Raw genomic sequence first — 57,671 nt, 5'->3', positions numbered from 1 at the left:
AGATTGTTAGTCTGAAGCTTGAGCGACAATAGATATATTAAACAATCTAACTTATCGTCTCTTTTTGTATGTGTTCTCTGTTAAACACCATATTGCCTCATTACTAAATGAGAATACATCATATTAGTCATTAATATAATTAGAATAATTACGCCAATTTATAAAGTATTCTAAAAGAAATTCAGTGTTTTAGTTTATTCTCCAAACTAACCTCTCCGGCGCGTTTCAAGGCAAATTCGGTTAAAATTGGACCAATGGTTTCAAGTATGGCGACGGAGCCCAAGATGATGGCCGAGAGTTCCTTGGAAAACTCTGGATATAGCTGAGTAGTGGCTTCGGTGAGACCAATTGCAAGCCCAGCCATGGGCACGAGCGTCAGGCCAAGAAGCGACGATTGTTTGATGGATAAAGGCGAGAATGGAGTCAGCACAAGGAGTCCGACTGCCTTTCCAATAAACCTGATACCAACAAAAGCAACTGCAGCCCAACCTACAGAAGCCAGCTCTCTCAAATGAAGGTTGGCACCTGCAATGACAAAGAGCAGCACGAAGAATATTTCACCGCCGTGACCAAACTCGATGTCCATGAGCTCATTGCGGGTATTGAGATTGCGCGCCATGATACCGAGAACAAGTAAGGTGAGGAGATTGGAGCAACTGGAAAGCTTAGCTAGACCAATAGCAGAAATTATCAGCCCGACAAGAAGAGCAAATTGTAAGTTTTCATTCCTGCCCAGAAGGCGGGCAATGCGGATGCATGCGTGGGCCAGAAGCCAGGCGAGGATGAGCGACGTTAGCGTTTGATATAGTGGTTGCAGAAAGATCGTTGTCCAGTCTGCTTTCTGTTTGTAATGCAAGAAGGGAAGCAGTATCGTATAAGCGAAAAAGGAAAGCACGTTGTTAATTGCAACATGATCCAAGGCGCGCCTAGTCACGGGGCCATCGGCCCTGAATTCACGCACCACGAGGAGAACCACTGCAGGTGATGAAGAAATACCGATCGCTGCAGCAAGACCGGCATGTAGATTGTCAACGTGGAAAAGGCTAAGTACGAAGAAGATCAGTGAAAAAGAGAGTGCTGCTTCTACTAGACCCGAAAGAATGAGAATCTTGTCGCTCCGCAAGGCTTTGAAGTCGAGCTGCATGCCGAGCTGGAATAAAATGAGACCTAATGCGATGTCCGTAAAGGGTTTTACGTTAGCAAGCATGCTTGCATCGAGTAAGCCGAGCATGCTGGGCCCAAGAATGAGTCCCGTTATAACGAACCCAGTGATTCTCGGAAGGAAATTGGTGCGCTGAGCAAGCTCACCTCCAACGATTCCGACAAGTAAAATAGCTCCAAAAAGCAGAAAACTGTTCTCAGTCCTGGGCCATTGAGGAAGAAAATTCCAATCCACTTGTGTAAGATCCCTAAAATAAACATTCTTAATACTACATGGGTTAATTTTTTATGCAAAAAAGGACTATAACAATTTAAAGGATTTAAGTTTTTTAGATATATTTGGCTTCGCGCCCAAAGACGCACAAATTAAATTTATATCAGTGGCTAATCAGCCGGTTATCTAGTTACTTGAGGCCCCAATGGGCTATAGTAAAATAAAAACCTCGTTGTATGTAGCTTAAAAACAGTTAGAAAAACAGTTAACTAAGGGTATTTATTTTGTATTTCCTATTTATTTATGTAACGATTAGGTGAATTAAACAGATTTATTGATGACGCGATAAAAGACGACGAATTTCTGGAATACAAGAGCCACAATTGGTGCCAGTCTTAAGGGCTTGGCCTACTTCCTCAACACTTTTCAAGTTTTGTTTATGTATCCCATCTAGTATGGTTTTCTCGCCTACACTATAACAGGCGCATACGATACGCCCGGTATTGGCACCTGAGGGCGCTCTCGCGGCCAAGAGCCCAGCTAAATCTTCAGGTTCAAGCTGCGCTTTTTTAAATAAGTGGGTTAGCCATTCGCGTTCTGGTAAGCGGTGATCTGGCGCAATAAAAAAGACGGCCTCTAGTCTTCCATCTATCAAGCAGGCTGCACGATAACGTCCCATTGCAGCGTCGGAATACTCAGTCCATTCTCCCTCGTTAGTCAAATTTATTCTTACCCAGGCACGCCAATCATCCTCCATTTTTTCGCCGGCAATTTCATGGCGCCAGAAACATTCACCTTCTGAGCTCGCGCAATAACTGGTATCAGATAACGTCATACGTTTGCGACTAAGTACAAACCCTTGCCATGCAGGGCGATATGCTTCGATACTCACTGGCGTGTGTTTGGATTCAGGTTGACCCGAGATGGGATCAGTGATAGGTGCTACCAGCGCATTTACTTTGGCGGACTTGGCGTACTCATCGCTCCAGTGCATGGGTACGAATACGGAACCTATTCGCTGATCATCACTGATTTGTACACGCGCCAGTATGCTGCCATGACGGCTTGTAAGACGTGCAAGAGTTTTATCGGCTAGCTGACGTGCGTCGGATGGGTTAATTTGCACGTAAGGCTCGCAGGAATGTAAATTCAAACGTGGTGCAAGAGCAGTACGTGTCATGGTATGCCACTGATCACGAATGCGTCCGGTGTTTAGTACTAGAGGAAAATCTGCATCTGCTTGCACGGCAGGTAGCCGTGGTACAACAGCGATCATGCGAGCACGACCGCTAGATGTATAGAATTGCCCATCTGTAAACAGACGCTCTGTTCCTTCCGGTGCCAGTTTATTAACTGGCCATTGAACGGGTTGCATTAGATTGTATTGATCATCGCTTAATTCACTCAGCGCGCTGATGTCAAACGCCCGCTTGCCCTCATTTTCAAAACCTGACAGGCGCGCATGTTCCCGAAATATTTGTGCTGGTGTGGTGTAGGGAAATGCGTCTGCAAACCCCATCCTCTGTGCTATCTGGGTAATGATCCACCAGTCTGGGCGTGCTTCGCCAGATGGCTTAATGAAGGAGCGTTGACGCGAAATCTGGCGTTGTGAATTTGTCACTGTACCGTCCTTCTCACCCCAACCTGTGGCGGGCAATAGAATATCTGCGCATAACGTGGTATCAGTGTGCGCAATGCAATCTGATACAACCACCATCTCGCAACTCATCAGTGCATCGCGAACCTTATCTGCATCTGGCATGCTAACCACTGGATTAGTGCCCATAATCCATACCGCCTTGATTTTTTTTGATGCAATTGCATCAAACATGTCCACCGCTTTAAGTCCCGGCTCTTGTACCATATGTTTTGCGTTCCAAAAGCGTGCAACGCGATCTATGCTCAAGGTATCGGAGAAATCCATATGTGCGGCGAGCTGGTTTGCAAGTCCACCCACTTCTCGTCCACCCATTGCATTGGGTTGTCCAGTTATCGAAAAAGGTCCCATGCCAGGTTGGCCTATCCTGCCGGTAGCCAGATGGACATTGATAATCGCATTGCCTTTATCCACTCCACTTGAGGATTGGTTGATACCCTGTGAAAACAGGGTCACAGTGCGCCTTGTGCGCGCAAATAGGCTGAAGAAATTGGCTATTTCAGTTTCACTGACGCCGCAAACTTTGGCTATTTTAGGGATGGAACCTCCCTCTCGCGCATTAATAAACGCCGCCGCATATCCTTCTACGTGTTCCTCAATGTAAGTGAGATCAATTGCATCCTCACGGCGTAGATAATGCAATAGACCGTTAAACAAATACGCATCAGAACCTGGGGTAATAGCGAGATGCATATCGGCAACATCACAAGTTGGGGTTCGGCGAGGATCAATGACTACCACACTCATATTTTGACGTATTTTTTTTCCTTCCACCAAGCGCTGAAAGAGAACTGGATGAGCCCAGGCACAGTTAGAGCCTACGATCACAACCAAATCGGCAATTTCCACATCCTCATAACAGACAGGTACTGTATCGGCGCCAAAGGCGCGTTTGTGAGCTGCTACTGCCGAGGACATGCAAAGTCTGGAGTTTGTATCTATATTAGCGCTACCGATAAACCCCTTTATCAATTTATTAGCCACGTAATAATCCTCAGTAAGGATTTGTCCTGAGACATAAAAGGCTACTGCATCCGGCCCATATTCAGCAATGATAGTGTTGAATTGTTCAGCAACTCGATCCAGTGCCGCATTCCATGAGGCGCGACGCCCATTAATCTCAGGATAAAGTAGCTTACCCTCATGCTCCAATGTCTCAGCTAATGCTGCGCCCTTGGAGCAAAGTCGCCCAAAATTTGCTGGATGAAGGGAGTCTCCCTTGAGTTTAGTCCTTTCTCTACCACTGATTTCAACACCGCATCCCACCCCACAATAGGGGCAGGTAGTGTGTATGGTTTCAAGACTATGCGCGTCTGCATTCATAATTAGCTTTTCAAATCACTGGCAACCATCAATTTCTCTACTTCTCGAGTATCTATAGCCGTTTTTGGTCCTGTAACAAACCAGTAGGCGGTAGCCATGAACAGTGCACCGCTAATTGTATTGCCAAGAGTTACCCAAAAAAGGTTATGGATCATGCCAGCTAAACTCACGGTGTCAGGATGTGGACTGAGAAAGGCAATAAAAAAAATCGTCATATTGGCAATGGAATGTTCATAGCCGCTGGCAATAAATGCAAATAGACACCAGAAAATCATAATTAATTTGGCAGCGTCGCTGGAGGTGCGGTTAGCCATCCAGAGGGCTAGACAAACCAGCCAGTTACATAATATGCCGCGCATTACCAGTTCAAGGGCCGGCGCGTTCATTTTGGCACTGGCTACCTTAAAAAGTAGCGGCGCTCCTTCTGCCAGCACAGCACCGCCACCGCCCGCAACAAAGATCAGTGCTAGCAAGAGTGCACCAGCTAAATTACCAAACCAGCCGGTGATCAAGACGCGGCCCACATCGCCTAATCTGACACGGCGACATAGCCAACCAATTGGCATAATCATGGTATGACCCGTGTAGAGTTCAGAGCCTGCGAAGACAACCAGGGTGAGGGCTACACCGAAAGATGCCCCCATCACGAGGCGTTGGTAGGCAGGTTCCACTTTGGCTCCGACACTAAAAATCAGAATAATGGCGAGTCCTACATAAGCGCCGGCCATCATGGTGGCCACAAAGAACTTAGTTAAAGAGGTACGAACTGCAGTGGCTTTCTCTTCAGCCGTGACAGAAAATTTCTGGATTGTATCAACATACATGGCTTTTATTCCTTATAAAAACTTATAGAGCTTTCCCGTCGGCTGCGCTGTTTCCTGTTGTCATTCTTTGCTTGACGGAGCATCCACTGCGAGAAACAACACACCATGGTTCTGCCGCACTTCATGGCGATGAGTGCATCCCGTATCAGGCGCTAGCGCCTCACCAGATGCTAGTGAAATTACCCAATTATGTAGAGGGCAGGTCACGCGCTTACCATGTACAATGCCCTGAGATAGTGGCCCGCCCTTGTGCGGGCAACGGTTATCGATAGCAAATATCTCATCCTCAAGAGTGCGAAATAATGCAATTTCACCTTTTGAAGTGCTGATCACGCGTGAGCCTTGTTGAGGGATGTCTTCAAGATTGCCTACTGGTATCCAGTTCATTTCTTTTAATCTCATGCTAGAGTAGCTAGGGTAGTGTATTCATGGGCGTCTTTCCCCTGAGCTCGTTCCTTCCAAGGGTCGTTCTGCGAATAGCGCTGCGATTCCAGGAAGCGCGCATATAAATTAGCACGGCCCTTAGCATCCTCTACAATATGTTGTTTAATATAGGCTAAGCCCACGCGCTCAATCCAGGGTGCTGTACGTTCCATGTAATGGGCTTCTTCACGATAGAGTTGCATATATGCACCACAATACTCTAATACCTCAGCCTCGCTTTCAACCTTACACAAGAAATCTGTGACACGTACTTTCATACCGCCGTTACCACCAACATGAATTTCATAACCCGAATCTACACAAACAATACCAAAATCCTTAATTGTTGCTTCGGCACAATTGCGCGGACAACCAGAAACCGCAATCTTAAACTTATGCGGCGTCCACGACCCCCAGGTCATTTTTTCAACGGTGATCCCAAGCCCCGTTGAATCTTGTGTACCAAAACGGCACCAATCGGATCCCACACAAGTTTTAACTGTGCGCAATGATTTTCCATAGGCATGACCCGAGACGAACCCCCCTTCCACAAGATCTCCCCACATCTTTGGTAGATTCTCTTTAGTGACACCATATAAACCGATACGCTGGCCACCAGTAATATGCACAGTTAGTACCTCGTATTTTTCAGCGATTTCAGCAATCGTACGCAGCTCCTTAGGCGAGGTCACTCCTCCCCAAATGCGCGGTATCACCGAATAAGTGCCATCCTTTTGGATATTGGCATGTACTCTTTCATTGATGAAACGCGAGCGACTGTCGTCCTCATAGACACCCGGATAGGCGGCAGTCATATAGTAGTTTAGGGCTGGGCGGCAAACATGACAGCCGTCCTCCGTCTTCCAGTTCAGCGCACGCATCAAATCCGGTATATTTTTTACATTCAGTTTTAAGATCGCATCCCGTACATCTTGATGCGGATGGTCAGTGCATGAGCAGATCGGCTTTTTACTAGTTTGCGCGGAATAATCGCCACCTAGCGTATTCGCTAACAGAGCTTCCACAAGACCTGTGCATGAACCGCAAGAGGCCGATGCCTTGGTATGGGAACGTACTTCTTCCAGTGTAAAGAGCTTCTTACCGATGATCGCTTTGACAATGGTGCTTTTGCAGACACCATTACAGCCGCAGATTTCCGCTGAGTCCGCCATACTCGCTACATTCGATGCGCCACCGCGACCCGCATCGCCTAGGTGTACCTGACCGAACAGCAGATGCTCCCGAAGTTCAGATACATCTGTTGCTTCACGCATCAATTGAAAATACCATGGACCATCAACGGTCTCACCATACATTACTGCACCGCGTAATTTGTTGTTACGTAGTACCAGCTTTTTGTAGACACCTCGTGCTGCATCTTGCAACAGCAACTCTTCGTCACCCGCTCTTACATTGAAATCCCCGGCCGAAAAAAGATCGATACCGGTCACTTTGAGCTTAGTGGAAACAGCGGAACCCTCATAAAGCATTCTTCCGTAGCGCGCGAGATGATTTGCTGCAACTTTGGCCTGTTCGAACAAAGGCGCAACTAATCCGTAAGTCTGACCGCGATGCTGTACGCATTCACCTACTGCATATATTTTAGGGTCATAAGTTTGCATGGTATCACTGACTACGATACCACGCTCACAATGGATGCCCGCATTCTTAGCTAATGCAATATTAGGGCGTATACCTGCCGCCATAATTATGAGATCAGCTGCAATTTGTTCACCGTCCTTAAAACTTAAGCCCGTGACCTTGTCCTCTCCTAAGATAGCCTGCGTCTCGCGTGACAAGTAAAACTTCAGCCCGCGTTTTTCTAGTGCTGCTTTTAGTAAATCGCCACCTACTTTATCTAGCTGGCGTTCCATGGGCCAGTCACACAGGTGCACAACAGACACGTCCATTCCCTGTAAAGCTAAGCCGTTGGCGGCCTCCAGTCCCAGAAGGCCACCACCAATCACTACCGCGCGCTGACAGGTTTTTGTTGCTGCAAGCATTTTTTCTACATCATCTATGCTGCGGTATGCCAGCACCCCAGGTAAATTTATACCGGGAATGGGTAACATGATGGGATTTGATCCAGTAGCAATGAGCAGGCGATCATAGGGTGTTGTTATGCCGTCTTGGGTTTCAACCTGACAATGGAACCGATCAATTTTTGTAACCGTTTTGCCAACCTGTAAGGTGATATGGTTTTCTTCATACCAGTTCCAGTCATTTAACACGGTATCCTGAAACATCATTTCACCTGACAGAACCGGTGAAAGTAAAATACGATTGTAATTGGGTTTGGGTTCGCTACCGAAAACGGTGATATCAAATTCGTCTGGGGACATCTTGATTAATTCTTCTATAGTGCGGATACCCGCCATACCATTACCAATTACAACGAGTCTTGTTTTCTTTACAGTCATTTTGTCAACCTTACTATAAAAGGGATTCATTAATTATTCGGCACATAAAATTAGCATAATGCTTTTCAACTCACTCCTTGGGGGGAGCTGATGCTCTGATCGGAGGTTTAATCAGTCATTAGCCGTTGAATCTCTTAGTGATTACGCAAGTCGCGTGCCAAGCTATATTGAAAGCATTTTTTTAAACACTGAAGATGACTGATGACATTAATCCATTCCGTTAAATTTGTTAGGGGAGGCTAAGCTGCCATCTATAAACCTTATGGTAGGGAATGAGAACTTTACAATGTAGATCATAGATGCTTAGTAACGCACTTTATCTATGCACTTATAGGATTCAAATAAGGAAGCTCGCACCATTTTGTCATGTTTATCAATGGTCATGCACCATTATCGCAATAATTGGGCCACCATTATTTTCAATTTATATTAAAAACTCAACCAAACTCCGGTTGTTTTGTTACGCACGGGTTCTCCCGAAAATGTGGCATAGGAATTGCTGAACAATAAAATATAAACAACAATGGAGTGTTTCTCATGAGTAAAGGTTTTATGAAGGCTGGGCATATGCCAACACTGCTATCGGCCTTCCTTTATTTCGATCTTGCCTTCATGGTTTGGGTATTGCTGGGCCCGCTCGGTGTTCAAATTGCAGCAAGCCTACATTTATCCCCTGCACAAAAGGGGTTGATGGTGGCCACTCCCATCTTATCTGGGGCGCTGCTACGAGTTGTTATGGGATTATTGGTTGATCAGGTTAAACCAAAGTTGGCTGGGACTATCGGTCAACTTATCATTATTATTGTGTTATTCATCGCCTGGCGTATGGGGGTTCACTCCTACTTGCAGACTCTTATACTAGGTATGTTTTTGGGGGTTGCAGGGGCATCATTTGCAGCCGCCTTACCACTGGCTTCGCGTTGGTACCCCGCTGAACATCAGGGTACCGCCATGGGTATTGCTGGCGCTGGAAATTCCGGGACTGCACTTGCTGCCTTGGTTGCGCCCAGTCTGGCTATCGCTTATGGTTGGACAAACGTTTTTGGTTTGGCGTTAATACCACTGATTACTGTGTTTATTATCTATATCACCTTAGCTAAATACTCTCCTGATTGCCCCCCATCGAAGTCATTGGCTGAATTCGCTGCAGTACTCAAGGATCAGGACGCTTGGTGGTTTATGTTTTTTTATTCGGTGACCTTTGGTGGATTCGTGGGGCTTGCCTCATCGTTAACTATTTATTTCAATACGCAATACCAATTAGATGCTAAAACAGCTGGTTTTTTTACTGCGGCCTGTGTTTTTGCAGGATCCATGGTACGCCCTATTGGGGGGAATATTGCAGATCGCATTGGTGGTGTTAAATCACTAAGCGGCATGTATGTGGTGGCAGCTCTGTCGCTCTTTACGGTAAGTTTTGCACCAGACAGTGCATGGACTGCGCTCGCCATGTTTGTGGTCGCTATGTTGAGTCTTGGCATGGGTAATGGGGCCGTCTTTCAGTTGGTTCCGCAGCGTTTTCGTAAAGAAATTGGTGTTATGACTGGCTTGGTCGGTATGGCAGGCGGGATCGGCGGCTTTTATCTTGCCTCCAGTTTGGGGTACTCCAAACAGATGACAGGTAGCTATCAGATTGGTTTTCTTATCTTTGCCGCCCTTGTAATCGTCGCCTTGATAGGGCTTAGCGGTGTTAAATCACGTTGGCGTACAACCTGGGGAGCCTCGCACCTAACTGCCGCAAAAATATGATAGATGCTTGTTTTACTATCGTATGAGTAAAAGCTTATTGCAGGTAGATTTAGGGTATACCTCCCTAGCAGGTTTACGTAAACATAATGAGGATTATTGTGGTGGCGTCACGCCCAATGCAGCAGCACTGGAAAATAAGGGTATTGTGATCGCCGTAGCCGATGGAGTAGGGGGGCACGCAAGCGGGCGCGATGCTTCTGAATATTGTATCCGCAGTTTACTTGCCGATTATTATTCGACCCCTGATACTTGGAGTATTCCACAGTCGTTAGAAAAAGTTATTAGTGCGTTGAATCGCTGGCTGTATTCCCACAGTCGACGGGCAAGTGTCACTGCTGGAATGGCTACTACGCTTTCTGCTGTGGTGTTGCGGGGTAGGCGTTATACAATCGCTCATGTTGGTGATACCCGTGTTTACCGTCTGCGCAATAATGAGCTATCACTACTGACCACTGATCATGTCTGGGTACATCCGGAGCTTAAAAATGTACTGTCTCGTGCGGTGGGTTTGGATGCTAATCTTTCTATAGATTTTATTGATGGTAATCTTGCCGAAGGGGATCTTTTTCTGTTAGCCAGTGACGGGGTCTGGAATGAATTGAGTACTGCTCATTTAACTAAACTTCTTTCCTCCTCTGACAATGCACAAGATATTGCAGCTCGAATTGCTTGCTCTGCCACTGAGACAGGTGGAGAGGATAACTGTACCGCGCTGGTGGCAAAAATTATCCAACTTCCCTTGCAGAGCTTGCGAGATAATGTGACAAGTATCGCCGCTTTACCATTGCCTCCGCGTTTGAAATCAGGACAGATGGTAGATGGTCTTATAGTACTTGACGTTATCCATGACTCCCGTATTACGATCCTTTATCGCGTGCGTCACTCAAAGAGTGGTCAGGACTATGTGCTTAAAACCTTGCACAGTGATGCCGATTCAGCAGATATTGCAGCCATTGCCCATGAGGAATGGCTCGCGCGTCGAGTGGTTAGCGCAGAATTTCCACAGGTTTTGAATTGGCCACAACGATCCTGTTTGTATTATCTAATGACCTGGCATGAAGGTGCTACTCTTGCCCGCCACCTGGAATTAGGACGAAAGTTTACTGCCATTGAGGTCGCCGACTTAGGCATCCGCATGTTGAAAGCACTGGCAGTATTGCATAGGCTAGGGGTTATTCATCGTGATATTAAACCGGATAATCTACATCTGGGATCTGATGGCCGTCTGCGACTGCTTGATCTGGGAGTTGCCGCGTCCGATGGACTCGATGCTGAAGAGGCTTTTAATGAGATCAATAATCCTGGTACGCCTTCTTTTATGGCGCCAGAACTGTTTAAAGGGATTCCTGCTAACGAATCTAGTGACTTATATGCAGTGGCTGTCACGCTATATGTATTGTTAACGCGCAAATATCCCTATGGTGAAATCGAGCCGTTTCAGACGCCTCGATTTGGTGATCCCATTACGCCCATACGCTACTGTCCTGATATACCTGAGTGGCTTGAACATGTGATACTCAAAGGTGTGGCGCGGGAACCACAAGATCGCTTTGAAACCTGTGAGGAGTTTTTGTTGGCGTTAGAATATGGCGCTCAGCGTCCACTGCGAGTGGCTCGCCGCACCCCATTGCTCAAACGAGATCCAACGATAGGTATCAAGCTGTTGGTTTTTATCTCGCTCATTCTTAATCTTTTATTGCTTTTTTTATTATTGGTGAAATGACAACGATCTTTGAGATTAATGGAACCTATTACTCATTAGATATAGCGACGAAACCAAGGCCTTTAATCCTAAGGTTAAGTCCTCAGGATGTGTATTCTCTATAGCGTTATGACTGATACCATTAATACTGGGTACAAAAAGCATTGCAGTAGGGCATAGATCTGACAGATACATCGCATCATGAAAGGCGCCAGAGACCATGGGGTAATAGCCTGAACAATTAGTTAATTCTTGGGTAATTGCACAGGCTTCCTTTAGGCAATCCGTAACACTTTCAGGAAATTGTGTCACTTTTCTTTTGAAAAGTGATTCAATAGTTATGCTAAATTGGTTTTCTGAACTGATTTTTTTAAGTATCACTGTCAATTCGTCTTCCATAGTATCTAATAACCGATCGTCACGACACCTTAAGTCTAGCGTAAAGATAACTTGATCTGCGATAGTATTAATTGAGTTAGGGCTAACCTGCCAACTGCCGCTAGTGAATAAAAGTCCATTTTCAATGAGGGGTTGCGCAGCCTGACGCAATGCGGCATAGCAAGTATGGGCAAACTCAACCGCATCACGCCTTAGGGACATGGGTGTGGTCCCTGCATGAGATGCGATACCCTTAATAGTAATTTTGAACCATCTTACGGCTTGTATGCCAGTGACAATACCTAGAGACTTTTTTTCATGCTCAAGGATAGGTCCTTGTTCAATATGTAATTCTAAATAAGCCTTATAGACGGGGGAAACTTCTCTTACTGGAATCTGAGATTCATGAACTCTTAAATTTTGAATAGCCTCCGACAATGTCATCCCATTTTTATCGCGAGAGTTTAAATATGCTTTAATTCTTCTGGGATCGGCTAAAGCACTAGATCCCATGGTTCCCGGTGAAAAACGACAGCCTTCTTCATTATTCCAAATGACGATCTCAATGGCTTGACTGTCAGTGATACCGGATTGCTCTAAAATCTCTCCCGCCATCATAGCGGCTACTACACCATAGGCTCCATCTAGTTTGCCACCAATGGGTTGCGTATCAATGTGGCTACCACACAGTAGCGCAGGCAGATTTGAAGAACCAATTCGAAAAAAGAGGTTACCAATGGCATCGCTACTAATTTGCCAATTTTTTTCTTTTGCTTGTCTAGTAAGAAATGCTCTGGCTTTTATATCCTCCTCGGAGAGTGCTTCCCGCGATACTCCACCCTGAGGGCGTCCTCCGAAACGCGCCAATTGATCAAGAAAAGAGATAAGTTTGTCTTGTTGCACAAGCTCTTGTAATTGCTGATGGGTATGTAATGAATGGGTCATAGGGAGTATTGTCTGAATTATTACGAGAAATAAGCTGATTTGACTTCATCGTTATTAAGTAACTCTGTGGCCGTGCCATGGGCTACAACTTTTCCTTGGCTTAAACAGTAACCACGGTGGGAAATCTTAAGTGTTTGTTTTGCATTTTGCTCCACTAATAAAACCGCAATACCTGCACGATTAATGGATTCAATAATACGAAAGTTCTCTTGTACGTAAAGAGGTGATAACCCTAAGGATGGTTCGTCAATAACTAATAATTTAGGCTCTGCCATGAGTCCGCGGCCAATAGATACCATTGCTTGCTCTCCTCCCGACATGGTACCTGCTAGTTGATTGGTTCTCTCCGCGAGACGAGGGAAAAGTGATAAGACATGGTCCATACGTTGACGAATGAGCCGGTGATTATTCTCTAGAAAACCACCCAGTAGCAGGTTTTCAGTTACGGTGAGCTTGGGGAAAATTTTACGTCCTTCTGGAATACAGCTAATCCCTTGTTTAACAATTTGATGGGCGGGTAGCCCAGTTATATCTTGACCATGCCAGTTAATATTTCCTTGACGAACTTTATTTAACCCAGTGATTGCTCGAATAAGTGTGGTTTTTCCAGCTCCATTGGCACCGAGAATACAGGTGATTTCTCCTGCTTTCACTTCAATTGATATGCCGTGCAATACATTAACCAAGTCATAACCCACATAAATTTGATTAATATTGAGTATAGTCATGCCACTTCCTCACCCAAATAGGCTTTTTGAACCTCATGATGCTGAATGATGTTTTGATAAGGGCCCTCTGCAATAAGCTTGCCGTAGCTCAAAACAATACAGCGTTCAGTGATTGACTTAATGACACTCATCTCATGTTCGATTAAGACAATAGAAATATTTCCAATTTTCTTTTTGGCTAACAGGACATCACTCATTAACTCATGGGTTTCATCATGTGTCATGCCAGCGGAGGGCTCATCAAGAAGAAGTAATTTAGGTTCTGTGATTAATGCGCGACATACTTCTATTCGTCTTCTATCAATCATAGATAATTGATGTACTGGTTTTTCGAGTTGTGCTATCAAATGTGGGCAAAAGAGCCCCATGAGATCCATAATTTTAATTTTAGTATCTCGATACTCTTGTTTAAATACACCAGGTTTAAATAGTGTTGAAAACAGATCGTTGGTTAAGTGTAAGTGTCGGCCAATGGCAATGTTATCAAAAACCGTTAAATCAAGTGATAGTCTAGATCTTTGGAAAGTACGAGAAATTCCCAGCGTGAAAATGGCCTGTGGACTCAGCTTACATAAATCCTGTTGTTGAAAATATATTGAGCCACTCTTAGCTCGATAAATGCCTGTCATAACGTTAAACAGCGTGGTTTTTCCTGAACCATTTGGCCCTAGTAACCCCAATACTTCATTGTGGTTTATTATCAGTGATAATTTATCTAGGGCAGTTAAACCACCAAACTGAACAACGATCTCTTTCACTTCGATAATGGGTTCTAACATAGTCGTCCTCTACAATTATTGATTAAAATTGCGAATTGGTCGAGGAAATAGACCATTTGGACGAAAAAGTAATACGCCAATGATTAATAAGGCATAAAGTAAAAAGCGATATTCTTGAATAAACTGAAGTTTTTCTGGAACGATAATCATAATCAATGCGGCGGGGATGATACTTCTCATATTTCCTATTCCGCCTAAAATAATAATTGAAATCATGATTAATGAATCACTAAAGGTAAAATTATTTGGCGCAATAAATCCCGTGACACTGGCATACACACTACCAGCAATACCGATAATGAAATTACCGAAAAGAAAAGCGGTCACTTTCCATTTGGTAATGGCGATACCAAAAGTGGATGCTGCAGTTTCGTCTGTTCTAACTATATCTAAAGTTAATCCAAACCATGACTTTTCTATACGTTGAGTAATTAAATAAGTGGATATGAAGACAGATAAACATAAAAGGATATAGGGTACATAAAAAGACACATCTATCTCTCCCAAACTCAAGGCGTTATTAAAATCAAACCCAAGGAGATGAATGCTAGGTGTTTGTAATCCCTGCGATCCACCGAGAGAATCATTTACTTCCAGGAAGTTTTTAAACAAAATTCCAGCAGCTATGGTAATTAAAGCTGCGTAGTGTCCTCGTGTTTTGAGGACAGGGAAAATGAGTAGGCCACTAAAGAGCATCGAAATTAATCCTGATAACAGAATAATGATTAAACTTGGTATAGGGTAGTGAGACAGAATAACTGAACTATACCCTCCGATACCAAAAAATGCGGCTGCCGCAAAATTAACAATACCGATAAAACCCAACTGTATGGTTAATCCCAGACAGACAGTGGCGTACAATAATACCGTGCACATCATCAGTAATACAAAGGGAGTATTATGAAAGTACACGGTAATGCATAGCGTAGTCAAGGTGATTAAAACAGGGATGGTTTTCGGTTCATGTAAAAAAATTAATTGATTAAATGGTAGGGTTGCTTTGATTCGTAAAAAAACAAAGAGTAAAGAAATGATAGTGATGATCATACTCAACAGAACATATCTTGATTCTGACTCTAGAAAGATGATTAACGCTATGCTGAGTAACAAGCTCAAAAAAATTAACTTTATTAAGGCTAATACAGAGGTGTTCTTCATAGCACTATACTCGTTCACTTAATTTCTCCGCAAGCAATCCTGTGGGTTTAATAGTCATTAGTATAATCACCATGGTAAAGGCAAAAACATCTTTATAGGCGCTAGGTATAGACGGCACAAGGCTTGGTAGGAGAGAGCCTCCGATAACTTCTAAAAAAGCAAAAAGAAAGCCTCCGAGAATGGCTCCATATATATTACCTAAGCCACCTATAATGGCAGAGGTGAAACCTATTACCCCAAGTAGCAGTCCCATATTGAAGCTAATTTCGTTGTAATAAAATGCGTCCATAACTCCGGCAAAGGCAGCTAAGACGGAGCCAATAATAAAAGTTAATAATACATACTTGTTAAAAGGTATCCCCATTAATCTGGCTGTTTCACTATCCTGTGCAATTGCACGAATAGCTAATCCTAATTTGGTTTTATTGATGATTAAAGAAAGTAGGAAAATGATAAAAAAACCAAATGCGAGAATAATCAGATTGTCAAAGGGCAAGGTGAATGAACCAATAGCAATCCGGGTGGAGGGTAAGAGTGAAGGGAAGCGTTTAGGGTTGGCGCCATCAGGATAAAATAATCGAATACTTTCACGAATCACCGTACCGAACATCAAAGTGGCGAGTAAGACATTAATGGAGGGGGCCTCTCTCATGGGAAGAATGAGAAACTGAGCAATAAACATCCCTATTATTGCCGATATCACTAAGGAAAAAACTAATACCGCCAATATTGATAGCCAGCTTGATTGGTTCGGTATGATTGATAATGCACTCAAGCCGGCAAAAGAGCCGAGAGTCAATACATCACCATGAGAGAACTGAATCACATTTAAAGTACCAAAAAACAATGTAAAGCCTACGGCTACCATGGCATATATAATGCCCAGCATGAGGCCATTCATAAGATATTGTAGTAATGAGTCCATGTTTTCTTTAAATTAAGGAGACAAAAAATATCCCTTTTTTGGTGTGTTAAATAAAGGGTTATTTTAGCTTTCGTTTTTTGGTAGCATACTGACTGTCTTCCCAAAGTACCCACTGACCATCTTGGACTACATAAGCACTTACCAGGGGTACTATATTCTGGCGATGATCATCAAAGGTGACTTTCCCAATGATAGTGTTCACATTATTGGTTTTGTTGAGTTCTTGATTAACCCTGTTTCTATTAGGGCCCATCTTTTCCACAGCATCAATAATTAAATTGGTAGCTGTGAAGGCAAAGGGACCATATGCTTCGGGAGGCTCATTAAATTTTTCTGCTTTATATTGCTCAAGAAAAAATTTACCACCTGAGAGTTTTTCTGCTGGAGCTCCTTCTAAAAAGGATAATGAGCCCTCTGCAACATCTTTTCCAACACCCTCAATAAAAGCATCGGATTTGATACCAGAAGTTCCTTCAAATTGTGCATGGATCCCCATTTTTTCCATTTGATTACGAATTCTCACACCCAATGGCGTCAACCCACCAAAGAATATCACCTGTGGCTTTAATTCCTTTATTTTCGTTAGTTCAGTAGTAAAGTCTTGTTGATCTACAGGTACACCGAAACTACCCAGGATAGTTCCGCCCAGGCTTTTAATGTCTTGAGTAAAATATTCCTCATGACCTTTACCATAATCTGTGGTGTCATGAACAATAACAAACCTTGTGTACTTTAAATCTGTCATAAACCTTGCTGCCACTTGGTTTTGAGTGATCATGGTTCCATTGACCCGATGCACTTGCGCATAGTTTTGCTTGTAAGTAATATCAGGAAGTACAGCACCCCAAACAATGATTGGGAAATCAAAGCGATGGTATGTGTTTAGAGTTGCCATAGCCACTGAAGAGCAGAAGTGTGTTACCCCAGCTACGATCGAGTTGTCGCTTGCCATTTTAGTCGCTACCTGGACACCCGTACTGGGTTTGCATTCATCATCTAAAACCACTAGTTCATAGTGATATTTTGTTTTAGATTCTTTATTTTTTAGATCTACCGCCAATTGTGCTGAGTTGCGCCCACCAATACCAATTGCAGAATTCCCACCCGTTAAGGGCCCAATAAATCCGATTTTAACGGTATCCTTCGCTTCGGCAGTCACACTGCCAACACATAAAGCCACGGCTAAAGTAATGATCAGGGGTCTGATGTTTATCATCAATCTATTCTCCTTAATGTGTTTATGTTGATACCATAGTGAATGTAACATGTTTTCACTATTTATAATTGCGTGAAGCAAGTAACATGCCACAACACTGGCAGCTTGGAGTATGTAATATAAGTCAGAGGGTAGCGGAATGTTTATAATCCAGTCCCGATCTACCTTATTTTTAATAGTAAGATATTTTTTGTTTGGCTTGGTAAACTAAAAAGATTAATAAAAGTCAATACAATGAGTTGAAATAAAATCATAAATCAAAGTTGGGACAAAGATTGTTTTTATGAATGCTTTTGTTGTGAAACATGAGTTAATTTTGAGATTATCAGTTTTCCTTGGAATGTTAGCGGTGATGGTTATTTGGGAATTACTCGCTCCAAGGCGGTCACTGACACAATCTAAACTTGTTCGTTGGTTTAATAATTTTCTGTTGGTCTTATTTAATAGTTTTTTACTACGTCTATTGTTCCCTGCAGCAGCAGTTGGTATAGCTGTATGGACTAATCAACAAGGGTTTGGATTGTTTCATCTTGTTTCTATCCCTTTGTGGTTGGCTACAGCGCTCTCCTTTGTGTTGTTAGATTTTGTGATTTACACTCAGCATCGACTATTTCACGCTTTTCCGGTGCTTTGGCGTTTACATCGTGTACATCATGCGGATTTGGATATAGATGTCACCACCGGTTTACGCTTTCATCCCATCGAAATATTGCTTTCAATGGTAATTAAAGGGGTGACTATAGTCGTAATTGGTGCACCTGTTGTAGGGGTGGTACTATTTGAAGTCATTCTCAATGCATCCTCAATGTTTAACCATAGTAATATTCGTATTTCTGGATTTATTGACCAGTTTATTCGCTATGTTGTAGTGACTCCCGACATGCACAGAGTTCATCACTCCATTGAGGAGGAAGAGACTAATAGCAATTTTGGTTTTAATCTGACCATCTGGGATCGCCTGTTTGGTTCTTATCATGAACAACCTCGCTTAGGGCATCTTGCTATGACAATTGGCATCAGTACTTTTCGTGCCCCTAAACACTGCTTATGGTTATCAGGTATGTTGTTCATTCCTTTTATAGGTAGAGTAACAAACTATGCTAGAAATAAAGATGAGGTTAAATGATTTACCTTAATAATTAACGATTAGTTACAACATGATCGGTTTTCTTGAATGGGTGGACAAGGATGAGAGCCATAGGAGCAGTAAATGCAGCAATCTCCTTTGAGTGGTTTGAGAAGTAAATGACAGTAAGGACATTCACCAAAAAATATACAGGAATCCTGTGGCATGTTTTCTTGCCATTTATTACCACAATCTGGACAAGTTAGTGTTGAGGTTAGTATGAGTGATTTCATTATTTCCCTTTTCTGATGTTAGGAAAGTAGCACTTCAATCATGGCTCTGTTTGAGTCACTCATATGAGCAAGAGGGGTAACCAGAGAGTGATTTAAGATGGTGTGTGCTGGCGAAGAGGGTTGACTATTATTTATATTTTTAATGGCTAAGCGGATAATTTCTTTTGCGTTAAAGATATTCTTTTGAAGGTTTTCAATTGCAATGGTGACATTAACATTCTTTTCTTTAGGATGCCAGCAATCATAATCAGTGACAAAAGTTACTGAACAATAAGCTATTTGCGCTTCTAGAGAAAGTTTGGCTTCAGGCATATTTGTCATACCAATAATATCAGCTCCGATGAATCGGTAATACTCCGACTCTGCTTTGCTCGAGAAGTGCGGGCCTTCAATACAGATATAGGTTCCTGTGTGATGTAATTGAGTGGGTTTATCCTGTAAGACATCATTTATCGCTCTTTTAACTAACTCCGACAACTGATGGCAGACAGGATTAGCCATGGAAATATGAGCCACGGCCCCCTCTGTAAAAAAAGTAGTCTTTCGTGATTTTGTGAAATCTAAATACTGATCTGGGAGCACAATATCAAGAGGTTTAATATTCTCGCGTAATGAGCCGACAGCGGAAATTGATAATAAATATTTTACGCCCAAGAGTTTTAAAGCATAAATATTTGCTTGGTAGGGAACTGATGAAGGGAGTAACCGATGCCCTTTACCATGCCTTGGGAGAAAAGCAACACTCACCCCGTCCATGTCTCCCAGCACAATAGGATCTGAGGGGGTCCCAAAAGGGGTGTGAACAATAATCTCTTCACTGTTCTTAAGTTGATCAAGGTCATAGAGGCCACTGCCACCAATAATACCAATTTGAGCTTTTTTCATATTTAGTAATTAGTAAAGTAAACTTTCAATTAGTCGTATAACTGGCTTAAATATTACAAAAATCACTTTACAGTTTGGTTTATGTTTTGAAAGAACGGTTCACTAAAGCCTGTCAAATATGGGGTAGAAGCAATCCTTCGAATAAATTTCCCAATGTGTGTAATTTTATATTTAATTACACGACAAAGGGAAAAGGAGTGAATTATGCATGCTACATTACTAAAGTTATTAGAGTCAGATTTCCCAGCTATTACACGTAATACTGTCAATACTATACAGGTTAATTTAGGTTATAAATGTAATCAAACCTGTCTCCATTGCCATGTGAATGCAGGACCTAATCGAACAGAAATGATGACAGATGATGTGTTAGAGAAGGTGGTAGATCTTTTACAACATCCTACTATTACTACCATTGATTTAACGGGTGGGGCGCCAGAAATGCACCCTGGGTTTAGGAATCTTGTGACCAGGGCAAGATCGTTAGAGAAAAAAGTTATAGACAGGTGTAACCTCACTATTCTTTTTGAGGAAGATCAGCAGGACTTGGCGGACTTTTTGGCCAACAATGGGGTGGAAATTGTGGCGTCAATGCCCTGTTATAGCCCAGAGAATGTTGACCAACAACGAGGTAGTGGTGTTTTTGATAAAAGTATTGCAGCACTTCAATTACTAAATCGTCTGGGCTATGGCAAGTCTGATACGAATTTATCTCTACATTTAGTCTATAATCCTCAAGGTCCTACTCTTCCCCCTGATCAACATAAACTAGAACAAGACTATAAACGCGTTTTATTTGAGAAGTTCGGGGTGGTATTTAATCAACTCTTCACCATTACCAATATGCCCATTAAGCGATTTGGTTCTACGTTAATTAGTAAGGGTACTTTTGATAATTATTTATCTTTATTAAAAAATCACTTCAAATCAGTCAATTTAGAACATGTCATGTGTAAAAGTTTAATTAGTATTGACTGGCAAGGTCATGTATTTGACTGTGATTTTAATCAACAACTCAATATGCCGATTAAGAATAGGAATAAAGCCTTACACCTTAATGACCTTGATGTTTCAATCTTGAGTCATCACAAAATTGAAACAGCAGATCATTGCTTCGGCTGTACAGCGGGAAACGGGAGCAGTTGTGGCGGTGCACTCGGTAAATCAACTCAATCCTAAAGGCCTAACTAATGAAAAAGGTAGGGTTACTGTCAGCGATAGTACTGATAATTATTTTTTTACTAAAATTATTTCATATTACCGACTATCTAACTTTAGCTGTTCTCAATACTAATAAACTATATTTACAGCATTATGTTTCTGAGCACCAAATAAGTGCGCTAGTTGTTTATTTCTTTTCATATGTGCTTGCCACCAGTCTCTCTTTACCAGGGGCTATGATTTTAACCCTGGCTGCAGGATTCTTATTTGGCAATATATTTGGTGTGATACTGGTATCTTTTGCATCAACAATAGGAGCCACCCTAGCCATGTTGGTTTCCCGCTTTTTTTTGCGTGATTGGGTTCAATCAAAATTTTCACCATTTATGGCTAAAATTAACGAAGGAATCATCCGTGATGGTAAGTTTTATTTGCTCTCACTCCGATTGTTACCTGTGATGCCTTTTTTTGTTATCAATCTGTTAATGGGTTTAACAAATATTTCTGTTAAAACTTTTTTTGTGGTGAGTCAACTAGGCATGTTAGCAGGCACTATTGTGTATGTTAATGCAGGAACGCAGTTATCAAAAATTAAATCTTTATCAGATATATCCTCTCCTAAATTAATTCTCTCATTTATAGTGATTGCCTTATTACCCTTACTAAGTAGATGTGTGATAAATGCCTATCAACAAAAAAAAGTATATAAACCTTGGCATAAACCTCAACGCTTTGATAGAAATATGATTGTGATTGGCGCTGGGGCTGCAGGTCTTGTTACATCCTATATAAGTGCTGCAGTAAAAGCCAAAGTCACTTTGATTGAAGCAAAAAAAATGGGAGGTGATTGTCTTAATTATGGCTGTGTTCCCAGTAAGGCCTTAATCAAAAACGCCAAGATTGTCAATCACACTAAAAAATACCATGAGTTTGGTATTACAACTCAAGACATTTCTTTAAATTGGAAGACCGTATTTACTAGAATTCTCAATATCATTCAAGAAGTGGCACCCCACGATAGTGTTGATAGGTATGAGGGGATGGGTGTTGAAGTTAGACATGGATATGCAAAACTAATTGATCCATGGACAGTGGAAATCACGGGCCGCAGTGGTGAGAAAAGCTTTTTAACAGCAAAGAGTATAGTTCTAGCAACCGGAGCAAAACCTTTTGTTCCGACTATTCCTGGTATTGAGAATATCAATTATTTAACTTCAGACAGCCTGTGGGAGTATTTTGCAAACCTGGATAAGGCACCTCAAGATATTGTAGTTTTAGGGGGAGGACCCATCGGTTGCGAGCTATCTCAAGCACTGGCACGATTAGGTGTTCAGGTCACACTGGTTGAGAAGTCAACACAAATCTTAATAAGAGAAGATGAGGAAGTATCCAACTTAGCATTGCAATCTTTAATGGATTCTGGGGTAAATGTACTCACGCAATATGAAGCTATTCGTTTTGAAAAAAATCAGCAGTTTAAAAAATTATTTATTAGTTCTAGGGACACTGAAAAGGAAATTTGCTTTGATGAAGTAATTATTGCTTTAGGTCGAGAGGCTAGACTCACCGGTTATGGCCTTGAAAATCTGGGGATTGATAGCAATAGAAAAATAGTGACTAATGAGTATTTAGAAACTATTTATCCGAATATTTATGCTGCAGGGGATGTGGTGGGCTCATATCAATTTACTCATACTGCTGCCCACCAAGCTTGGTATGCAGCAGTGAATGCACTTTTTGGTCGAATAAAAAAGTTTAAAGTAGATTATTCAATTATTCCATGGGTCACATTTTTAGATCCTGAAATAGCCAGAGTCGGGCTCAATGAAAAAGAGGCAAAACAAAAAAATATTGCCTATGATGTGACCAGGTATGACATGAAAGAGCTTGATAGAGCTATTACAGAATCTGAAACCAGTGGCTTTATCAAAGTATTAACCAAACCTGGAACAGATCATATCCTAGGCGTTACTATTGTGAGTGCCCACGCCGGTGAACAACTCTCTGAGTTTGTACTGGCCATGAAACATAAGTTAGGACTTAACAAAATACTGGGAACGATTCATCCCTATCCCACATGGAATGAGGCCAACAAATATTTGGCAGGGGAGTGGAAGAGGGCTCATATTTCTCCAAATATCTTGCGTATTTTAGATAAATATCATCAATGGGGAATCAAATAATATGACTTCTATCCGTATTCTTGTAGCTCTATTCGTTATATTTACGAATACGTGCTTTGCACAGCAGAGTCACTTTAACTACTCAACGTGGAATAGTTTGTTACAGGAGAGTGTGGTCATTGTCAACGCTGGGCACGCATCAAGAGTGAATTATTCATTGCTATTGAGTAAAAAAGACAGATTAGAGGACTATTTAAAGCAAGCCGCCTTGGTTAAAGAGTCTGAGTTTAATGCATGGGATAAGAATGAGCAGTTAGCCTTTTTAATTAATCTATACAATGCGTCAACCGTCAACTTAATTTTGACCAAATATCCTGATTTGAAATCTATAAAAGATCTTGGATCTCTTTTTTCTTCCCCTTGGAAGAAGGATATCGTTCATTTATTTGGTAAAACCATATCTCTTGATGACGTGGAACATGGATTGATCAGAGGGTCGCATCGTTATAATGATCCACGTGTCCATTTTGCTGTGAACTGTGCTTCAATTGGTTGCCCAATGCTCAGAAATGAGGCCTATGATGCCATTCACCTTGATCAACAATTAGAAGATCAAGCCAGACGTTTTTTATCAGACCCATCGAGAAATCGATATCAATTAGGTATGTTAGAGGTATCTCCTATCTTTAAATGGTATAGCGATGATTTTAAATCAGGTTGGCGTGGCACCTACTCCTTAAATCAGTTTTTTGCTATATATGCGAAGGAGTTAGGTATTCCTCGACAACAAATGAATGATCTGAATAATCAAAAAGTCGAAGTGAAATTTTTAGATTATGACTGGAATTTAAATTCCGAGAACTGATCCATGACACCCTCCGTGTTAATTATTGTTCCTGTTTATAATGAAATTCAGTTGGTTCGTGATTTAGTTGAGCATTTGATTTGGATTGAATCCTTGGGTATTGATTGCTTGGTGGTAGACGGGGGAAGTTCAGATGGGACTCCGCTACTCTTGGAAAAGATGAATTACCGAGTTGTCTACTCTCAAAAGGGTAGAGCTTGTCAGATGAATACGGGGGCGTTAAACGCTAAGCAGCAACTGTTACTTTTTTTACATGCAGACACAAGGCTGACAAAGGATGCCATACAGGATTTATTGGCTCTTAATACTAACCAAGATATTTGGGGACGATTTGATGTCTGTGTGAATGGGGAAGGAGTTATATTCAAAATCATATCTTATTTTATAAACTTACGGTCTCGTTTAACGGGGATTGCCACTGGAGATCAGGGGATTTTTGTATCCACTCGACTCTTTCATGCCATTCAAGGTTTTCCCGAGCAACCCTTGATGGAAGATATTGAGTTATCTAGTCTATTAATGAAAGTTTGTCGGCCCATTTGCTTACGCTCTCAAGTTTTCACATCGGCCAGACGATGGCTGGATAATGGAATATTTAAAACCATTCTGCTTATGTGGACGCTACGATTTTTATACTGGGTTAAAGTGGATGTGAAATCAATCGCTGGATGGTATAAGTGAAAAATAAATTAGTCATCTTTGCTAAAGCGCCTATTTCTGGAATAACCAAAACGCGGTTAATCCCCTCCTTGGGTGAAGAAAAAACCACTCAATTAGCTGCTAGATTATTACAACATAACATTGATATAGCTAGTCAATGTTGGTTTATTGATACCGTTGAGCTAGTGGTAGAGCCTGCTTTTAAAGAGGAGGATTGGATCTTAATAAACGTGCCTGACTTCTTTTTAATACGTAATCAAACGAAGGGGGATCTTGGTGAGAGAATTACCAACTATTTTAAAGATGAAACGTGTAAAAATACTAAATTCATCTTAATAGGTACGGATTGTGTTGAAATAGATGTATTGATACTAAAACAAGCATTTAATCAATTAGATAAATGTGATTTGGTGATGCATCCTGCCTTTGATGGGGGATATACTTTAATTGGGTTTAAGCAGTTTCATTCAAAAATTTTCTCTAAGATTGATTGGAGTACTAATGTGGTCGCTTTTCAGACCATTACTCATGCCCTAGAGTTGGGTTATGCTGTTGAAGTCCTGAAAATGCTTCATGATATAGATGAATATCATGATTTAAAGTATTTACCGCCTACACTACGTCAACTGATTTTAAATAATGAGTAAGTACTTTTATTTGTTATTTTTCTTAGTATTCTTCATCCCTAATGCTTTAGCTGCAAGCGTTGTAGAATTACCTATTACTCCGACTCCCTCCAATCAATGGCAAATTATTCGTTTTGATCGCACCATACCACCAACACTCTTTTCTATTCGACACTGGGATGGAAAAGAAGCTTTACAAGCAGAAGCCAAGTCAAGTATGGCAGTTTATTCCAGGAATATTGATATAAATATTCAACGGACACCATATTTATGTTGGTATTGGCGAGTCAATCATGTGGTAGACGCTGCCAATATGGGTACAAAAGAGGGCGATGATTATGCAGCGCGTATTTATCTAACCTTTAGCTATAAGGATCACAAAAAAAGTTGGTTAGAAAAGATTCACTCTGATTTAACTGATTTATTTAAGAAAAACAACCCAGATATGGCTTTAAATTATGTATGGGATAATAAAAAACCCATTAACTATAGGGAATTTAGTCCCTTTGTGAGTGTGGACAGTATGATTGTGGTGGAATCTGGTAACCAAAAAAATGGTCAATGGATACTAGAAAAAAGAAATTTGTTAACAGATTTACAACAGTCTTTTAAAACTACAAATGTGATGATTCAGTCCATTGGCCTTGCTTCAGACACGGACAATACTCATTCTGAAGCTCAAGCTGGTTTTGCCGGTATTGTATTTGTTGATGATCCCAATTTATGTCATTAAAAATGTAAGAACTTAAGTTATGTATCGACTAAAGTAAATATTCAGCATTTAACTTATTGAGGTTATTCTAATTATGCATGACATCGTTAAAGACTATTATGGCAAAGAGCTCCAATCGTCCTTGGATCTCAAAACTACCGCCTGTTGTGACCCTTCAGCTGTTCCTGACTATTTGAAACCATTATTAGCCAATATTCATCCTGAGGTCTTAAGCCGTTACTATGGATGCGGACTTGTAGCTCCTGAAAAACTAAAGGGTTGCCGAGTTTTAGATTTGGGCTGTGGTACTGGACGTGATGTGTATTTATTATCACAATTAGTGGGTCCGGAAGGTGAAGTGATAGGGATTGATATGACAGAGGAGCAACTGCATCTGGCAGAATCTTATATGGATTACCATGCTGAAAAGTTTGGTTATCGTAATGTAAGCTTTGTTAGAGGATTAATAGAGAGACTGGATGAAATTGGTTTAGCCTTGAATAGTTTTGATGTGATTATTTCAAATTGTGTAATCAATTTAACGCTAGATAAGCAAGCGGTTTTATCTGGAATAATGAAGTTATTAAAAAACGGGGGGGAGTTTTATTTTTCTGATGTGTATGCAGACAGAAGAGTCCCGCATATCCTTCAACATGATCCTGTGTTGTATGGTGAATGTTTAGGAGGAGCACTGTATTGGAATGATTTTCGTCGTGTGGCCCAAAAGGCGGGCTTCATGGATCCACGCTTAGTGTCAGATCATAGTATAACGGTCACCGATCCTGTGCTGAAAAGAAAAATTGGCCCTATCCGTTTTTTCTCTGCCACCTATCGCTTATTTAACATTAATGAACTGGAGGATGCTTGCGAAAATCATGGCCAAGCGGTCATATTTAAAGGGTCTATTGACACCTCTCCTGACATTTTTGTTTTGGATAAGCATCATAGTATCGAGCGAAATAAAATTTTTCCTGTATGTGGAAATACCTACCGTATGTTAAGGGACTCTCGTTTTAGCGAGGATTTTGAATTTTTAGGCACTTTTGATAATCATTTTGGCATATTTGAAGGATGTGGAAGCGATTTACCCTTTAATGATGCATCAGTTAAAGAAAATAGTTGCTGTTAACCTTAGCCCCCCTTCAAAGCCTGAATCTTGGCTATTGCTATGGTAAAAATGACAACTCTCAGAAACGTCATTTCGTCAGAATCTTGCTTAAGGAGTATGAAACAATCATGGATACCTTCGGTATTTGTCCTCTTCATTAAGCCCTGAATAAAGAGTTTTTTCATAATCCGGTATAACACAGTCACATAGTGAAAGTTGATCTGTTTAAATCTTTATTTGTTATGTGGTGCTGAAGGTTGAACTACTTGACGTGACTTATCCTGATGGCACCTCCAAAAAATGACTTATTGACTAGTTGAGTAATATTTTTTAATCCACAACGACTAATTCAATTATGTCTCGTTTAAGGATGGATTATGTGGATTGTCATGGGTTTAGTGGTTGCGTTGTTGGTGGCAACTTTTAATGGGGCTAATGATAACTTTAAAGGTTTTGCTACAATCTGGGGGGCGGATATTCTGTCCTTTAAGCAGTCACTTTTTTTGAGTACTCTAGCAACTGTTTTAGGTGGACTATTATCAATCTATTTGGCAGGTAATTTACTCTCTGTATTTAGTGGAAAAGAAATTATTACTGTTGATCGATTTGTTCAGGTTAACCTATTGCTCTCTGTGTCACTAGGTGCATTAATTACCTTAATTTTGGCAACACTCATGGGCTTTCCTATTTCCACTACTCATGCATTATTAGGAGGACTAATTGGCGCTGGGTTGGGGATTCCCCAAGCTGAATTACACTGGCATAAGATAAGCACCCTATTCATACTACCTCTATTATTTAGTCCATTTGTTTCGGCACTGACAGTCTTTTTATTTAATAAATCTACAAGTAAAAATAAGTCCACGGCAGCCTGTGTCTGTCTTGTCAATGAGTTAGAACATATTGCAATGGGTGACGCTGCCGCTCTTACTTCGTCTAATATTAAGTCAATCAAACCAAGGATTTTGTACTCCAATACAGGATGTGCAAATAAGCAGTTGGTTGATTACTTACATCTCACTTCTGCATTTTTGATTTCCTTTTCCCGTGGCGTTAATGACACCCCTAAACTGGCTAGCTTACTCCTTATTATTCCTTTTTTAACCAATAGATTATCGATAATGTTAGTGGTGTTAATGATGGCTATTGGCGGTTATCTCTATTCAAAAAAAGTGGCTACCACAATGAGTAAAAAAATAACCCCTATCAATCATGTTAATGGTATCAAAGCCAACCTGACCACAGCATTTCTGGTACTGATAGCAAGTCATTTTGGTTTGCCCGTATCAACCACACACGTGGCAGTAGGATCCATTACAGGAATTGCCTTAACAGAGAATAACAGTATAAATAAACAAATGATTTATCAAATTCTGATGTCATGGATTCTGACATTACCCGTATCCATGACAATCGCCTACTTAGCAGTACATATACTCAATAGTTGGACTGTTTAGACAATCAATTATGTATGATGTGGATTGGTAAATTGTTGTGCAACACGAACAAAGTCTGATAGGTAGTCAATGTCACGATCCGTATCGCGAAATCCAATATGAATTTGTTTTGCAATGCCTCTTGGTCCTAATTTCACAGGTAATACATCAAATTTCTCTCTTTGTTCTTCCACTAACCAGCGAGGCAATGAGGCGACGCCTCTGCCACTTGCCACCATTTGCAACATAATATCTGTGGTCTCGATCAGTTTATGATTTTTAGGCGTAATACCACAGGGGGTTAAGAATAGATTAAAAATATCTAATCTTTCTACGGATACGGGATAGGTGATCAGGTTTTCTTCTTGTAATTGTTTAGGTTTTATATAAGTTAGGTCTTTAAATGGATGGTTTGAATTAACTACTAATACTTGTTCATAGTCAAATACGGGTACAAAAGTTAAACCGTTTTTAAAAAGGGGATCTGGTGTAACAAGTATATCAATTTCATAACCAAACAAAGCTCCAATTCCTCCGAATTGAAACTTTTGTTTAACATCCACATCCACAGCAGGCCAGGCTTTTAGATAGGGCGAGACAATTTTTAATAACCATTGATAGCAGGGATGACATTCCATTCCAATTCTTAAGCTCCCCCTTTCACCCTGGGCAAACTCTTTCAGGCGGTTTTCGGCATGAATCAATTGGGGTAATAGGCGATTAGCTACCGCTAGAAGATACTCTCCTGCCTGGGTTAGTTTTAATTTTCTGCCCTCCCGATACCATATTGGAATGGTTAAATGATCTTCGAGTTTTCTGATAGTGTGACTTAATGCCGATTGGGTTAAGTGAAGCTGATCTGCTGCTGCCGTTAATGATCCGAATTGTTCAACAGCACGTAAAATTTCTAAGTGACTGCGCTCAAGATAACTCATTGCATACCTTATTGATGAATAAAAGTAATTGATATGTGAGATAATACCATTTTTATTCATTTATAAAACCACCTATTATTTGTCTTTTCAATTTATTGCTAAGGTAAATATTCATGGTTACTACTCATAATTTAGGTTTTCCACGTATTGGAAGGAACAGGGAACTCAAATTTGCTCTTGAGTCCTATTGGAAAGGCCAAACTTCACTTAAGGAATTACATCAATCAGGAGTTGCTCTACGTCAACAACATTGGCAACTTCAGTCACATCTAGATTACGTACCAGTGGGAGAGTTTAGCTTTTACGATCATGTTTTGGATATGAGTTTTACGTTGGGCAATCTGCCAGAACGAATACAGCATTTTCATGGTGAAAAATTAGATAACTACTTTAGAGCAGCAAGAGGGCGATCTGTAAATCTTGCTACAGAGCATGCTCAATGTTGTGGAGGAGTCGCTGCCGGAGAAATGACCAAATGGTTTGATACAAATTATCATTATATTGTTCCTGAGTTTACTCAAGCGACAGAGTTTAACCTGGATCCATCAAGACTGATCGATCAAATTAACGAAGCACGTCAAGAGGGAGTTAATGGGAAACCGGTAATCATTGGTCCAGTGACATATCTTGCCTTAGGAAAATCAAAAGACGGTATTGATACACTGCAATTGTTACCACAACTTTTAATAGCTTATCAAGAATTACTAAAGGTTCTCGCTTACAATAAGGTGGAATGGGTACAAATTGATGAGCCGATTCTGGTGACGGAATTATCTTCAGATTGGCAACAGGCATTGGTCACGGCATATCAGTCTTTTAGTAGTATTCCCGTTAAATTATTGCTTACAACTTATTTTGGTCAATTGGCTGAAAATATTTCCATTATCTCTAAGTTACCTGTGGCCGGTATTCATATCGATGCAATCAATGGATTTAACGATATTCAAATATTGCTTAAATATTTATCCTCACAACAAGTGTTATCTATCGGTATTATTGATGGAAGAAATATTTGGAAGACAGATTTTGATTCACTACTGAATTGGCTTGAGCCAATAGCTAAGGAATTAGGCGAAAGACTATGGATAGCTCCATCCTCCTCTTTACTTCATGTTCCTGTAGACTTGGATAATGAAAAGTCATTAGACAATGAAATCGTCACTTGGCTCTCCTTTGCTACACAAAAGCTCAAGGAGTTAAGCATCATCGCACAGGCACTTAATGCTGGACGTGAGAGTGTTAAAGAGGAGTTGCTAAATAATAAAGCGGCTATGGATTCTCGAGCTAACTCAACAAGAGTTAATAATATTCTGGTGAGAGAAAAGCTTAATACTTTAAATGCTAATGCTGGCCACCGTCAGTCTCCTTATGAAAAAAGACAAATTTTACAAAAAGCTCTGTTGCAATTACCAGAGTTTCCCACTACCACCATTGGTTCATTTCCACAAACCAATACCATTCGTCAAGTAAGGAAAATGTATAAGTTTGGCGATATGAGCAAAGCTGACTATACTCAAGCCATGTTTGATGAAATAACACATTGTGTTCGTGAACAAGAGAATTTAGGGCTTGATGTGCTAGTGCATGGTGAAGCAGAAAGAAATGATATGGTTGAATACTTTGGTGAGCAGTTAAATGGATATATATTTAGTCAATTTGGCTGGGTTCAATCCTATGGATCCCGCTGCGTCAAACCGCCTATTTTATACGGTGATATAGATAGACCCTATCCCATGACCGTTGATTGGATTAAATATGCTCAGTCCATTACAGCAAAACCGATGAAAGGTATGTTAACGGGTCCTGTTACTATGTTAAATTGGTCTTTTGTCAGAAATGATCAACCAAGATCTCTAACCTGTAAACAACTTGCGTTGGCTATAAGAGACGAGGTCTTAGATTTAGAAAAAGCGGGTATTAGTGTCATTCAAATTGATGAAGCGGCTCTTCGCGAGGGCCTACCTTTAAGAAAGTCACAATGGCAAGATTATCTTAATTGGGCAGTAGAGTGCTATCGTATAAGTGCCAATGACGTCAAGGATGAGACACAAATTCACACTCATATGTGTTATTCAGAATTTAATGACATTATTGAGGCAATCGCTGGTATGGATGCCGATGTCATTACTATCGAAACCTCAAGATCAGATATGGAATTATTAGATGTTTTTGAGCACTTTAATTATCCCAACGAAATTGGCCCTGGTGTGTACGATATTCATTCACCAAACATTCCCACCGTTGAACAAATTGTTAACTTAATGAATAAAGCGACAGAGCGTATTTCTCGTGAGCGTTTATGGGTCAATCCTGATTGTGGTCTAAAAACTCGTCAGTGGTCTGAAGTAACTCCAGCATTGATAAACATGGTGGCAGCAGCTAAACTCTTAAGGCAACAAAATTAATAGGTCTATTTATTAACATTATTTTCAAAGTATAACAGAATGGGACAGATGCCCCATTCTGTTGACCATACCATTTAATATTTTCTGATTATTTAACGCCAGTAGTGATAAGAATATTTTTTTTAATATTAGAAGAAGTCGACAATGTACTGAGTAAGACAAAATAGCTGTATGAAAGGCTTAATAATATGATGATCAAATTTATAGTGAATCAGAAAAGTGAATAAATAACCTTGTCTTTAATTATCATTAATATCCAGACATGCAGTGTGTTCTATATCAATTTCTATCGCCCATAGCGATTCTTTAATGACGGATTTCATAGTCAATCGTAACGAAAGCACACAGACCAAAGATGCTTTTTCGAGTTTTGAATTAGTTTATGATAGGACTATATAAAAGTTAACGTATATTGTAGGAATCAATTTCTTGTATTGATTGTTTTTTGAACAAACTTATTCTTTAATATAATTTCCTTTAGTAAATAATATTGATATTAATCAATATGTATAGTTATGTATCCTTTTAATATGTACATCTATATTACTCAAAGGTGGATTATGCTAACTTCTTCCTTACCTCTATTTTCCTTTAAGGGTAAACAACTCTTACCTATTGTTCAAGGCGGAATGGGAGTTGGTGTTTCTGCTCATAAGCTGGCAGGTACCGTTGCTAATTGTGGTGCAATTGGAACCATTGCCAGTATTGATTTGAGACATCACCATGAGGATTTGGAAATGAAAGGCTGTCATGATCCTCAGTTATTAAATAAAATGAATTTAATAGCTCTAGATAGAGAAATAAAAGAGGCAATTAAATTAGCAAAAGGAAACGGTTTCATTGCTGTAAATGTCATGAAAGCCGTGACCGATCATGTTGCCTTGACGAGACAATCCTGTGAAAGTGGTGCCCAAGCAATTGTGATGGGTGCTGGTTTACCCTTGGATTTGCCAGAAATGACAGAGGGATACCCAGATGTTGCATTGATACCCATTCTCTCCGATGCCAGAGGAATAACTTTACTATTAAAGAAATGGATGCGAAAAAATCGATTGCCTGATGCCATTATTATCGAACATCCTAAATATGCTGGAGGTCATCTGGGTGCAGCAAATTCATCACAGGTTGAGGACCCTAGATTTGAATTCATCAATGTGATAATTGAGACGAAACAAGTATTTAAAGAGTTTGGTATCAAGGATTCTGATATTCCCCTTATACCAGCCGGAGGTATTAATACCTATAAGAAAATACAAGATCTAATTAATTTGGGAGCCAGTGCCGTTCAGATTGGGACTCCTTTTGCGGTAACAGAAGAAGGTGATGCTCACCCAAATTTTAAACAAGTCTTACTGGAAGCTACTCATCAGGATATTACTACTTTTATGAGTGTGGCAGGATTACCAGCACGAGGAGTGCTTACTCCATGGCTAAAGAAATATTTGTTAAAAGAAGAAAAAATGAAATCTACCGTTAAAGTAGGCGGTAGAAAGTGTGCCGCTGGATTAAGTTGTTTATTGCATTGCGGTTTAAGAGATGGGAACTCTAAAACAGGTCAATTCTGTATTGATATTCATTTAGTCGCCGCACTGAAGGGTGACCTTAAAAAAGGATTGTTTTTTAGGGGAGCTAATGCATTACCATTTGGTAAAGAAATTAAACCAGTAAGAGAACTATTGGATTATCTATTAACAGGTGAGGTTAAGGATGTTTTAGCTAATTAGTATTTATTAATGATAAACATTAATTGAGATCAAGTTTGACCTTTACCCAACCTCTTAGTGAATTGATTAACCAAATATTACTTGCATTGATTACTTCCTCGCGGTGCAGGATTCTCTCATGAATAATATTGTTTTCTAGAAGATATTTACGTAAAACGCCAGGTAAAAGACCAGATGTTTGCGGCGGAGTATAGAGTAATTTATCGAGCTCCACCACAATATTTCCTTTAGAAAATTCTGTAACTTCGTCCCGCTCATTGCATAAAATGATATCAAACAAATGAAGATTTTCTTTACTAAATTGTTGATCATATATTGATCTATCCGTGGTCTTATGGTTAATCCTAAAATCATTAGAGGAAATGGGGGTAGAGGCAAAATTTACTATACCCAATTCAAATTCTGTGGGTAAAGGATACAACTCCCATCGGGCAGTACCATTTCGATGATATATAAATTTGCCGCGAAAAGAAGAATCCGCAATGGTTGGATAAAGTAGATTAATACTGTTGTAGTGATCTTCGTCGGGTAAAACAAAGTTTAAATATTGAGCGGACTGTCTTAATCTCGCAAAATGTTGATTCCAGAAAAAACATTTACCGTGATGTAAATAGACTGTCTCAAAAAGAGAGTATGGCTTTTCTTGGCTTAAGAAATTAATTTTATTGCGAATTTCTTGGTACTCATCCAAAGGCTCTGAATCCCAAGTTACTCCACTTCCAACTCCGTAGGTGAGTTGATTATTTTTTTTATTATGTACTATTGTTCTGATGGCGACGTTAAATACGTTCTTTTGCTCTGGTGCCAAGTATCCAATGGCACCGCAGTAGGGTCCTCTGGGTTGATCTTCCATGCGTTTAATGATCTCCATGACCTTTTTTTTGGGAGCTCCGGTAATAGAACCACAGGGAAAGAGGGCGTTAATAGTGTCTTTAAAGGTAATATGGGGCTCTAATTTTCCACTAATAGTACTCGTCATTTGCAGAATATCCAGATAGGATTCCACAGCAAATAACTCACTGGTTTTAACGCTACCCTTGCGAGATATCTTAGATAAATCATTTCTCAATAAATCTACAATCATGAGATTTTCTGATTGATCTTTGACGGATTCTTCAAGTGATTTTTTTTGTTTTTCTAAAGAATCATCAGGATGAAAAGGTTTTGTCCCTTTCATAGGTTTTGTATGAATATGAGTCCCTTGTTGAAAAAAGAATAGTTCTGGTGAAAATGAAAGAATAGTGAAATCCTGATGCTCTATGTAAGCGCTATAACTTGCAGCCTGACAGTCTGTTAAATGTTCGAATAAGTCAAATGTATGACCTTGTAACAACCGGCTTTCTGCTCTGATTGTGTAGTTAAGCTGATAACAATCTCCATTCTTAATATGTTTTTTTATGGTATTGATTTTGTCCGTATATTTATCGATACCCTCGGATAATCTCCATGGGTCAACTTGAAAAGATTGGAATGAATTTGACCATGGTTTAATTAGTAATGGCGCACTGTATACCCCGAATAAAAGTAAATAATCTGTTAATGCATTGTCGTAGGATAAGAATCCCACTACAAAATTACCCTTTAATTGTTCTTGTTCAATTGTCAGTAGGCAATGTTGAATATCTGATTCTTGTGTTGCTTGAATAATTTTTTTTGGTTGTGTAAAAAAAAGTCTTTGAACAGAATTCTTATTAATCGGGAAATCAACAGTTATATTTAGCAAAATATCATTGGGCATTGAGAAAATTACTTTTTTTATTATTAATGGTTTTAATTTAGTTTATTACGAATAATTTCATTGGCTTTTTCAAAATCAAAATTCTCTACATTTTTAACAAACGAGTCATATTTGTCACGTAATAACAATTGGAATGTATTTTTATGTTGTTCAATAAACTGACTAAGACCAAAGTCTCCTTGGTCAATCATTTTATAGCATTGAGATAAAATATCTTTAAATTCATCACCAACGATTTTTGTATCAGATTTATCGTCAAGATCCTGTTCGTTTTCTTGAGAGAGAGAAATGGTTTTTTTTACAGATATCCATTTATTTAGTTTGTCCCAAAGTTTTTCTGGATTAACGGGCTTGGGTACATAATCATTAATACCAATTGACAGATACATTTTAATGTCCTCTTCCAAGAGATTTGCAGTCACAGCAATAATAGGTGTAGTATTAAATTCTGGACTATTTCTAATTATTTTTGTGGTTGCAACCCCATCCAACACTGGCATTTGAATATCCATAAGAATTATATCAAACTGTTTTTTATTGATTAACTCTAATCCTTCTTTTCCATTATTAGCAATCGTAACATGTACACCTATCATCCTTAGAAAATTAGTAGTGATTTCCTGATTGAGGGGATTGTCTTCAATTAAAATTATATTTTTATTATTTAATTGATAATACTGGCTTAAAAATTGATCCGTATATTCTTTATAGTTATCCTCATCGGCAAAGTTTTCAGTATATAAATTAATGATAGTATCAAAGAGTGAGGAGGATGAAATGGGTTTTGTTAAAACTGCAGTGACACCTATACTTATGGCTTTTTCACGAATATCCGTGTGGCCAAAACCGGTAATAATGATCAATTTGGGAGTATGTTTAAAGTTAATTTTTTGAATATGGCTAATGGTTTCTAATCCATCCATCTCTGGCATTTTCCAATCCACTAAAATCACATCGAAATGATTATTTTGTTCAAGATTTTGACTAATGATTTCTATTGCTTTTGTACCTGAAGTCACACAGGTGGGTTGGAAAGAAAGAGAAACTAGCATTCTATATAATACTTCAAGAGTTTCTGTATTATCATCAACAACCAGTATTTTTTTACCAGAGATATTTGGATTTTTTATTTTCTTTATACTTTTATTCTCAGGTTTTCTAAATTTTGCGGTAAACCAAAAGGTGGACCCTTGATTTAAGGTTGAATCCACTCCTACCGAACCACCCATTAATTCGGCTAGATTCTTACATATGGCTAGTCCTAATCCCGTACCACCATATTTTCTTGTAATGGAACCATCTCCCTGTTGGAAACTGTTAAATAATTGATTAATTTGTTCCTTAGATAAACCAATACCTGTATCTTTTACAGCAAAATACAGTTCTACTTCAGTCGGTGTCTCACTGAGAACTTTACCGATTAATACGACTTGTCCTTGTTCAGTAAATTTTATTGCATTAGTTATATAATTAATGAGTATTTGTTTGAGTCGTGTTGGATCGCCAATTAAAATGTGGGGTATATTTAAATCTATGTCAAAAATCAGTTCTATTTCTTTTTCATCTGCCTTTTGCTGAGTTAAAGTTAATATATTATCTAATATTTTTTCATATTCAAATTCGATATGTTCTAGGATCAATTTCCCTGATTCAATTTTTGAAAAATCAAGAGTATCATTGATTAAATTTAAAAGATGTTCATTCGACATTTGAATTTTATCGATTAATTTCTTTTGATGCGTATCTAAAATTGTTCTTTTGAGTAAATGAGTCAGGCCAATAATAGTATTCATAGGTGTTCTTATTTCATGGCTCATGTTAGACAAGAAGTTTGATTTCAATAAACTAATTTGTTCTGCTGCTTCCTTAGCGTCATTGATGCGATCTATATGTCTATTCGCTTCTGTAACATCTTCAATAATAACAATTAATTTTTTTGAATTCTCCATATACTTTGTACTGACTCGGCCAATAAATTGATCACCGTTTTTCATTATGACTGGCAGGTCTACTGTTGTAGTGTTTTCGCTTCTTATAGAATTTGTGATGATTTCATTATATTTCTTAGGATCTTTGGTATTGGTAAATATAATATTAATAGATTTCTTGATAAGCTCTATTTCTTGATAGCCTAATTTTTTTCTTAACCAATCATTTATTTGTAAGATGGTTCCATTTTCGTTTATAAGTAGAATACCTGTTGGAGTATTATTGAAGATGTGTTTATTCTGAAATAAAGTTTCATTGAGCTTTGATTGCTTGTTAATTATATTGTGTACAATAAAATATAAAAAAATTAATAAAGGGATGTTGATCAAATAGATGATTCTAAGTGTATTATTTATTCCTGCTAAAGCTTCACTGGTTGGAATTTCCGTTATTAGATACCAGTTTGTATCAGGTATTTCTGTATAGGAATAAATAACCTGGTTACCCATATAGTTAATACCTATATTATCATCTTCAGTGGGGTTGATTTCCTCTCTGGCAATTTTCGCACTAACCGTATCTCTGTTAATGGGTAAATTAAATAGTATGGCTTTATTCTTAACGCCCTTCAGATTACTGCCGAACTCTACTTTATCTTTATTTTTTCTGACTAAAAATGTTTCACCAAGACTCTTTTCGTAGGGCCATTGATTTAATATGGGATATAAATAACTAACAGGATGAGTTCGAAGAACCAACAAGTAAGTTTGATGATTTTGTTTGTTTTGACAATCTAAGGCAATGTACCAATCTAAGTGGATATTATTTTCAAAGTCTCGATATAAATCACTTCTTAAAATACCATTACTCTTGATTACTTCTTTAATATCATGAATATTTGCTCCTTGTAGATCGATATCATTTCCACTTTGTTGTATGAGTGTTAAATTTTTATCTAGTAAAAACAAACTATTATAATTATAAGCATCCTTCGAAATATTTAAGTATTCTTTAATTTGTTTATCATTTCTCAATACCGTGTTACTGTTGATGTCAGTAATATCTCTACATACATGAGCAATAAAATTTGTTTTTTTTAGAACTACAGCATTTTCATCTCTCTCGTTTAGCCAACTGCTGATAAGTTGAGATTTTAATTGTGTAATGGTGTCAATGTTTTTATGATAAGTCACAATGACTTTTGAAGTTTGTACTTTTTTATAAAAAAAAGTAAAAATAGGCAATAAGCTAATTATGGCTGCACTGATTAAAAAATTATCTAGTTTTTTCATCATGCATTAAATTTTTAATTTCGACAAATTTAGGGTGTATTCTTTTGAAAGCTTCAATAATATCCGGATCAAAATGCGTTCCTGATCCATCAATAATTAATTTTGTTGTTTCATCATCGGAGAAAGATGGCTTATAGACTCTTTTGTTGATTAACGCGTCATAGACATCGGCAACAGCCATTAATCTTGAAGCAAGAGGGATAGCCTCTCCCTTTAATTGTTTAGGATATCCTGACCCATCCCATTTCTCGTGATGATTCCCTGCGATGTCGATGGCAATTTCAAAAAATTTTACTGCCAATTTGTCTTCAATATCCTTTATCGCATTCCAAATAGCATTTGCACCAATTTCCGCGTGAGTTTTCATGATTACCCACTCCTCAGCATTTAATTTACTTGGCTTATGCAGTATTTCATCTGGAATGCCAACTTTACCAATATCATGCAGTGGTGCTGCTTCTGTGATTAATTCAATATATTCTTCTGTTAATTGATGTTTGTATTTTTCTGTCTTAGCCAATTCACGAGCTAGTTCATTAATATAATTTTGAGTGCGTAAAATATGGTTGCCGGTTTCGTTATCCTTTGATTCGGCCACATTAGCCAGTGCACGGATGGCTGTTTTTTTTATAATTTTATTATGTTCAATTGCTTTAGCAATTTCAATGGTTAACCATTTGTTCTGATCGTCTAAGATTTCTCTCGCTTGTTTTAATTCAAGATGGTTTTTTATTCTCGTTAAAGTGATTTCTGGATTAATAGGTTTGTAAATGTAGTCTACTGCGCCCAAGCGCAATCCTTGTGATTCATTGTCTGCTGATGTTAATGCTGTTAAGAAAATCACGGGAATATTTTTTGTGATGACATCAGCTTTAAGTCGTTTAATCACTTCAAACCCATCCATCTCTGGCATCATAATATCCAGTAAAATTAAATCAGGTACGGGTGGATTTATTGCGAGTTTTAGGGCCTTACTGCCATTGTTAGCTATTTTGATATGATAAAATGGACAAAGAAGCGCTCCTAAAACAGTTATATTATCTGGTGTGTCATCCACAATGAGCAGGGTTTGAGATTTATTATTTGATGGCATATTTTTGCTTTATGTGATTGAGAGAGTTTTTGTTAATTGTCTAGTTTACGAATTACTCACTTAAAATTTATTTTATCAGATGTTTGTGACCGTGTTTTTGAAGTATTGCAATTTTAGTAAATTCTTATAATCATAATAATGATTTTTAGGGTAAACTTCGTGACATTTTTACTAACGATTTTTAGGTTGAATGATGAAAACTGTAATAACAATTATTGGCGAAGATCAAGTGGGTATTGTAGCTCGGGTGAGTACAGCTCTAGCTTTTCATAAAATAAATATTTTAGATATTAATCAGAATATTATTAATGGCTTTTTTAATATGGTCATGATTGTTGACTTACCTGAACAAGGAGCGAACTTGAAGGATTTACAAGCGCAATTGGAACTGATGGGTGAAGAAATTGGAGTCACAATCAAGGCACAGCATGCCGATATTTTCACTGCAATGCACCGCATTTAGATACTTTACTGAGACTGTTATGTTACTTCCGCACGATATATTTGAAACTTACCAAATGATTGAGGAAAACAACCTCGATGTACGAACAATCACCATGGGCATTAGTCTTAGGGCATGTTCACATCCAGATTTGAAAACTCTTTGCCAAAATATTTACGATACTATCACCACTAAAGCGCAGAATTTAGTGAAAGTGGGAGAGGATATACAACGTGAGTATGGTATACCTATTATTAATACACGTATTTCCATAACCCCCATAGCCGTGATCGCTGAAAGTTGCCATACAGATACTTATGTGCCAATTGCTGAGGCTTTAGATCGTGCTGCTAAAAACTTAGGCATTAACTTTATTGGAGGTTTCTCAGCCTTGGTTGAGAAAAAAGCAACTCCTGGTGATTTAATCCTCATTCAATCCATTCCCGAGGCGTTAGCGAAGACTGATCATGTGTGCTCATCGGTTAACATTGGAACTAGCAAAGCAGGGATCAATATGGATGCGGTTCGCTTGATGGGAACCATTATTAAGAAAACCGCATATCTGACCCGTGACAGGGATGCTATTGGCTGTGCTAAGCTTGTTATTTTTGCTAACGCAGTTGAAGATAATCCTTTTATGGCTGGTGCTTTTCATGGCATTGGAGAAGGTGAGAGTGCTATTCACGTGGGAGTGAGCGGGCCTGGGGTAGTGAAACAAGCCTTAGAGTCGGTGAAAGGTCAGCCCTTTGATGAAGTGGCTGAGAGTATTAAACGCAGTGCTTTTAAAATCACGCGGGTAGGTCAATTGGTCGCCAGAGAAGCCTCAAGACGTTTGGGCGTTAAAATGGGAATTATTGATTTATCTTTAGCACCGACCCCCGCAGTGGGGGATAGTGTGGCTTATATTTTAGAGGAAATGGGTTTGGAGAGCTGTGGTGCCCCTGGCACCACTGCGGCGTTAGCACTTCTGAATGACGCTGTTAAAAAGGGTGGCTTGATGGCAGCACAACATGTGGGAGGATTAAGTGGAGCTTTCATTCCAGTGAGTGAGGATGCCGGGATGATTGCCGCAGTGGAAAAGGGTAGCTTAACCTTAGAAAAACTTGAAGCCATGACCTGTGTCTGCTCCGTGGGTCTTGATATGATTGCTGTACCAGGTGATACCTCTGCTGAGACTCTATCAGGTATTATTGCTGATGAAGCTGCAATTGGTATGATTAACCATAAAACCACCGCAGTTAGATTGATTCCTGTGCCAGGTAAAAGTGTGGGAGACCGTGTTGAGTTCGGTGGTTTATTGGGTCATTGTCCCGTGATTGCCGTCAATACTTTTGGTAATCAAGAGTTTATTCAACGTGGTGGCAGAATTCCCGCCCCCCTACGTAGTCTGACTAATTGATCGTTTAATTATTATTCTGGGCGATATTTTTTCTGCCAAGCATACGTTGATAGAGGGCAATGCTCTCTCCCACTATGCCTTTTCTGAAAATTAGCACACAAATCACAAAAATAAAGCCCATGATAACGGTTACCATATCTCCTGCGCTGTCAGCTAATTGATCCTCAAGAGTAATAATAATTGAGGAACCTACGATGGGTCCTAAGAGAGTGCCAATTCCTCCGAATATGGTCATTAACACTACATCCCCTGACATGTGCCAATGAACGTCAGTGAGGGTGGCAAAGTTAAAGGCTAACATTTTCAAGATACCGGCAAAGCCTGCAATAGCTGCAGAGAGCACAAAAGCTAACAATTTATATTTGGAAACGTCATAACCTAAGGAAATAGCTCTGGATTCATTTTCCCGAATGGCTTTTAAAACTTGGCCAAAGGGCGAGTGAATGGTGCGGTAGATTAACAAAACAGATAAGATAAAAGCAGTAAAAATAACATAATAAAGAGTAATGTCATCGTGTAAAGAGAGACCAAAAATACGTCCTCTCGATATTCCTTGCATACCATCCTCACCGCCAGTCACAGGCGCTTCTAAACAAATAAAGTAAATCATTTGAGCCAGAGCTAAAGTGACCATGGCAAAATAGATGCCTTGACGTTTGATAGCTAGTAACCCCACAATCCAACCCAATAATGCAGCAGCAAAAACTCCCCCTATAATAGCTATTTCGGTAGGTAGTGCTAGATTTTTAATGAGATAACCTGCCACATAAGCGGCGCCACCAAAAAAAGCAGCATGACCAAAGGAAAGTAATCCTGAGAAACCCAGCAGTAAATTAAAAGCGCTTGCGAAAATAGCAAAACACAGTATTTTCATGAGTAAAACAGGATATACAAAGTGAGGTAATACTATACCAATTAACAATATAATAATTAAAGCTAATACACGCATTATTTTTCACGCCCAAATAGACCAGCTGGTCTAATAATTAACACAAGTGCCATGATAATAAATACCACGGTTGAGGAGAGGGGAGGATAAAAGACTTTTGTTAACCCTTCAATAATTCCTAAACCCAGTCCTGAGAAGATAGCCCCCACTATAGAACCCATACCGCCAATGACTACCACAGCAAATACCACAATAATAATATGAGAGCCCATCAATGGGCTTACTTGATAAATAGGCGCAGCCATGACCCCAGCTAAGCCAGCTAAGGCCACACCAAAACCATAGGTTAACATCACCATGATTGGGACATTGATACCAAAAGCTTGAGTGAGCTTGGGGTTTTCCGTGGCGGCGCGAAGGTAGGCGCCTAGTCTGGTTTTTTCGATTATGAACCAAGTGATGAAACAAACAATCAATGATAGAAACACCACCCAAAGACGATACTTGGGAATCACCATGAAGCCAAGATTTACCGGACCATCTAAGATTTCAGGAATATCATAGGTCTCACCACTTACCCCAAATTTACTCCGGAAATAACCTTCAAAAATGAGGGCCAGCCCAAAGGTGAGTAGGAGGCCGTAGAGGTGATCTACTTGGTACAGCCATTTGAGAAAAAAACGCTCAATGATGATACCTATTAAACCCAAAACAACAGGAGTGATAAGTAGTGCGCCAAAGTACCCAATATTAAAAGTAGTGAGAAGCATCCATGCACAGAATGCTCCCATCATATAAAGGGCTCCATGAGCAAAATTAATAATATTCAACATGCCAAAAATAACTGCCAGTCCTAGACTTAATAGAGCATAAAAAGATCCATTAACAAGGCCTAACATTAACTGACTATATAGTGCCATTAATGGCACGCCGAATATTTCAATCATTTTTTAACCAACGGACAGGTGGATTCAGATAAGGGTTGAAACGCTTCCTTAGCTGGGATGGTAGCTAATATTCGGTAATAATCCCAAGGATATTTTGATTCAGAAGGCTTTTTGACTTGGGCTAGATACATGTCATAGACCATACGACCATCTTCTCTAATATGACCATTATGAGCATAGAAGTCATTAATTGGTGTTTTCTTCATTTGCGTCATGACAGTTTTGGTGTCATCGGAGCCAGTGGCTTGAACCGCTTCCAAGTAATGCATCACCGCAGAATAAACGCCAGCTTGGTTCATGCTGGGCATTTTGTGCATGACTTCGTAATAACGTTTTGAAAAAGCCCGAGTTTCAGGTGTGCGATCCCAATAAAACCCTGTGGTGAGATACATGCCTTGAGTTTGTTTTAAACCAACACTATGGACATCGCTGATAAATATCAATAAAGCAGCCAAATGCTGTTTAGGCGTGACACCAAATTCTGCTGCTTGCTTAATGGAGTTAATAGTGTCTTCACCAGCATTAGCAAGGCCGATAATGTCGGCTCCAGAAGCTTGCGCTTTTAATAAGTAAGAGGATAAATCACGACTAGGAAAAGGATGTGAAACTGACCCTAACACTTTCCCACCGGCTGCGTTAATGGCTTTGGTGGCATCATTTTCAAGGGAATGGCCAAAAACATAGTCAGCTGTTAAAAAAAACCAGGTTTTTCCACCTTGCTTAACTACCGCTTTGGCTGTTCCCTGTCCTGTTGCATACGTATCATAAACATAATGGACTGTGACATCATTGCAACCTGCGTTGGTGATTTTTGAGGATCCTGCCCCAGTAATGATGACAATTTTATCCTTTTCTTTAGCAACTTTCATGGCAGATAAACCAGCGATACTACTTACTAGGTCAGTAATCATATCTACGTGTTCACGATCAAACCATTCTCTGGCTTTATTAGAAGTAATATCCGCTTTATCTTGGTGATCAGCACTTATCATCTCAATTTTATAATTTGGATGATATTTTTTTTCAAAATCACTGATGGCCATTTGAGTTGCTGTGATGGAGCCTTTCCCTGAAAAGTCAGAATAGGGACCCGACATATCAGTGAGTACACCAATCTTGACAACATTGTCAGAGATTTGTGCCTGTGCATTTTGATAAACTCCCAAAGCTAGCGTTGATGCCAGTACGATTGAGCGTAACGCGTTTTTTTTGTAATGGGTCATAAATGATTCCTCCTGTTGTTATACACCTAGTAATTCAAACATTTCATTTTGTTTTGCCGCTAAATCTTGCTGGTTAACTTCCAAACAGACTTGCCCGTGTTCGATAATCACCATCCGGTCGGCAAGGGGAGCAGCAAACTTAAAGTTTTGTTCTACCAAAATAATAGTAAAGGCCTTTTTCTTAAGAGCGCAGATAATTTCACCTAGTCGATCAACTATGACGGGGGCTAACCCCTCAGAAATTTCGTCCAGTAAGAGAAGCTTAGCTCCGGTACGTAAAATTCTAGCCATAGCGAGCATTTGCTGCTCTCCACCTGACATTCTGGTGCCTTGACTATGCCGCCGCTCTTTAAGATTAGGAAACATCTCGTAGATTTCCTCAATACTCATGCCGCCAGAACTTACGACGGGTGGCATGAGTAGATTCTCTTCACAGGTGAGCGATGAATAGATACCTCGCTCTTCAGGGCAGTAACCTACGCCAAGTTGGGCAATTTTATGGGTAGAGAGCTTAATAGTTTCCGTACCATTGATGTTGATAGAACCGGTTCGTTTGCCGGTTAAACCCATAATTGCTCTTAGCGTGGTGGTTCTCCCTGCTCCATTTCGACCTAGTAAAGACAGGCATTCACCTTGTTTAACATGAAAGTTAATACCGTGAAGAATATGGGATTCGCCATAATAAGCATGTAGGTTGTTTACACTAAGATAATTAGAATCAACCATGGTTCTGTTCCATCGCTTGTGACCCCATATAGGCGCTCATTACCTCAGGATTGGTGGAAATATTTTGATAGTCCCCTTCAGCTAAAATGCTACCTCTAGAGAGTACTGTAATATGGTCAGAAATGCCTGAGACTACTTTCATGTTATGTTCAACCATCAATATGGTTCTATTAGTTGAAACAGATTTAATTAGCTTCATGACATGATCCACATCCTCGTGGCCCATTCCTTGGGTGGGTTCATCAAGAAGCATCAGCTCAGGTTCTAGGGCAAGAGTTGTAGCAATTTCAAGCGCTCGTTTACGGCCATAGGGTAATTCTATTGCCAGTTGCTTATGGTAGCTCTCAAGTTCAACTGCATGGAGTAATTCCAGGGCTTTTTGATTCAAATCATTGAGGGTTTCTTCGGAACGCCAGAAATGAAAACTTGTTTTAAGTTTGCTCTGCAAAGCAATACGGACGTTTTCAAGAACCGTTAGATGTGGAAAAACAGCTGATATTTGAAAGGACCTCACAATGCCGCGACGCGCAATTTCCGCTGGTTTTTGTTGTGTTATATCCGTATCATTGAAAAAAATAGACCCCTCAGTAGGACTAATAAACTTAGTTAGTAAATTGAAACAAGTAGTTTTTCCAGCACCATTGGGGCCGATAAGAGAATGGATGGTGCCCCGCAATATTTTTAGGCTAACATTATTCACTGCTACAAAACCCTTAAAGCTTTTAGACAGGTTTTGAGTGGTTAAAATATAGTCATTTGTTTTAATCATTCATTCACCTAAACACAAAATCCTTATAAGCATACCCGAATTATTACAAATTTTGTATAATCTATGGTTAAGTAATTTTAGATAACGTAAAAAAGGCCTATCGATGGAAACAAATCAAAGCAGTAGTTTGGAACGATCAGTGAATTTAACTATTCCTCTTAACCAAGTTCAAGAGGAGGTAGCTAGACGTTTAAAACAGCTTTCCAAGACAGCAAAGATGCAGGGTTTCCGACCTGGAAAAGTGCCTTTAAGTCTTCTTGAAAAACAACACGGTGGACAATTACATCAAGAGGTCCTGGGGGATCTGGCACAGAATCATTTTTATCAGGTGATCAAGGACAATAATTTTAGAGTGGCAGGCTATCCCAGTTATGACGCAAATCCTGAGCATAAAGAAGAAGCTACTATTGGTTTGATAGCTAAATTTGAGGTATTCCCTGAAATTGTTATCGGTGACTTGAAGGCAGTGACTATTAACCGCCCGGTTACTGAAGTCAGTGATGCCGATATTGATCGCACCTTGGATATTTTAAGAAAACAAAGAGTATCGTACACCCTGGTAGATCGGGCCGCACAAAATGAAGATCAGGTTATTATTGATTTTAAAGGATTTTTAGATAATGAACCCTTTGAAGGAGGGGAGGCTAAAAATTATCATTTGGTTTTAGGGCAAAATCAGTTCTTGCCTGATTTTGAAGCCAACGTGGTAGGCATGAAGAAAGAAGAATCTAAAACCTTTGAGATAACTTTTCCAACAGATTACCAAGCCCCTAATCTTGCAGGGAAAACAGTGCGTTTTGAGGTGCAAGTGCACGAGGTGAAAGAGCCACACCTCCCCGCCATTGATGAGGAATTTGCGCGGTCTGTAGGCATTGAAGGGGGAGATATTAGTAAATTACGTGCAGATATGAGGAAAAATCTTGAACGTGAAGTGAAAAATCGAATCAAATCTAAAGTTAAAGATCAGGTAATGCAGGCTTTGTTGGATTCTACGCCCATTGAAGTGCCTCAATTCTCTCTCTCGCAAGAGACACAGAGGATTAGACAAAACACTTTGGCTGATCTTGAAAGTCGTACAGGCAAGAAACCTTCCTTTGATTTGCCTGACACGCTGTTTACAGATCAGGCAAAAAGACGGGTTTCATTGGGGTTGATTTTAGGTGAAATTATTACAAAGGAATCTTTATCAGCCAAACCTGAACAAGTTAGATCTTTAATTGAAGAGATGGCTAGTGCCTATGAACAACCTGAGGATATTATTCGCTGGTATTACCAACAAAAAGACAGATTGCAAGAGGCTGAATCTGTTGTTTTAGAGGATAATGTGGTTGAATGGTTTTGTGGTCAAGTCAATACAGTGGATGTACCAACACCATTTGAAGAGTTGGTTGGAAAAGAATAAAACAATAGGAATCAATATGATAAAAGAAAGCTTTAATGTTAGCCCTCAAGGTTTGGGTTTGGTTCCCATGGTGGTTGAACAAAGTGGTCGGGGGGAGAGAGCTTATGACATTTTCTCTCGTTTACTTAAAGAGCGTGTTATTTTCTTGGTGGGACCTGTGACCGATGAGACCGCTAATCTTGTGGTGGCCCAGTTGCTATTTTTGGAGTCTGAAAATCCTGATAAAGATATAAATCTTTATATAAACTCTCCAGGAGGGTCAGTTTCCGCTGGTTTAGCTATTTATGACACGATGCAGTTTATTAAAGCCGATGTCAGTACCACTTGTATGGGTATTGCCGCTAGTATGGGCGCGTTTTTATTGGCAGCAGGACAAAAGGGTAAGCGTTTTGCCTTACCTAACACCAGAATTATGATTCATCAACCATCAGGGGGGGCGCAGGGTCAAGCCTCTGATATCGAGATTCAAGCTAAGGAAATTCTCTATTTAAGACGTCGTCTGAATGAAATGATGAGTCTTCATACTGGTCAGCCACTTGATGTGATAGAAAAGGATACAGATAGAGATAATTTTATGAGTGCTGACGAGGCACTTAAGTATGGTTTAGTTGATCAAATTATTGAGAAACGCGGTGAAATTGGTGCGTGATATTTTGTCTAGATCGCGCTACACTGTTTTTAAAGAGATTTTATAAGGAATTGGGCTAATGAGCGAAAAAGCAAGTGGCGAAAAAATTTTATATTGCTCATTTTGCGGAAAAAGCCAACATGAAGTCAGAAAACTGATCGCTGGGCCTTCCGTATTTATTTGTGATGAGTGTATTGAATTATGTAATGACATTATTCGCGAAGAAATTCAGGGCGCTGAGGTAAAAAATGCTAAGGCGGATCTACCAACTCCCCAAGAAATTGCGGATATTCTTGATCAATATGTCATTGATCAAAAAACAGCTAAGAAAACTCTCGCAGTTGCGGTATACAACCACTACAAGCGCTTGAGAAATGAGAGTAAAGAAAAAGAAGTTGAATTGGCAAAAAGTAATATATTGCTAATTGGTCCAACTGGATCAGGAAAAACTTTACTTGCTCAAACCTTGGCCAGACTATTGAATGTACCTTTTGTGATCGCCGATGCCACCACCTTAACCGAAGCTGGGTATGTGGGTGAGGATGTAGAAAACATTATCCAAAAATTGCTTCAAAAATGCGACTATGATGTTGAAAAAGCGCAAAAAGGTATTGTTTATATTGATGAAATTGATAAGATTTCCCGTAAGTCAGATAATCCCTCCATTACCCGAGATGTATCAGGGGAGGGAGTCCAACAAGCTTTACTAAAATTAATAGAAGGGACAGTTGCTTCAGTCCCCCCACAGGGTGGAAGAAAGCATCCCAATCAAGAGTTTGTGCAGGTGGATACTACAAACATTCTATTCATTTGTGGAGGAGCCTTTGGTGGCTTAGAGCGTGTTATCAAGGAGCGCTCGGAAAAGGGTGGAATTGGATTTGCGGCGCAGGTTTCCAGCAAGGATTCACGTGAAAACAGTGAGTTACTGCATGAAGTTGAACCAGAGGATTTGATTAAGTTTGGTCTTATCCCCGAGTTTGTGGGTCGGCTTCCAGTGGTGGCGACCTTGGAGGAGTTGCATGAAAGCGCTTTAGTGCGAATTTTAACAGAACCCAAAAATGCTTTAACAAAACAATATCAAAAGCTTTTTGCTATGGAAAACGTTGATCTAGAATTCCGTGAGGAAGCCTTGCGCGCTATAGCTAGAAAAGCTCTACAAAGAAAAACTGGTGCCAGGGGTTTACGTTCTATTATAGAACATTCTCTGCTGGAGACCATGTTTGATCTGCCCTCTTTGAAGAACGTCAGTAAGGTGGTAGTTGACGAGGCAACCATTAAATCGGAGGGGACTCCCCTTTTGATTTATGCTGACCAGCAAAAGGTAGCTGGAGTTTGAGCGTTTCCCCTTGAAAAAGGGGAAATTTGACCCTATCTATACTTGAGTTACTTTTAATTCACGGGAGTGAACCATGACCTCTTTACCTGATACCGCCATCAACCGTATTGAATATCCCTTATTGCCTTTGCGTGATGTAGTGGTTTTTCCGCACATGGTTATTCCTTTGTTTGTAGGTCGTCAAAAGTCAATTAAAGCTCTCGAAATAGCCATGGAGCAAGGTAAAAGTATCTTGCTGGTCGCCCAAAAGTTTGCGGCCAATGATGAGCCTAAACCTGATGAATTGTTTCATGTTGGAAGTTTAGCTAGTATCTTACAAATGCTAAAACTTCCTGATGGTACGGTGAAGGTACTAGTGGAGGGGGTTAATCGTGCTGAAGTCACTGATGTCACCGATATAAAATCACATTTTGTGGGCGGTGCTGTATTGGTAGAAAAACAGGTTAGCGATGATCCAGAGATTGAGGCCATGCGTCGAACACTGCTGGCTCAATTTGATCAGTATGTGAAACTGAATAAAAAAATTCCACCAGAGGTCATGACTTCTTTTTCGAGTATTGATGAGGCAGGTAGATTGGCTGACACCATTGCTGCCCACCTTCCTTTAAAGCTTGAGCAAAAACAACAGATTCTTGAAATGTTTGATGTTCAAGAACGCTTGGAGCATTTACTGTCTGTTCTTGAAAGTGAAATTGATATTCTTCAGGTTGAAAAAAGAATTCGTGGACGTGTAAAACGTCAGATGGAAAAAAGTCAACGTGAATACTATTTAAATGAGCAAGTGAAGGCTATTCAAAAAGAATTGGGAGATAGCGAGGAAGGAGCTGATCTTGAGGAGTTGGATAAAAAGATTAAAGCGGCCCATATGTCCAAGGAAGCCTTGACTAAAGCTGAGGCTGAGCTTAAAAAGTTAAAATTAATGTCGCCAATGTCCGCTGAGGCCACAGTAGTAAGAAACTATATTGATGCATTAATAGCCCTTCCGTGGAAGAAGAAAACTAAAGTGAGTCATGATCTGGGCGCCTGTGAGAAAGTGCTTGATGCTGACCACTATGGGCTAGATAAAGTGAAGGAGCGTATTGTTGAATATCTAGCTGTACAAACCCGTGTGGATAAAGTGAAAGCCCCCATTCTTTGCTTGGTGGGACCACCTGGGGTTGGTAAAACATCCCTTGGTCAATCCATAGCTCGTGCTACCAACAGAAAATTTGTGCGCATGGCCCTAGGAGGCATGCGAGATGAGGCTGAGATAAGAGGTCATCGTCGCACCTACATTGGCGCTATGCCTGGAAAAATCTTACAAAATATGTCTAAAGTTGGCGTAAAAAACCCACTCTTTTTATTGGACGAAGTGGATAAGTTGGGACAAGATTTTCGTGGTGATCCCTCTTCAGCCTTGTTAGAAGTGCTAGATCCTGAGCAAAATAATGCCTTTACTGATCATTATGTGGAAGTGGAATATGATTTGTCTGATGTAATGTTTGTGGCTACCGCTAACACTCTAAATATTCCAGCACCTCTTCTAGATCGTATGGAAGTGATCCGTTTATCAGGCTATACCGAGGATGAAAAAGTTAATATTGCGCGTAAATACTTATTACCTAAACAACTCAAAGCAAATGGTTTACGTGAAGAAGAGTTGCATATGTCCGATTCGGCTTTGCGTGAAATTGTTCAGTACTATACCCGTGAGGCTGGTGTTCGTGCCTTAGAGCGAGAAATGGCTAAGATTTGTCGTAAGGTCGTCAAATTTTTGTTGCTCAATAAGAAAACCCAGCAGGTAAATGTTACTCCTAAAAATATTCAAAAATATCTTGGTGTCCATCGCTACAGTTTCGGTTTGGCTGAAAAAAACAATCAAGTGGGACTGGTGACAGGCCTTGCTTGGACAGAGGTAGGTGGCGAACTATTAACCATTGAGGCGGTTAAATTGCCGGGTAAAGGGAAAATGACTACCACCGGAAAATTGGGTGAGGTGATGCAAGAGTCCATTCAAGCAGCACTTAGTGTTGTGAGGAGTCGTGCTAAATCCTTGGCGATTGCGGAAGATTTTTATGAAAAGGCTGATATTCATATTCATTTACCAGAGGGAGCAACACCCAAAGATGGGCCCTCAGCTGGCATAGCGATTACCACGGCCATGGTCTCAGTGTTAACGGGTATTCCTGTTAAGGCAGATGTAGCAATGACTGGCGAGATCACGCTGCGCGGGGAAGTACTCCCTATTGGTGGCTTAAAAGAAAAGCTCTTGGCGGCTCATCGCGGTGGTATTAGAACCGTATTAATTCCTGAGGAAAATGAAAAGGATTTAATAGAAATTCCAGAAAATGTAAAAGCTAAACTGGATATACGTCCTGTTAAGTGGATTGATCAAGTGTTGGCCATGGCACTTGAGCATTTGCCTGTGGCAGAAGTTATCACTGATGATGGACTGACTTCTACCCCTCAATTAGCTGAACCGATTACTTCCTCCATTAAGCATTAATATTGACATCCTCCCCTGCCTAAAGACGGGGGGTTCCTAAAACCTCTGAGTAAGCTGGCAACAACACGGACACCTTCGGAGTTCGCGCTATTCATCCTTCCTTAAATGGGGAGGATCTCCGCGCAATATATTAAATATTTCAACGTACTTTTAGTTAAGAGCGTTGAGAAATTTTAATCGGTTTTCACGCTTTTTTTGTATTCCTGAGTGGTACTTGGTTACACCTTGTTGACACCTGTAACCTTTGCGCGCTGAGACTGATACTAAAATAGATAAAACTGATATTCCAATTATCATTTTTATTTAATATAGAGTTTCTATAATAATAAGGAATACTGCTCAGTATTGGGAGGAAAGGATGGTTTGGCGCGCATTTTTATTTGATGTAGATGGAACACTGGCAGAAACAGAGCGCGACGCCCACCGCATTGCTTTTAATCAAGCCTTTAAAGACCACCAATTAGATTGGTTCTGGGATGAAAAGCTCTATGGTGAGTTACTTGATGTGACAGGTGGTAAAGAACGTATCCGTCATTATTTAAATAACTATATACAAGACGGAAGTCATCAATCTCACTGGAACAATCTTATAAAAGAGATTCATCAAACTAAAACCTCTCATTATTTATCTTTATTGCATGAGGGGTTGATCCCCTTACGCCCTGGTGTCAAACGTTTACTAGAGGAGGCGAGAGCTGAGGGCATTCGTCTTGCTATTGTGACTACCACGACACCGGATAATGTCATTGCTTTACTAGAGAACAGTCTTGGTAAACACTCGGTGGAATGGTTTGAGGTGATCGCCGCAGGCGATGTTGTAAAAGCCAAAAAACCTGCGCCTGATATTTATCTGTGGACGCTTAAACAACTGGGATTAAAGCCGGAAGAGTGTCTTGCCATTGAAGACTCTGAAAACGGATTAAAGGCAGCAACAAAGGCGGCTATCCCAACTCTTATTACTATGAGTGAATATACCAAACACCAATTGTTTGAGGATGCCCTATTGGTGACGAATCATCTGGGTGAGCCTCATTTACCCTGTCAAGCAAGACAAGATGATGGTTGGACCCATCTAGGAGTTGTTGATGTTGCTCTGCTGCATCAATTAAAACAAAAATAACTATGTCAAGTATCTCATCGTCCTGAGGTAAGTGTTAGACGTTTATTCGACGACTTGTTTGTCCAAATAAGCTTGGGCGCAGCTTTTAAGTTGCGCCCAAGGACTTCGTGACACCATCTCTAAAACTTAAATAAGAGTGTATTAGCCTAGAAGGTGGCTAACGGCGGCTCTTTCTTCTAAGAGTTCTTGATGGGTGGCTTTGATTTTTTGGACACTAAAATCACTTAAATCTAATCCTTGAACAATGGTATACACGCCATTTTGACAAGTAACGGGATAACCAAATATCACTCCCTCAGCAATACCATAGCTTCCATCAGAGGGAATACCCATAGTAACCCAATCATTTGTCTCGCTACCCATAACCCAGTCACGAATATGATTAATGGCCGCATTAGCCGCTGAGGCTGCTGAGGATAATCCTCGCGCTTCGATAATGGCCGCTCCTCGTTTTTGTACTGTTGGAATAAAAGTATTTTCAACCCAAGACTGATCATTAATCAATGTGGATACCCTTTTACCCCCTACGTCAGCCTGAAATAGGTCAGGGTATTGCGTGGCTGAGTGGTTTCCCCAAATGGTCACTTTTTTGACACTGGTCACTGGAACAGATAATTTACCAGCAATTTGCGACAGGGCTCGATTGTGGTCAAGACGCATCATGGCAGTAAAATTATGTGGAGCCAGTTCTGGTGCATTTTTCATGGCAATTAAAGCGTTGGTGTTAGCAGGGTTACCAACTACCAGTACCTTAACTTGACGACTGGCAACCTCTGAGAGTGCACGTCCTTGCTCCGTAAAAATAGCGCCATTCATTTCCAGCAAATCTTTTCTTTCCATCCCTTTTATTCGGGGACGACTTCCTACCAGTAAAGCGATATCAGCATCCTTAAAAGCTATCCTGACATCATCGGAAACAGTGATTCCATGTAATAGAGGAAAAGCGCAATCCTCTAATTCCATAACTACCCCTTTAACCACTGGTAAAGAAGGAGTGATGTCAAAGAGTTGTAAAATAACAGGCTGATCAGCTCCTAACATTTCACCACTGGCAATACGAAATAAAAGGCTATAGCCAATTTGTCCACCAGAACCGGTAACAGCAACACGAACAGGTTTTTTCATGAAAGACTCCAAATAAATAACTAATCCAATAACTCGCGTAAAACGTAAGGCAAAATACCACCATTTTTGTAGTAGTCTACCTCAATTGGCGTATCAATACGAAGTAACAATGGAACTTCTTCACTTTGACCCGAGGCACGATGAATAACGAGAGTAATCTTTTGTTGAGGTTTTAAATCATCATCAATACCCACTATATCAAATGTTTCGTTACCCACTAAATTGAGCGATTGATGAGTGGTCTCTCCAATAAATTGACAAGGTAACACTCCCATTCCAACAAGGTTGCTTCTATGGATTCGCTCAAAACTTCTGGCAATAACAGCCTTAACTCCGAGTAACTGCGTACCCTTAGCTGCCCAATCTCTTGAGGATCCAGTTCCATACTCTTCACCTGCGAATATCATGGTAGGAATATGTTTACTTTGATAGGCCATGGCAGCATCATAAATGGCCATTTGTTCGCCGCTGGGTTGATACAGGGTAACGCCTCCCTCAGAACCTGGAACCATCAGATTTTTAATGCGTACGTTGGCAAAGGTACCACGCATCATTACTTCATGATTACCGCGTCGTGAGCCGTAGCTATTAAAGTCTTTTACGACAACCCCTTGCTCTTGTAAATATTTACCTGCGGGCGAGGAGGGCTTAATGGAGCCAGCTGGACTAATATGATCGGTGGTGATGGAATCACCAAAAATACCCAAGGCTCTTGCTCCTTTAATGGGTTGAATAACACCAGGCATCATCGAGAAATCTTTAAAGAAGGGAGGCTCGGCAATATAAGTAGAGTTTTCCCACTGGTAGATGAGACCCGTTGAGGAAGGGATGTTATTCCACAGAGGGTTATCTTTGGTAAAGTCGGCGTAAAGTTTTCTATATGTTTGCGCATCGGTAGCAAAACCCATGACCTCTGCTACCTCCTGCTGTGTGGGCCAAATATCCCTTAAGAAAACAGACTGTCCATTATGATCTTTACCAAGGGGCTCAGTGGACATATCAATATTCACACGCCCGGCAATGGCAAAGGCCACCACGAGTGGTGGGCTCATTAAAAAGTTAGCCTTAATGTTTGGGTGAATTCGTGCTTCAAAATTACGATTTCCCGACAATACCGCGCAGCCCACTAGATCATTTTTTACGATGGTATCTTCCAAATCTTGATCTAAAGGTCCAGCGTTCCCAATACAAGTGGTACAGCCATAGCCCACCAATTTAAAACCCAGCTGATCTAGTGCGTCTTGTAATTGGGCGTTTTTAAGATACTCAGTCACCACTCTTGAACCAGGGGCGAGAGATGTTTTAACCCATGGATTCACTGTCAACCCTAAGGCCACTGCCTTCTTGGCTAAAATGCCAGCGGCCAGAAGAACTCCAGGATTTGAGGTGTTGGTACAGGAAGTGATGGCGGCAATTAATACCTCTGCATCTTTCAAGGGCACATGTTTAGCAACTGTGTGAAATACTTTCTGTGTACTATCTGTGCTTTTTCCATATCCACCATCTTTAACTGGGGTGGTTAATAGTTGATTAACTTTGGTTTTCAGGTTATTTAAAAGAATTCTGTCCTGTGGGCGTTTAGGTCCTGCTACGGAGGGTTCAATAGTGGATAAATCTAATTCTAGTAATTGGCTGTAATCACACTCACCCTTCTGGGGAATACCAAACATATTTTGTGCTTTCCAATAACTGACAAAGGCATCAATTTCCTCATCCGTTCTGCCTGTATTTCTAAAGTAGGTGACTGTTTCCTCATCCACGGGAAAAAAGCCCATGGTAGCGCCATACTCGGGAGCCATATTGGCAATGGTTGCACGATCGGGTAGGGCGAGTGAGGCGGTTCCTGGACCAAAGAACTCCACAAATTTCCCCACCACTTTGGCTTGCCTAAGCATTTCAGTAATGGTTAAAACGAGATCGGTGGCGGTAACTCCCTCTTTGAGTTGGTCCGTTAAATTTACCCCAACTACATCAGGAGTCAGAAAATAAACAGGTTGTCCCAGCATACCCGCTTCCGCTTCAATCCCTCCCACACCCCAGCCCACCACTCCAATACCATTGATCATGGTGGTGTGGGAATCGGTACCTACCAAGGTATCTGGATAGTAAATATGATCTTTTTGCAGGACTCCCCGAGCCAAATACTCAAGGTTAACCTGGTGCACAATACCAATACCTGGGGGAACTACTTGGAAGGTATCAAAGGCTTGCATCCCCCATTTCATGAACTTGTAGCGTTCGCTATTGCGTTCGAATTCAAGCTCCATGTTGTCTTGAAGAGAGGTGGGTGTATTGTAAAAATCCACTTGTACAGAATGGTCTACAACAAGATTAACGGGAACTAATGGCTCAATGGCTTTGGGGTTTTTTCCTTGATTTACAGCAACGTTTCTCATGGCTGCAAGATCAGCCAGTAAGGGTACCCCAGTAAAATCTTGCAGTACTACGCGAGCTACCACAAAGGGGATTTCTTCTGTTCTAGATTGATTGGCTTGCCAATTGGCTAAGGCCTTAACATGGTCTTCAGTAATTCTTTTTCCATCCACATTTCTGAGGACAGATTCCAGGACTATCCTGATGGATATAGGTAAACGGTGGGTGTTTTCAAAACCAGCCTCTGTCAAGGCTGGGATGGAATAAAACTTGGCAGCTCCCTGTTTAGTGGAAAACTCCCTGAGGGTGTTAAAGGTATTAAGGGCCATGATAATTTACTCCAGTTATTCTTTAAATGACAAAAAGATCAACAAATTCGTTGACGGGGGCGTTTTCAAGAGCATTTTGGTCAAGTGCTAATTGTAAAATGGCTTGTTGTTGTTTATGGGGAAAACGACGCATAAGGTTGATTTTAAACTTCTCTTCCAACAGGGGAAGTCCCTCGGCACGACGTCGACGATGACCCACAGGGTACTCGACAACCACTTGTTCGGTTTTGCTTCCATCTTTAAAAAAGACTTGGATGGCATTGGCTATGGATCTTTTTTCTGGATCTAAATAGTCTTGACTATACTGTTTGTTCTCGATGCATTCCATTTTAGTGCGCAACGTATCAATTCTTGGATCTTTGGCACGGGAGTCCTCGTAATCCGCAGCGGTGAGTTGTCCAAAAATCAACCCAATAGCCGTCATGTATTGAATGCAATGATCACGATCAGCGGGATTATTTAGAGGGCCTTTCTTATCAATGATGCGTATAGCGGACTCATGGGTGGTAATGGTTATTTTTTCTATATTATCGATCCGGTCTTTAATCACAGGATGAAGTTTAAGAGCGCATTCCACGGCGGTTTGTGCGTGAAACTCCGCTGGAAAGGAAATTTTAAACAATACATTTTCCATCACATAAGTACCATAAGGGCGTTGAAACTTAAATGGGCTCCCTTTAAAGAGAACATCATAAAACCCCCATGTTTTGGCTGTTAAGACTGATGGGTAGCCCATTTCTCCCCTTTGTGCCATCAAAGCTAAGCGAACGGCGCGACTGGTGGCATCCCCCGCAGCCCATGACTTTCTGGAGCCTGTATTGGGAG

45 protein-coding genes (1 of these 45 cut by a window edge) are annotated in these 57,671 nt (G+C 40.2%); 20 read left to right on the top strand and 25 right to left on the bottom strand.

Annotated elements, in window-relative coordinates:
- Positions 1–181 precede the first annotated feature (181 nt).
- The 5 genes from FERRO_RS08850 to nirB all read right to left on the bottom strand — a co-directional run bounded on the left by FERRO_RS08850 (position 182) and on the right by nirB (position 8,022).
- A complete protein-coding gene (locus tag FERRO_RS08850) occupies positions 182–1,396 on the bottom strand; it encodes a cation:proton antiporter (protein ID WP_056930489.1) in 1,215 nt (404 codons plus the stop codon).
- Positions 1,397–1,706: 310 nt separating this feature from the next.
- Entirely contained in the window at positions 1,707–4,355 is a 2,649-nt protein-coding gene (locus tag FERRO_RS08845) for a nitrate reductase (protein WP_056930488.1), read from the bottom strand.
- A gap of 2 nt (positions 4,356–4,357) precedes the next feature.
- Positions 4,358–5,179, bottom strand: a complete 822-nt coding sequence (gene nirC, locus FERRO_RS08840; protein ID WP_056930487.1) for a nitrite transporter NirC — start codon at positions 5,177–5,179, stop codon at positions 4,358–4,360.
- A gap of 60 nt (positions 5,180–5,239) precedes the next feature.
- On the bottom strand, positions 5,240–5,566 hold the full coding sequence (gene nirD, locus FERRO_RS08835; protein ID WP_056930486.1) for a nitrite reductase small subunit NirD: 327 nt from the start codon (positions 5,564–5,566) through the stop codon (positions 5,240–5,242).
- An 11-nt stretch (positions 5,567–5,577) separates the two neighbouring features.
- The gene (gene nirB, locus FERRO_RS08830) at positions 5,578–8,022 is read right to left on the bottom strand and encodes a nitrite reductase large subunit NirB (RefSeq protein ID WP_056930485.1); all 2,445 of its coding nucleotides are present in this window, start codon (positions 8,020–8,022) and stop codon (positions 5,578–5,580) included.
- Positions 8,023–8,559: 537 nt separating this feature from the next.
- Here nirB and FERRO_RS08825 point away from each other — a divergent pair.
- Both FERRO_RS08825 and FERRO_RS08820 read left to right on the top strand, forming a co-directional pair.
- Positions 8,560–9,771 (top strand): nitrate/nitrite transporter, encoded by a 1,212-nt coding sequence (locus tag FERRO_RS08825; protein WP_056930484.1) that lies wholly within the window; start codon positions 8,560–8,562, stop codon positions 9,769–9,771.
- Positions 9,772–9,793: 22 nt separating this feature from the next.
- A complete protein-coding gene (locus FERRO_RS08820) occupies positions 9,794–11,494 on the top strand; it encodes a bifunctional protein-serine/threonine kinase/phosphatase (protein ID WP_056930483.1) in 1,701 nt (566 codons plus the stop codon).
- 15 nt (positions 11,495–11,509) lie between these two features.
- Here the strand turns inward: FERRO_RS08820 and FERRO_RS08815 are convergent, their stop codons facing one another.
- The 6 genes from FERRO_RS08815 to FERRO_RS08790 form a co-directional block, all read right to left on the bottom strand.
- Positions 11,510–12,796 (bottom strand): M20 family metallo-hydrolase, encoded by a 1,287-nt coding sequence (locus FERRO_RS08815; RefSeq protein ID WP_056930482.1) that lies wholly within the window; start codon positions 12,794–12,796, stop codon positions 11,510–11,512.
- Between the two features lie 20 nt (positions 12,797–12,816).
- Entirely contained in the window at positions 12,817–13,524 is a 708-nt protein-coding gene (locus FERRO_RS08810; protein ID WP_056930481.1) for an ABC transporter ATP-binding protein, read from the bottom strand.
- A complete protein-coding gene (locus FERRO_RS08805; protein WP_056930480.1) occupies positions 13,521–14,303 on the bottom strand; it encodes an ABC transporter ATP-binding protein in 783 nt (260 codons plus the stop codon). The genes FERRO_RS08810 and FERRO_RS08805 overlap by 4 nt, the downstream gene beginning before the upstream one ends.
- A gap of 15 nt (positions 14,304–14,318) precedes the next feature.
- A complete protein-coding gene (locus FERRO_RS08800; RefSeq protein WP_152975734.1) occupies positions 14,319–15,350 on the bottom strand; it encodes a branched-chain amino acid ABC transporter permease in 1,032 nt (343 codons plus the stop codon).
- Positions 15,351–15,465: 115 nt separating this feature from the next.
- Positions 15,466–16,386, bottom strand: a complete 921-nt coding sequence (locus tag FERRO_RS08795) for a branched-chain amino acid ABC transporter permease (RefSeq protein WP_056930478.1) — start codon at positions 16,384–16,386, stop codon at positions 15,466–15,468.
- Between the two features lie 58 nt (positions 16,387–16,444).
- Positions 16,445–17,602 (bottom strand): branched-chain amino acid ABC transporter substrate-binding protein, encoded by a 1,158-nt coding sequence (locus FERRO_RS08790; protein ID WP_056930477.1) that lies wholly within the window; start codon positions 17,600–17,602, stop codon positions 16,445–16,447.
- A gap of 283 nt (positions 17,603–17,885) precedes the next feature.
- Here FERRO_RS08790 and FERRO_RS08785 point away from each other — a divergent pair, with 283 nt between their 5' ends.
- The gene (locus tag FERRO_RS08785) at positions 17,886–18,728 is read left to right on the top strand and encodes a sterol desaturase family protein (RefSeq protein WP_056930476.1); all 843 of its coding nucleotides are present in this window, start codon (positions 17,886–17,888) and stop codon (positions 18,726–18,728) included.
- A gap of 20 nt (positions 18,729–18,748) precedes the next feature.
- Here the strand turns inward: FERRO_RS08785 and FERRO_RS10540 are convergent, their stop codons facing one another.
- Positions 18,749–18,961: a GDCCVxC domain-containing (seleno)protein gene (locus FERRO_RS10540; protein ID WP_082601261.1), complete on the bottom strand. Its 213-nt coding sequence runs from the start codon at positions 18,959–18,961 to the stop codon at positions 18,749–18,751.
- A gap of 18 nt (positions 18,962–18,979) precedes the next feature.
- Complete coding sequence (gene mtnP / locus FERRO_RS08780) at positions 18,980–19,846, bottom strand: S-methyl-5'-thioadenosine phosphorylase (RefSeq protein ID WP_056930475.1); 867 nt, start codon at positions 19,844–19,846, stop codon at positions 18,980–18,982.
- Between the two features lie 204 nt (positions 19,847–20,050).
- Between mtnP and arsS the strand changes: the two genes are divergently transcribed.
- From arsS to FERRO_RS08740, 8 genes are all read left to right on the top strand, one after another.
- Positions 20,051–21,025: an arsenosugar biosynthesis radical SAM (seleno)protein ArsS gene (gene arsS, locus FERRO_RS08775; RefSeq protein WP_056930474.1), complete on the top strand. Its 975-nt coding sequence runs from the start codon at positions 20,051–20,053 to the stop codon at positions 21,023–21,025.
- 11 nt (positions 21,026–21,036) lie between these two features.
- Positions 21,037–23,190, top strand: coding sequence for an FAD-dependent oxidoreductase (locus tag FERRO_RS08770; RefSeq protein WP_056930473.1), 2,154 nt, complete (start codon positions 21,037–21,039; stop codon positions 23,188–23,190).
- Position 23,191: 1 nt separating this feature from the next.
- The gene (locus FERRO_RS08765) at positions 23,192–23,995 is read left to right on the top strand and encodes a DUF547 domain-containing protein (protein WP_056930472.1); all 804 of its coding nucleotides are present in this window, start codon (positions 23,192–23,194) and stop codon (positions 23,993–23,995) included.
- 3 nt (positions 23,996–23,998) lie between these two features.
- Positions 23,999–24,676 (top strand): TIGR04283 family arsenosugar biosynthesis glycosyltransferase, encoded by a 678-nt coding sequence (locus FERRO_RS08760; RefSeq protein ID WP_056930471.1) that lies wholly within the window; start codon positions 23,999–24,001, stop codon positions 24,674–24,676.
- Positions 24,673–25,302 (top strand): TIGR04282 family arsenosugar biosynthesis glycosyltransferase, encoded by a 630-nt coding sequence (locus FERRO_RS08755; protein WP_056930470.1) that lies wholly within the window; start codon positions 24,673–24,675, stop codon positions 25,300–25,302. The genes FERRO_RS08760 and FERRO_RS08755 overlap by 4 nt, the downstream gene beginning before the upstream one ends.
- Positions 25,295–26,014 (top strand): DUF3047 domain-containing protein, encoded by a 720-nt coding sequence (locus tag FERRO_RS08750; protein WP_056930469.1) that lies wholly within the window; start codon positions 25,295–25,297, stop codon positions 26,012–26,014. Before FERRO_RS08755 ends, FERRO_RS08750 begins: the two co-directional genes overlap by 8 nt.
- Before the next feature lie 73 nt (positions 26,015–26,087).
- Positions 26,088–27,122: a methyltransferase domain-containing protein gene (locus tag FERRO_RS08745; protein ID WP_056930468.1), complete on the top strand. Its 1,035-nt coding sequence runs from the start codon at positions 26,088–26,090 to the stop codon at positions 27,120–27,122.
- 356 nt (positions 27,123–27,478) lie between these two features.
- A complete protein-coding gene (locus tag FERRO_RS08740) occupies positions 27,479–28,558 on the top strand; it encodes an inorganic phosphate transporter (RefSeq protein ID WP_056930467.1) in 1,080 nt (359 codons plus the stop codon).
- A gap of 8 nt (positions 28,559–28,566) precedes the next feature.
- Here the strand turns inward: FERRO_RS08740 and FERRO_RS08735 are convergent, their stop codons facing one another.
- On the bottom strand, positions 28,567–29,472 hold the full coding sequence (locus FERRO_RS08735) for a LysR family transcriptional regulator (protein WP_056930661.1): 906 nt from the start codon (positions 29,470–29,472) through the stop codon (positions 28,567–28,569).
- A gap of 113 nt (positions 29,473–29,585) precedes the next feature.
- Between FERRO_RS08735 and metE the strand changes: the two genes are divergently transcribed.
- Positions 29,586–31,877: a 5-methyltetrahydropteroyltriglutamate--homocysteine S-methyltransferase gene (gene metE / locus FERRO_RS08730; protein ID WP_056930466.1), complete on the top strand. Its 2,292-nt coding sequence runs from the start codon at positions 29,586–29,588 to the stop codon at positions 31,875–31,877.
- Positions 31,878–32,437: 560 nt separating this feature from the next.
- A complete protein-coding gene (locus FERRO_RS08725; protein WP_056930465.1) occupies positions 32,438–33,601 on the top strand; it encodes an NAD(P)H-dependent flavin oxidoreductase in 1,164 nt (387 codons plus the stop codon).
- A gap of 19 nt (positions 33,602–33,620) precedes the next feature.
- Here the strand turns inward: FERRO_RS08725 and pabB are convergent, their stop codons facing one another.
- The 3 genes from pabB to FERRO_RS08710 are packed head-to-tail and all read right to left on the bottom strand — an operon-like array spanning position 33,621 to position 39,653.
- Positions 33,621–35,339: an aminodeoxychorismate synthase component I gene (gene pabB / locus FERRO_RS08720; protein ID WP_056930464.1), complete on the bottom strand. Its 1,719-nt coding sequence runs from the start codon at positions 35,337–35,339 to the stop codon at positions 33,621–33,623.
- Between the two features lie 32 nt (positions 35,340–35,371).
- Positions 35,372–38,563: a PAS domain-containing hybrid sensor histidine kinase/response regulator gene (locus FERRO_RS08715; protein ID WP_082601260.1), complete on the bottom strand. Its 3,192-nt coding sequence runs from the start codon at positions 38,561–38,563 to the stop codon at positions 35,372–35,374.
- Complete coding sequence (locus FERRO_RS08710) at positions 38,544–39,653, bottom strand: HD domain-containing phosphohydrolase (RefSeq protein ID WP_056930462.1); 1,110 nt, start codon at positions 39,651–39,653, stop codon at positions 38,544–38,546. The genes FERRO_RS08715 and FERRO_RS08710 overlap by 20 nt, the downstream gene beginning before the upstream one ends.
- A gap of 193 nt (positions 39,654–39,846) precedes the next feature.
- On the opposite strand from FERRO_RS08710, the gene FERRO_RS08705 reads away from it, so the two are divergent.
- Both FERRO_RS08705 and FERRO_RS08700 read left to right on the top strand, forming a co-directional pair.
- Positions 39,847–40,116, top strand: a complete 270-nt coding sequence (locus FERRO_RS08705) for an ACT domain-containing protein (protein WP_056930461.1) — start codon at positions 39,847–39,849, stop codon at positions 40,114–40,116.
- 19 nt (positions 40,117–40,135) lie between these two features.
- Positions 40,136–41,494: a PFL family protein gene (locus FERRO_RS08700; RefSeq protein ID WP_056930460.1), complete on the top strand. Its 1,359-nt coding sequence runs from the start codon at positions 40,136–40,138 to the stop codon at positions 41,492–41,494.
- A 4-nt stretch (positions 41,495–41,498) separates the two neighbouring features.
- On the opposite strand, the gene FERRO_RS08695 is transcribed toward FERRO_RS08700, so the two are convergent.
- From FERRO_RS08695 to FERRO_RS08675, 5 genes are read right to left on the bottom strand one after another with little or no spacing between them, the layout of a single operon-like run.
- A complete protein-coding gene (locus tag FERRO_RS08695) occupies positions 41,499–42,443 on the bottom strand; it encodes a branched-chain amino acid ABC transporter permease (RefSeq protein ID WP_056930459.1) in 945 nt (314 codons plus the stop codon).
- Positions 42,443–43,327: a branched-chain amino acid ABC transporter permease gene (locus FERRO_RS08690; RefSeq protein WP_056930660.1), complete on the bottom strand. Its 885-nt coding sequence runs from the start codon at positions 43,325–43,327 to the stop codon at positions 42,443–42,445. Before FERRO_RS08690 ends, FERRO_RS08695 begins: the two co-directional genes overlap by 1 nt.
- Positions 43,327–44,553: an ABC transporter substrate-binding protein gene (locus FERRO_RS08685; protein ID WP_056930458.1), complete on the bottom strand. Its 1,227-nt coding sequence runs from the start codon at positions 44,551–44,553 to the stop codon at positions 43,327–43,329. Before FERRO_RS08685 ends, FERRO_RS08690 begins: the two co-directional genes overlap by 1 nt.
- A gap of 18 nt (positions 44,554–44,571) precedes the next feature.
- Positions 44,572–45,279, bottom strand: a complete 708-nt coding sequence (locus tag FERRO_RS08680) for an ABC transporter ATP-binding protein (protein ID WP_056930457.1) — start codon at positions 45,277–45,279, stop codon at positions 44,572–44,574.
- Positions 45,272–46,048: an ABC transporter ATP-binding protein gene (locus tag FERRO_RS08675; protein WP_056930456.1), complete on the bottom strand. Its 777-nt coding sequence runs from the start codon at positions 46,046–46,048 to the stop codon at positions 45,272–45,274. Before FERRO_RS08675 ends, FERRO_RS08680 begins: the two co-directional genes overlap by 8 nt.
- A gap of 103 nt (positions 46,049–46,151) precedes the next feature.
- Between FERRO_RS08675 and tig the strand changes: the two genes are divergently transcribed.
- From tig to FERRO_RS08650, 5 genes are all read left to right on the top strand, one after another.
- Positions 46,152–47,450, top strand: coding sequence for a trigger factor (tig, locus tag FERRO_RS08670; RefSeq protein ID WP_056930455.1), 1,299 nt, complete (start codon positions 46,152–46,154; stop codon positions 47,448–47,450).
- Positions 47,451–47,466: 16 nt separating this feature from the next.
- The gene (clpP, locus tag FERRO_RS08665) at positions 47,467–48,099 is read left to right on the top strand and encodes an ATP-dependent Clp endopeptidase proteolytic subunit ClpP (RefSeq protein ID WP_056930454.1); all 633 of its coding nucleotides are present in this window, start codon (positions 47,467–47,469) and stop codon (positions 48,097–48,099) included.
- Positions 48,100–48,157: 58 nt separating this feature from the next.
- Complete coding sequence (gene clpX / locus FERRO_RS08660; protein WP_056930453.1) at positions 48,158–49,414, top strand: ATP-dependent Clp protease ATP-binding subunit ClpX; 1,257 nt, start codon at positions 48,158–48,160, stop codon at positions 49,412–49,414.
- Between the two features lie 73 nt (positions 49,415–49,487).
- The gene (gene lon, locus FERRO_RS08655) at positions 49,488–51,899 is read left to right on the top strand and encodes an endopeptidase La (protein WP_056930452.1); all 2,412 of its coding nucleotides are present in this window, start codon (positions 49,488–49,490) and stop codon (positions 51,897–51,899) included.
- A 358-nt stretch (positions 51,900–52,257) separates the two neighbouring features.
- Complete coding sequence (locus FERRO_RS08650) at positions 52,258–53,019, top strand: HAD family hydrolase (RefSeq protein WP_056930451.1); 762 nt, start codon at positions 52,258–52,260, stop codon at positions 53,017–53,019.
- A 141-nt stretch (positions 53,020–53,160) separates the two neighbouring features.
- Here FERRO_RS08650 and FERRO_RS08645 read toward each other — a convergent pair whose 3' ends face one another.
- The 3 genes in view from FERRO_RS08645 to FERRO_RS08635 are tightly spaced (at most 22 nt apart) and all read right to left on the bottom strand, a layout consistent with a single transcriptional unit that may run on beyond the window.
- The gene (locus FERRO_RS08645) at positions 53,161–54,144 is read right to left on the bottom strand and encodes a malate dehydrogenase (protein ID WP_056930450.1); all 984 of its coding nucleotides are present in this window, start codon (positions 54,142–54,144) and stop codon (positions 53,161–53,163) included.
- A 20-nt stretch (positions 54,145–54,164) separates the two neighbouring features.
- Complete coding sequence (acnA, locus tag FERRO_RS08640; RefSeq protein WP_056930449.1) at positions 54,165–56,846, bottom strand: aconitate hydratase AcnA; 2,682 nt, start codon at positions 56,844–56,846, stop codon at positions 54,165–54,167.
- A 22-nt stretch (positions 56,847–56,868) separates the two neighbouring features.
- Positions 56,869–57,671, bottom strand: the 3' portion of a protein-coding gene (locus tag FERRO_RS08635; protein WP_056930448.1) for a bifunctional 2-methylcitrate dehydratase/aconitate hydratase. Its footprint extends 640 nt past the window's final position; the window shows 803 of its 1,443 coding nt (coding positions 641–1,443); its start codon lies off the right edge, out of view; the stop codon is at positions 56,869–56,871.

The organism is Ferrovum sp. JA12, from assembly GCF_001431705.1.
Taxonomy (GTDB): domain Bacteria; phylum Pseudomonadota; class Gammaproteobacteria; order Burkholderiales; family Ferrovaceae; genus PN-J185.
This window is presented reverse-complemented; position numbering and strand designations above follow the sequence as displayed.

Excerpts from the sequence above, each read along its gene's own strand:
- FERRO_RS08805 (WP_056930480.1), bottom strand. The coding sequence starts at position 14,303 with ATGTTAGAACCCATTATCGAAGTGAAAGAGATCGTTGTTCAGTTTGGT.
- FERRO_RS08675 (WP_056930456.1), bottom strand. The coding sequence starts at position 46,048 with ATGATTAAAACAAATGACTATATTTTAACCACTCAAAACCTGTCTAAA.
- FERRO_RS08645 (WP_056930450.1), bottom strand. The coding sequence starts at position 54,144 with ATGAAAAAACCTGTTCGTGTTGCTGTTACCGGTTCTGGTGGACAAATT.
- mtnP (WP_056930475.1), bottom strand. The coding sequence starts at position 19,846 with ATGAAAAAAGCTCAAATTGGTATTATTGGTGGCAGTGGCCTCTATGAC.
- FERRO_RS08695 (WP_056930459.1), bottom strand. The coding sequence starts at position 42,443 with ATGCGTGTATTAGCTTTAATTATTATATTGTTAATTGGTATAGTATTA.
- FERRO_RS08710 (WP_056930462.1), bottom strand. The coding sequence starts at position 39,653 with ATGCCATCAAATAATAAATCTCAAACCCTGCTCATTGTGGATGACACA.
- FERRO_RS08770 (WP_056930473.1), top strand. The coding sequence starts at position 21,037 with ATGAAAAAGGTAGGGTTACTGTCAGCGATAGTACTGATAATTATTTTT.
- clpP (WP_056930454.1), top strand. The coding sequence starts at position 47,467 with ATGATAAAAGAAAGCTTTAATGTTAGCCCTCAAGGTTTGGGTTTGGTT.
- lon (WP_056930452.1), top strand. The coding sequence starts at position 49,488 with ATGACCTCTTTACCTGATACCGCCATCAACCGTATTGAATATCCCTTA.
- FERRO_RS08820 (WP_056930483.1), top strand. The coding sequence starts at position 9,794 with ATGAGTAAAAGCTTATTGCAGGTAGATTTAGGGTATACCTCCCTAGCA.
- FERRO_RS08745 (WP_056930468.1), top strand. The coding sequence starts at position 26,088 with ATGCATGACATCGTTAAAGACTATTATGGCAAAGAGCTCCAATCGTCC.
- FERRO_RS08790 (WP_056930477.1), bottom strand. The coding sequence starts at position 17,602 with ATGATAAACATCAGACCCCTGATCATTACTTTAGCCGTGGCTTTATGT.
- FERRO_RS08700 (WP_056930460.1), top strand. The coding sequence starts at position 40,136 with ATGTTACTTCCGCACGATATATTTGAAACTTACCAAATGATTGAGGAA.
- arsS (WP_056930474.1), top strand. The coding sequence starts at position 20,051 with ATGCATGCTACATTACTAAAGTTATTAGAGTCAGATTTCCCAGCTATT.
- metE (WP_056930466.1), top strand. The coding sequence starts at position 29,586 with ATGGTTACTACTCATAATTTAGGTTTTCCACGTATTGGAAGGAACAGG.
- FERRO_RS08685 (WP_056930458.1), bottom strand. The coding sequence starts at position 44,553 with ATGACCCATTACAAAAAAAACGCGTTACGCTCAATCGTACTGGCATCA.
- nirD (WP_056930486.1), bottom strand. The coding sequence starts at position 5,566 with ATGAACTGGATACCAGTAGGCAATCTTGAAGACATCCCTCAACAAGGC.
- FERRO_RS08705 (WP_056930461.1), top strand. The coding sequence starts at position 39,847 with ATGAAAACTGTAATAACAATTATTGGCGAAGATCAAGTGGGTATTGTA.
- acnA (WP_056930449.1), bottom strand. The coding sequence starts at position 56,846 with ATGGCCCTTAATACCTTTAACACCCTCAGGGAGTTTTCCACTAAACAG.
- tig (WP_056930455.1), top strand. The coding sequence starts at position 46,152 with ATGGAAACAAATCAAAGCAGTAGTTTGGAACGATCAGTGAATTTAACT.
- pabB (WP_056930464.1), bottom strand. The coding sequence starts at position 35,339 with ATGCCCAATGATATTTTGCTAAATATAACTGTTGATTTCCCGATTAAT.
- FERRO_RS08650 (WP_056930451.1), top strand. The coding sequence starts at position 52,258 with ATGGTTTGGCGCGCATTTTTATTTGATGTAGATGGAACACTGGCAGAA.
- FERRO_RS08845 (WP_056930488.1), bottom strand. The coding sequence starts at position 4,355 with ATGAATGCAGACGCGCATAGTCTTGAAACCATACACACTACCTGCCCC.
- FERRO_RS10540 (WP_082601261.1), bottom strand. The coding sequence starts at position 18,961 with ATGAAATCACTCATACTAACCTCAACACTAACTTGTCCAGATTGTGGT.
- FERRO_RS08725 (WP_056930465.1), top strand. The coding sequence starts at position 32,438 with ATGCTAACTTCTTCCTTACCTCTATTTTCCTTTAAGGGTAAACAACTC.
- FERRO_RS08795 (WP_056930478.1), bottom strand. The coding sequence starts at position 16,386 with ATGGACTCATTACTACAATATCTTATGAATGGCCTCATGCTGGGCATT.
- FERRO_RS08800 (WP_152975734.1), bottom strand. The coding sequence starts at position 15,350 with ATGATCATCACTATCATTTCTTTACTCTTTGTTTTTTTACGAATCAAA.
- nirB (WP_056930485.1), bottom strand. The coding sequence starts at position 8,022 with ATGACTGTAAAGAAAACAAGACTCGTTGTAATTGGTAATGGTATGGCG.
- FERRO_RS08810 (WP_056930481.1), bottom strand. The coding sequence starts at position 13,524 with ATGACTATACTCAATATTAATCAAATTTATGTGGGTTATGACTTGGTT.
- FERRO_RS08715 (WP_082601260.1), bottom strand. The coding sequence starts at position 38,563 with ATGATGAAAAAACTAGATAATTTTTTAATCAGTGCAGCCATAATTAGC.
- FERRO_RS08760 (WP_056930471.1), top strand. The coding sequence starts at position 23,999 with ATGACACCCTCCGTGTTAATTATTGTTCCTGTTTATAATGAAATTCAG.
- FERRO_RS08785 (WP_056930476.1), top strand. The coding sequence starts at position 17,886 with ATGAATGCTTTTGTTGTGAAACATGAGTTAATTTTGAGATTATCAGTT.
- FERRO_RS08735 (WP_056930661.1), bottom strand. The coding sequence starts at position 29,472 with ATGAGTTATCTTGAGCGCAGTCACTTAGAAATTTTACGTGCTGTTGAA.
- FERRO_RS08750 (WP_056930469.1), top strand. The coding sequence starts at position 25,295 with ATGAGTAAGTACTTTTATTTGTTATTTTTCTTAGTATTCTTCATCCCT.
- clpX (WP_056930453.1), top strand. The coding sequence starts at position 48,158 with ATGAGCGAAAAAGCAAGTGGCGAAAAAATTTTATATTGCTCATTTTGC.
- FERRO_RS08680 (WP_056930457.1), bottom strand. The coding sequence starts at position 45,279 with ATGGTTGATTCTAATTATCTTAGTGTAAACAACCTACATGCTTATTAT.
- FERRO_RS08765 (WP_056930472.1), top strand. The coding sequence starts at position 23,192 with ATGACTTCTATCCGTATTCTTGTAGCTCTATTCGTTATATTTACGAAT.
- FERRO_RS08815 (WP_056930482.1), bottom strand. The coding sequence starts at position 12,796 with ATGACCCATTCATTACATACCCATCAGCAATTACAAGAGCTTGTGCAA.
- FERRO_RS08825 (WP_056930484.1), top strand. The coding sequence starts at position 8,560 with ATGAGTAAAGGTTTTATGAAGGCTGGGCATATGCCAACACTGCTATCG.
- FERRO_RS08740 (WP_056930467.1), top strand. The coding sequence starts at position 27,479 with ATGTGGATTGTCATGGGTTTAGTGGTTGCGTTGTTGGTGGCAACTTTT.
- nirC (WP_056930487.1), bottom strand. The coding sequence starts at position 5,179 with ATGTATGTTGATACAATCCAGAAATTTTCTGTCACGGCTGAAGAGAAA.